The 57671-nt window shown below is 50.7% G+C and carries 55 protein-coding genes (1 of these 55 running past the window's edge); 30 read left to right on the forward strand and 25 right to left on the reverse strand.

The features are described from left to right. Nucleotides 1-399: 399 nt before the first annotated feature. From B3Z23_RS00720 to speA, 3 genes are all read right to left on the reverse strand, one after another. Complete coding sequence (locus tag B3Z23_RS00720) at nt 400-807, reverse strand: YidB family protein (protein WP_294900172.1); 408 nt, start codon at nt 805-807, stop codon at nt 400-402. Nucleotides 808-865: 58 nt separating this feature from the next. Then, complete coding sequence (speB, locus tag B3Z23_RS00725; protein WP_038018061.1) at nt 866-1786, reverse strand: agmatinase; 921 nt, start codon at nt 1784-1786, stop codon at nt 866-868. A 192-nt stretch (nt 1787-1978) separates the two neighbouring features. Beyond that, nucleotides 1979-3955 carry a biosynthetic arginine decarboxylase gene (gene speA, locus B3Z23_RS00730; RefSeq protein WP_038018059.1) on the reverse strand — a complete coding sequence of 659 codons (1977 nt, stop codon included), beginning with the start codon at nt 3953-3955 and terminating at the stop codon, nt 1979-1981. An 812-nt stretch (nt 3956-4767) separates the two neighbouring features. Here speA and metK point away from each other — a divergent pair. The 8 genes from metK (at nt 4768) to B3Z23_RS00770 (ending at nt 11886) form a co-directional block, all read left to right on the forward strand. Then, nucleotides 4768-5919, forward strand: a complete 1152-nt coding sequence (metK, locus tag B3Z23_RS00735; protein WP_038018055.1) for a methionine adenosyltransferase — start codon at nt 4768-4770, stop codon at nt 5917-5919. A gap of 445 nt (nt 5920-6364) precedes the next feature. Next, nucleotides 6365-7762, forward strand: a complete 1398-nt coding sequence (locus tag B3Z23_RS00740) for a sugar porter family MFS transporter (RefSeq protein WP_294900180.1) — start codon at nt 6365-6367, stop codon at nt 7760-7762. Between the two features lie 107 nt (nt 7763-7869). Beyond that, nucleotides 7870-8376: a SprT family zinc-dependent metalloprotease gene (locus B3Z23_RS00745; RefSeq protein ID WP_046791821.1), complete on the forward strand. Its 507-nt coding sequence runs from the start codon at nt 7870-7872 to the stop codon at nt 8374-8376. A 185-nt stretch (nt 8377-8561) separates the two neighbouring features. Continuing rightward, nucleotides 8562-9293, forward strand: coding sequence for a 16S rRNA (uracil(1498)-N(3))-methyltransferase (rsmE, locus tag B3Z23_RS00750; RefSeq protein WP_294900185.1), 732 nt, complete (start codon nt 8562-8564; stop codon nt 9291-9293). A gap of 101 nt (nt 9294-9394) precedes the next feature. Beyond that, complete coding sequence (gene gshB / locus B3Z23_RS00755; protein ID WP_038018044.1) at nt 9395-10342, forward strand: glutathione synthase; 948 nt, start codon at nt 9395-9397, stop codon at nt 10340-10342. Nucleotides 10343-10414: 72 nt separating this feature from the next. After that, a complete protein-coding gene (locus tag B3Z23_RS00760) occupies nt 10415-10978 on the forward strand; it encodes a YqgE/AlgH family protein (RefSeq protein WP_294900188.1) in 564 nt (187 codons plus the stop codon). Further along, nucleotides 10978-11394, forward strand: a complete 417-nt coding sequence (gene ruvX, locus B3Z23_RS00765) for a Holliday junction resolvase RuvX (RefSeq protein ID WP_294900191.1) — start codon at nt 10978-10980, stop codon at nt 11392-11394. Before B3Z23_RS00760 ends, ruvX begins: the two co-directional genes overlap by 1 nt. A 120-nt stretch (nt 11395-11514) precedes the next feature. Further along, a complete protein-coding gene (locus B3Z23_RS00770; RefSeq protein WP_294900194.1) occupies nt 11515-11886 on the forward strand; it encodes a protease inhibitor I42 family protein in 372 nt (123 codons plus the stop codon). Here B3Z23_RS00770 and B3Z23_RS00775 read toward each other — a convergent pair. Further along, nucleotides 11883-12941 (reverse strand): type IV pilus twitching motility protein PilT, encoded by a 1059-nt coding sequence (locus tag B3Z23_RS00775; RefSeq protein ID WP_294900197.1) that lies wholly within the window; start codon nt 12939-12941, stop codon nt 11883-11885. The two genes, B3Z23_RS00770 and B3Z23_RS00775, sit on opposite strands and share 4 nt — an antisense overlap. A gap of 14 nt (nt 12942-12955) precedes the next feature. Between B3Z23_RS00775 and B3Z23_RS00780 the strand changes: the two genes are divergently transcribed. Genes B3Z23_RS00780 through hemW form a run of 4 tightly spaced genes read left to right on the forward strand, consistent with a single transcriptional unit; the run spans nt 12956 to nt 15976 of the window. Continuing rightward, entirely contained in the window at nt 12956-13663 is a 708-nt protein-coding gene (locus tag B3Z23_RS00780) for a YggS family pyridoxal phosphate-dependent enzyme (protein WP_294900448.1), read from the forward strand. A gap of 12 nt (nt 13664-13675) precedes the next feature. Beyond that, nucleotides 13676-14230 (forward strand): YggT family protein, encoded by a 555-nt coding sequence (locus tag B3Z23_RS00785; protein ID WP_294900200.1) that lies wholly within the window; start codon nt 13676-13678, stop codon nt 14228-14230. Nucleotides 14231-14250: 20 nt separating this feature from the next. Beyond that, nucleotides 14251-14844, forward strand: a complete 594-nt coding sequence (gene rdgB / locus B3Z23_RS00790; protein WP_294900204.1) for an RdgB/HAM1 family non-canonical purine NTP pyrophosphatase — start codon at nt 14251-14253, stop codon at nt 14842-14844. Then, nucleotides 14837-15976, forward strand: coding sequence for a radical SAM family heme chaperone HemW (hemW, locus tag B3Z23_RS00795; protein ID WP_294900207.1), 1140 nt, complete (start codon nt 14837-14839; stop codon nt 15974-15976). Before rdgB ends, hemW begins: the two co-directional genes overlap by 8 nt. 55 nt (nt 15977-16031) lie before the next feature. On the opposite strand, the gene B3Z23_RS00800 is transcribed toward hemW, so the two are convergent. The 3 genes from B3Z23_RS00800 to trmB form a co-directional block, all read right to left on the reverse strand. Continuing rightward, a complete protein-coding gene (locus tag B3Z23_RS00800; protein WP_294900210.1) occupies nt 16032-16745 on the reverse strand; it encodes a DUF2884 family protein in 714 nt (237 codons plus the stop codon). Nucleotides 16746-16834: 89 nt separating this feature from the next. Continuing rightward, nucleotides 16835-17161 (reverse strand): YggL family protein, encoded by a 327-nt coding sequence (locus B3Z23_RS00805; protein ID WP_294900213.1) that lies wholly within the window; start codon nt 17159-17161, stop codon nt 16835-16837. Continuing rightward, a complete protein-coding gene (gene trmB, locus B3Z23_RS00810) occupies nt 17161-17880 on the reverse strand; it encodes a tRNA (guanosine(46)-N7)-methyltransferase TrmB (RefSeq protein WP_294900217.1) in 720 nt (239 codons plus the stop codon). Before trmB ends, B3Z23_RS00805 begins: the two co-directional genes overlap by 1 nt. 152 nt (nt 17881-18032) lie before the next feature. On the opposite strand from trmB, the gene mutY reads away from it, so the two are divergent. Genes mutY through mltC form a run of 3 tightly spaced genes read left to right on the forward strand, consistent with a single transcriptional unit; the run spans nt 18033 to nt 20520 of the window. After that, nucleotides 18033-19118, forward strand: a complete 1086-nt coding sequence (gene mutY / locus B3Z23_RS00815) for an A/G-specific adenine glycosylase (RefSeq protein WP_294900220.1) — start codon at nt 18033-18035, stop codon at nt 19116-19118. After that, on the forward strand, nt 19118-19390 hold the full coding sequence (locus B3Z23_RS00820) for an oxidative damage protection protein (RefSeq protein ID WP_038018022.1): 273 nt from the start codon (nt 19118-19120) through the stop codon (nt 19388-19390). The genes mutY and B3Z23_RS00820 overlap by 1 nt, the downstream gene beginning before the upstream one ends. A 53-nt stretch (nt 19391-19443) precedes the next feature. Beyond that, entirely contained in the window at nt 19444-20520 is a 1077-nt protein-coding gene (gene mltC / locus B3Z23_RS00825; protein ID WP_294900225.1) for a membrane-bound lytic murein transglycosylase MltC, read from the forward strand. Between the two features lie 41 nt (nt 20521-20561). Here mltC and B3Z23_RS00830 read toward each other — a convergent pair whose 3' ends face one another. Continuing rightward, nucleotides 20562-22715: an ornithine decarboxylase gene (locus tag B3Z23_RS00830; protein WP_294900228.1), complete on the reverse strand. Its 2154-nt coding sequence runs from the start codon at nt 22713-22715 to the stop codon at nt 20562-20564. A 549-nt stretch (nt 22716-23264) separates the two neighbouring features. After that, entirely contained in the window at nt 23265-24677 is a 1413-nt protein-coding gene (locus tag B3Z23_RS00835; protein ID WP_294900451.1) for a PLP-dependent aminotransferase family protein, read from the reverse strand. 175 nt (nt 24678-24852) lie between these two features. Between B3Z23_RS00835 and B3Z23_RS00840 the strand changes: the two genes are divergently transcribed. The 3 genes from B3Z23_RS00840 to B3Z23_RS00850 all read left to right on the forward strand — a co-directional run bounded on the left by B3Z23_RS00840 (nt 24853) and on the right by B3Z23_RS00850 (nt 26530). Beyond that, on the forward strand, nt 24853-25017 hold the full coding sequence (locus tag B3Z23_RS00840) for a hypothetical protein (protein ID WP_294900231.1): 165 nt from the start codon (nt 24853-24855) through the stop codon (nt 25015-25017). Between the two features lie 178 nt (nt 25018-25195). Further along, nucleotides 25196-26209, forward strand: coding sequence for an MDR family oxidoreductase (locus tag B3Z23_RS00845; protein ID WP_294900234.1), 1014 nt, complete (start codon nt 25196-25198; stop codon nt 26207-26209). Nucleotides 26210-26233: 24 nt separating this feature from the next. Further along, entirely contained in the window at nt 26234-26530 is a 297-nt protein-coding gene (locus tag B3Z23_RS00850) for a SelT/SelW/SelH family protein (RefSeq protein WP_294900236.1), read from the forward strand. Nucleotides 26531-26537: 7 nt separating this feature from the next. On the opposite strand, the gene B3Z23_RS00855 is transcribed toward B3Z23_RS00850, so the two are convergent. From B3Z23_RS00855 to B3Z23_RS00865, 3 genes are all read right to left on the reverse strand, one after another. After that, nucleotides 26538-27038 carry a PadR family transcriptional regulator gene (locus B3Z23_RS00855; protein ID WP_294900239.1) on the reverse strand — a complete coding sequence of 167 codons (501 nt, stop codon included), beginning with the start codon at nt 27036-27038 and terminating at the stop codon, nt 26538-26540. A gap of 46 nt (nt 27039-27084) precedes the next feature. Further along, nucleotides 27085-27879, reverse strand: coding sequence for a siderophore-interacting protein (locus B3Z23_RS00860; protein ID WP_294900242.1), 795 nt, complete (start codon nt 27877-27879; stop codon nt 27085-27087). A 283-nt stretch (nt 27880-28162) separates the two neighbouring features. Further along, nucleotides 28163-28549 (reverse strand): winged helix-turn-helix transcriptional regulator, encoded by a 387-nt coding sequence (locus B3Z23_RS00865; RefSeq protein ID WP_294900245.1) that lies wholly within the window; start codon nt 28547-28549, stop codon nt 28163-28165. 93 nt (nt 28550-28642) lie between these two features. Between B3Z23_RS00865 and B3Z23_RS00870 the strand changes: the two genes are divergently transcribed. Together B3Z23_RS00870 and treF are read left to right on the forward strand one after the other, a co-directional pair. Beyond that, a complete protein-coding gene (locus B3Z23_RS00870) occupies nt 28643-29494 on the forward strand; it encodes an SDR family oxidoreductase (protein ID WP_294900248.1) in 852 nt (283 codons plus the stop codon). A gap of 153 nt (nt 29495-29647) precedes the next feature. Beyond that, nucleotides 29648-31306, forward strand: coding sequence for an alpha,alpha-trehalase TreF (gene treF, locus B3Z23_RS00875; RefSeq protein WP_414716444.1), 1659 nt, complete (start codon nt 29648-29650; stop codon nt 31304-31306). A 144-nt stretch (nt 31307-31450) separates the two neighbouring features. Here the strand turns inward: treF and B3Z23_RS00880 are convergent, their stop codons facing one another. Together B3Z23_RS00880 and B3Z23_RS00885 are read right to left on the reverse strand one after the other, a co-directional pair. After that, on the reverse strand, nt 31451-31870 hold the full coding sequence (locus B3Z23_RS00880; protein ID WP_294900251.1) for a hypothetical protein: 420 nt from the start codon (nt 31868-31870) through the stop codon (nt 31451-31453). Nucleotides 31871-31957: 87 nt separating this feature from the next. Then, on the reverse strand, nt 31958-32089 hold the full coding sequence (locus B3Z23_RS00885; protein WP_294900254.1) for a hypothetical protein: 132 nt from the start codon (nt 32087-32089) through the stop codon (nt 31958-31960). Nucleotides 32090-32196: 107 nt separating this feature from the next. On the opposite strand from B3Z23_RS00885, the gene nirB reads away from it, so the two are divergent. The 7 genes from nirB (at nt 32197) to narI (ending at nt 43612) form a co-directional block, all read left to right on the forward strand. Then, nucleotides 32197-34740, forward strand: a complete 2544-nt coding sequence (gene nirB, locus B3Z23_RS00890; RefSeq protein WP_294900257.1) for a nitrite reductase large subunit NirB — start codon at nt 32197-32199, stop codon at nt 34738-34740. Continuing rightward, nucleotides 34737-35105, forward strand: a complete 369-nt coding sequence (gene nirD, locus B3Z23_RS00895) for a nitrite reductase small subunit NirD (protein WP_294900260.1) — start codon at nt 34737-34739, stop codon at nt 35103-35105. The genes nirB and nirD overlap by 4 nt, the downstream gene beginning before the upstream one ends. Nucleotides 35106-35509: 404 nt before the next feature. Beyond that, nucleotides 35510-36895, forward strand: coding sequence for a NarK family nitrate/nitrite MFS transporter (locus B3Z23_RS00900; protein ID WP_294900263.1), 1386 nt, complete (start codon nt 35510-35512; stop codon nt 36893-36895). Nucleotides 36896-36976: 81 nt separating this feature from the next. After that, on the forward strand, nt 36977-40714 hold the full coding sequence (locus B3Z23_RS00905; RefSeq protein ID WP_294900266.1) for a nitrate reductase subunit alpha: 3738 nt from the start codon (nt 36977-36979) through the stop codon (nt 40712-40714). Then, nucleotides 40714-42246: a nitrate reductase subunit beta gene (gene narH / locus B3Z23_RS00910; protein WP_294900269.1), complete on the forward strand. Its 1533-nt coding sequence runs from the start codon at nt 40714-40716 to the stop codon at nt 42244-42246. The genes B3Z23_RS00905 and narH overlap by 1 nt, the downstream gene beginning before the upstream one ends. Further along, entirely contained in the window at nt 42246-42935 is a 690-nt protein-coding gene (gene narJ, locus B3Z23_RS00915) for a nitrate reductase molybdenum cofactor assembly chaperone (RefSeq protein ID WP_294900272.1), read from the forward strand. The genes narH and narJ overlap by 1 nt, the downstream gene beginning before the upstream one ends. After that, nucleotides 42935-43612 (forward strand): respiratory nitrate reductase subunit gamma, encoded by a 678-nt coding sequence (narI, locus tag B3Z23_RS00920; RefSeq protein ID WP_294900457.1) that lies wholly within the window; start codon nt 42935-42937, stop codon nt 43610-43612. Before narJ ends, narI begins: the two co-directional genes overlap by 1 nt. A gap of 66 nt (nt 43613-43678) precedes the next feature. Here narI and B3Z23_RS00925 read toward each other — a convergent pair whose 3' ends face one another. From B3Z23_RS00925 to idnO, 3 genes are all read right to left on the reverse strand, one after another. Further along, complete coding sequence (locus tag B3Z23_RS00925) at nt 43679-44683, reverse strand: substrate-binding domain-containing protein (protein ID WP_294900275.1); 1005 nt, start codon at nt 44681-44683, stop codon at nt 43679-43681. After that, entirely contained in the window at nt 44680-45984 is a 1305-nt protein-coding gene (locus B3Z23_RS00930) for an MFS transporter (RefSeq protein ID WP_294900278.1), read from the reverse strand. Before B3Z23_RS00930 ends, B3Z23_RS00925 begins: the two co-directional genes overlap by 4 nt. 80 nt (nt 45985-46064) lie before the next feature. Further along, on the reverse strand, nt 46065-46829 hold the full coding sequence (idnO, locus tag B3Z23_RS00935) for a gluconate 5-dehydrogenase (RefSeq protein ID WP_294900281.1): 765 nt from the start codon (nt 46827-46829) through the stop codon (nt 46065-46067). A gap of 615 nt (nt 46830-47444) precedes the next feature. Between idnO and B3Z23_RS00940 the strand changes: the two genes are divergently transcribed. The 3 genes from B3Z23_RS00940 to B3Z23_RS00950 all read left to right on the forward strand — a co-directional run bounded on the left by B3Z23_RS00940 (nt 47445) and on the right by B3Z23_RS00950 (nt 50757). Beyond that, entirely contained in the window at nt 47445-48053 is a 609-nt protein-coding gene (locus B3Z23_RS00940; RefSeq protein ID WP_294900284.1) for a hypothetical protein, read from the forward strand. A gap of 192 nt (nt 48054-48245) precedes the next feature. After that, nucleotides 48246-49238 carry a LacI family DNA-binding transcriptional regulator gene (locus B3Z23_RS00945; protein WP_294900287.1) on the forward strand — a complete coding sequence of 331 codons (993 nt, stop codon included), beginning with the start codon at nt 48246-48248 and terminating at the stop codon, nt 49236-49238. A gap of 208 nt (nt 49239-49446) precedes the next feature. Beyond that, nucleotides 49447-50757 carry an MFS transporter gene (locus B3Z23_RS00950; RefSeq protein ID WP_294900290.1) on the forward strand — a complete coding sequence of 437 codons (1311 nt, stop codon included), beginning with the start codon at nt 49447-49449 and terminating at the stop codon, nt 50755-50757. Nucleotides 50758-50794: 37 nt separating this feature from the next. Here the strand turns inward: B3Z23_RS00950 and B3Z23_RS00955 are convergent, their stop codons facing one another. From B3Z23_RS00955 to B3Z23_RS00990, 8 genes are all read right to left on the reverse strand, one after another. After that, nucleotides 50795-51073, reverse strand: a complete 279-nt coding sequence (locus B3Z23_RS00955) for a FaeA/PapI family transcriptional regulator (protein WP_294900293.1) — start codon at nt 51071-51073, stop codon at nt 50795-50797. A 39-nt stretch (nt 51074-51112) separates the two neighbouring features. Further along, nucleotides 51113-51751 (reverse strand): acyltransferase family protein, encoded by a 639-nt coding sequence (locus B3Z23_RS00960; RefSeq protein WP_294900296.1) that lies wholly within the window; start codon nt 51749-51751, stop codon nt 51113-51115. Nucleotides 51752-51768: 17 nt separating this feature from the next. Further along, nucleotides 51769-52206, reverse strand: a complete 438-nt coding sequence (locus tag B3Z23_RS00965) for an acyltransferase family protein (protein ID WP_294900299.1) — start codon at nt 52204-52206, stop codon at nt 51769-51771. Nucleotides 52207-52324: 118 nt separating this feature from the next. After that, on the reverse strand, nt 52325-54343 hold the full coding sequence (locus B3Z23_RS00970) for an autotransporter domain-containing protein (RefSeq protein WP_294900303.1): 2019 nt from the start codon (nt 54341-54343) through the stop codon (nt 52325-52327). A gap of 77 nt (nt 54344-54420) precedes the next feature. Then, on the reverse strand, nt 54421-55485 hold the full coding sequence (locus B3Z23_RS00975; RefSeq protein ID WP_294900306.1) for a sugar phosphate nucleotidyltransferase: 1065 nt from the start codon (nt 55483-55485) through the stop codon (nt 54421-54423). After that, on the reverse strand, nt 55482-56120 hold the full coding sequence (locus B3Z23_RS00980; RefSeq protein ID WP_294900309.1) for an HAD family hydrolase: 639 nt from the start codon (nt 56118-56120) through the stop codon (nt 55482-55484). Before B3Z23_RS00980 ends, B3Z23_RS00975 begins: the two co-directional genes overlap by 4 nt. After that, nucleotides 56110-56748, reverse strand: a complete 639-nt coding sequence (locus B3Z23_RS00985; protein ID WP_294900312.1) for a hypothetical protein — start codon at nt 56746-56748, stop codon at nt 56110-56112. Before B3Z23_RS00985 ends, B3Z23_RS00980 begins: the two co-directional genes overlap by 11 nt. Nucleotides 56749-56787: 39 nt before the next feature. After that, a protein-coding gene (locus B3Z23_RS00990; RefSeq protein WP_294900315.1) for a WavE lipopolysaccharide synthesis family protein crosses the window boundary here: on the reverse strand, nt 56788-57671 show its 3' portion. Its footprint extends 130 nt past the window's final position; only the last 884 of its 1014 coding nucleotides appear in the window; its start codon lies beyond the right edge, outside the window — the gene reads right to left on this strand; the stop codon is at nt 56788-56790.

Genomic DNA, 57671 nt, shown 5'->3' on the forward strand with positions numbered 1-57671 from the left:
CGAGTTCTTTATGTGAGGGCATGTTTTAACTCCAGATCGGCAAAAAGCCTTCCCTGAGCGAAATTGGCTATTTCATTGAAAATCAACAATTATCAGGCAAGGCAGAAATACTTTAGTCCTTCAATGTACATGAAAAACAGGGCAAAAGTATATGCCACAGACGGCGAATTGTGCGACTGATGCGGGTTCGGCGACAGATCTGCCGCCCGAAGCGATGATAGCGGAATATTTTCCGTGTAAACCCTCCCCACACCGGATAGTCACCAATTGACAGGGAATATTACGCGAAATAGCTCTGAGGCCGCCCGTGAGCAAAAAACAGTCTGAGGATGGCTGAAGCATGACGATGAAAAAACCGGTGTCTTTGCAGAGCACCGGTTTTCAGGGCACTGGCGGCTATCAGCCTTTGAAAATACTATTCACCAGCGATCCCAGATCCAGCTGGCTGTTGCTGCCAGTGGCTTCAGGGTGAACCTCGCCTTGTGGAGAGATTTTATCTACCAGGTGTGGCAGCAACTGAGATAAGGTGCCGGAAGCACCGTTAACATCAGTGCCGAGTTTATCCGCCAGTGACTGCAAGTCTTCATTGCTGAATGCAGACTGAATATCACCACTGCTGACCGGCTGGTTAGAGCCATTACTCAGCCACGAAGATAAAATCTCACCCAGTCCACCCTGCTGAAATTTCTGAATCAGCACTTCAATTCCACCCTGCTCCTGGACCCAGTTCCAGACAGCCTGTAACTGGCCCAGATTATTTTGCTGACCACCAGTCAGCGAACCCACCAGCTCATCCAGTAAACCCATGTCAATCTCCTTCCTGTTCGGTGTTCGTTTTATTTTTCAGCAGACGAACACAAGTCAGTTATGCTTTGTTCGCTGCCTGTACGTGCAACATATCCAGCGCCAGTGTCGCCGCGGCCAGAGCCGTGATATCCGCGTGGTCATAACCCGGTGCCACTTCCACCAGATCCATACCCACGATATTCAGCCCCTGTAATCCACGCACCAGTTTAGCGGCTTTATCGGATGTCAGGCCACCTATTACCGGGGTTCCGGTGCCCGGGGCATGTGCCGGGTCCAGACAGTCAATATCAAACGTCAGATAAACCGGCAGGTCACCGACCGTGTTTTTAATTTCGGCCAGGATGCTGTCTACCGGCAGATCGTTGACACGGGCTGCATCCAGCACGTTGAATCCCAGTTGTTTGTCATATTCGGTCCGGATACCAATCTGCACCGAATGATTCGGATCGATCAGTCCTTCGTTAGGCGCATGGTAGAACATGGTACCGTGATCGAAGGTCGGGCCGTTCGAATAAGTATCAGTGTGGGCATCAAAATGTACCAGCGCCATTTTGCCAAAATGTTTGGCATGTGCCCGCAATAATGGCAGAGAAATATAGTGGTCACCCCCAAACGTCAACATGCGTTTGCCGTTAGCCAGCAGCTTTTCGGCATGGGCCTGCAGTTTAGTCGACATATCCTGAGAATCGCCAAAGGCATACACCAGATCGCCACAGTCGATCACCTTCAGGCGCTGACGAAGATCAAAGTCCCACGGCCAGCGGCAGCCTTCCCACGCCAGATTGGTGGAAATCTGGCGAATTGCGCCCGGGCCCAGGCGGCTGCCAGGACGACCGGAGGTGGCAGCATCAAAAGGAACCCCGGTGATCACCCATTCAGCATCACTGTTATAAGGCTGAAAATTCAGCGGAAACCGCATAAAACCAAAGGCATTAGACACCAGAGAGTTGTCATATTCATTACCCAGGGTATGGTACATAGTTGTTCCTCTATATTTCCGTAAACCGGTAATCTACTGAAAAAGAGCAGCATTCCGGCCTGATTTTGACGAAAAAAAACCCTTGTGTGTCGTTAAACCCGACGCACAAGGGCGATAGATCATTATGGTATTTCGCTGCAATGACTGCAATCACTAATCATGCGTTCAGCCATTGCCCGCCGCGGTAACGGGTTACTCATCTTCCAGATAAGTGTAACCATACAGACCACTTTCAAATTCTGACAGGAACTGATCCCGCAGTTCCTCTTCGATCACACTGGCATTGACCTGTTTATGGAACAGTTCCAGTAATTCCCGTGGATCCAGCTGAACATACTGCAGCATATCCGCGACAGTATCTCCTTCGTCTGATAACTCCACATCGACTGAACCGTCATCGAAAGCATAAACATTCACCGCTTCGGTATCACCAAACAGGTTATGCATATTGCCAAGAATTTCCTGATAAGCACCGACCATAAAGAAGCCCAGCATCGGTGGGTTTTCAGCATCATATTCCGGCATCGGCATGGTGGTCGCAATACCGTCACCATCCACATAATGGTCGATAGTACCGTCTGAATCGCAGGTAATATCCAGCAGTACCGCACGACGTTCAGGCGATTTGTTCAGTCCTTCCAACGGCAGCACCGGGAATAACTGATCGATCCCCCAGGCATCCGGCATCGACTGGAACAGCGAGAAGTTGACATAGATCTTGTCTGCCATCCGTTCCTGCAACTCATCGATGATCGGCCGGTGGGCACGGTTGCTTGGGTCCAGATGCTGACGGGTGTAATGACAGATACTCAGATAGAGCTGTTCTGCCCAGGCCCGCTGATTCAGATCATAAGTTCCTGCAGAGTAGCCGGTATGAATATCAGACAGGTCCATCTGGCTGTCATGCAGCCATTCGCGCAGCGAACGACGGACATTAGGCTCATGCATCTCCTGCCAGGTGTCCCACATACTGACGATAGGTCGCGGAGCATCTTCTGCCGGGGCCTGTGGGGTGGTAAATTCGTTGCGTTCCACACCAATAATATTCGACACCAGAACGGTATGATGAGCCGTCACGGCACGCCCGGATTCGGTAATGACCGTCGGGTGCTCCAGACCATGTTCATCACAGGCGCCGCCAATTGCCCAAATCACGTTATTGGCGTACTCGTTCAGCCCGTAGTTTACTGAGCAGTCAGACTGAGAACGGGTACCTTCATAGTCAACTCCCAGACCGCCACCCACATCAAAGCATTTGATATTCACGCCGAGTTTTGCCAGTTCTACATAGAAACGGGCAGACTCACGCACCCCGGTCGAAATATCGCGGATATTCGCCATCTGCGACCCCAGATGGAAATGCAGCAGTTGCAGGCTGTCGAGCCGGCCGGCATTGCGCATGATGTCTACCAGCTGCAGTACCTGAGATGCTGACAAACCAAATTTCGATTTTTCTCCCCCACTCGACTGCCATTTGCCGGACCCCTGAGAAGCCAGCCGGGCACGGATCCCCAGTCGCGGAGTGACATTCAGGCGTTCAGCCTCTTCCAGCACCAGTCGCACCTCAGTCATCTTCTCGATAACCAGATAGACTTTATGGCCCAGTTTTTCACCAATCAGGGCCAGGCGGATGTATTCACGGTCTTTATAACCGTTACAGACAATCACTGAACGGGTCTGTCCGGCATGCGCCAGCACGGCCATCAGTTCAGCTTTAGATCCCGCTTCCAGCCCCAGCGGTTCTCCGGAATTAATCAGTGATTCGATGACCCGCTTATGCTGGTTCACCTTGATGGGATACACCAGGAAGTAATCGCCGGTATAGCCGAAGGATTCACGCGCACGTTTAAATGCAGCGTTAATAGAGCGCAGACGATGTTGCAGAATTTGTGGGAAGCAAAACAGTGCCGGCAGGCGCTGGCCCTGGGCCTCACGTTCTTTGACCAGTTTCGCCAGGTCAACACGCACTTCGGGCTTATCCGGATTTGGGCAGACACTGATATGACCGAGTTCGTTCACGTCATAATAGTTATTCCCCCACCAGGCGATGTTATAGGTCTTTAACATCCGGCTGGCTTCCTGATCATTCACTGCAACTTCCTGCATTGAGCGCAGTTCCCCATGTTCGCCTGCTGACGAACCCTTAATAGTCTTCATGTCGTCAGACATCGCGAACCTCTATCTTAGATTGAAAAGTGAAACAGCTGTTTTCTCGCATGGAGAATTTTCTCCTGACCGAAGTGCCTGCTTCTGTCACCAGGTATAGCACACTCTCCTGGCAAGTGTGGCAACTTCAGGGTAAATCACCGGATATCAAATCAGCCTTTGGGACAGTGCCACAGGCGACGCGACGCAGTCATACCGAACCTGAAATGCCTACCTTAACCGGCGCAGGTGTCGGAATAATTACCGCAGCAAAGGTAACTTCGTCGGGAAAAATTTTGCGGATAAGAACCTGCGGAGACAACAGAAAGGGCCCCGGACACAACAGGACCAGGCAGAGAACCAAAAGATAATGAGTAAGGCTGGTTCATTAGTTTTATCACCTCCACATATGCCAGAAGCATACGGAAAACGTACTGAGGGTGAAGGTCAGAATCATAGTCATCCCGACCCTGCAGCAGCGCTATTTTGGCGCTACGAAACACCGGCTACCCTCGCGGGCAGCAGCGGCTGTTTATACCGTTCAGGGCCTGAAAAAGCAAAGAATTATTGGTGTAAACGGGTACAGTGTTCCACTCTTTTACATTTCGCAATGGCTTAATCTGAAAAAAAGTCTGGAATTCGGGCCGGAGACTGCCCTAGAATGGACGTCCGGATGGTTTTCCATCTAAACGATTAAGAACCAGGCAGTGTCTTTCCAGTCTGTGCTTTTAAGCACACCTTGTACCGCTCACGGCGTTGTCTGAAGAAGCGAAAGTGAGCATGATTGATGTTCGCCAGGCGATTGAATTGAAACCAGAGAGTAAGGTAAGGAACCAATGGCAAAACACCTATTTACATCCGAGTCCGTATCAGAAGGGCATCCCGATAAAATTGCTGATCAGATCTCTGATGCAGTGCTGGATGCCATTCTTGAACAAGATCCGAAAGCACGCGTAGCTTGTGAAACCTATGTGAAAACCGGAATGGTACTGGTAGGTGGTGAAGTCACTACCAGCGCATGGGTAGATATCGAAGACATCGCCCGTAAAACGGTCCGTGATATCGGCTATATCCACTCAGATATGGGCTTTGACGCGAACTCCTGCGCCGTATTAAGCGCTATCGGTAAACAATCGCCGGATATTAATCAGGGTGTTGACCGTGCAGACCCACTGGAACAGGGTGCCGGAGACCAGGGACTGATGTTTGGTTATGCGACTAACGAAACTGATGTTCTGATGCCTGCACCACTGACATATGCACACCGCCTGGTACAGCGCCAGTCTGAAGTGCGTAAAGACGGCTCTCTGCCATGGCTGCGTCCGGACGCAAAAAGCCAGGTCACTTTCCAGTATGACGACGGTAAGATCGTCGGTATCGATGCGGTGGTGCTGTCAACCCAGCACGCGGAAGATATTGGACAGAAAGAGCTGCAGGAAGCAGTAATGGAAACCATTATCAAGCCGGTACTGCCCGCAGAATGGCTGAACAGCTCAACCAAATTCTTTATTAACCCGACCGGCCGTTTTGTAATTGGCGGACCTATGGGTGACTGTGGTCTGACCGGACGTAAAATCATCGTTGATACCTACGGCGGCATGGCTCGTCATGGTGGCGGCGCATTCTCTGGTAAAGACCCGTCTAAAGTTGACCGTTCAGCAGCTTACGCGGCTCGTTATGTGGCTAAAAATATCGTGGCCGCAGGCCTGGCTGACCGTTGTGAAATCCAGGTATCTTATGCTATCGGTGTCGCTGAACCTACTTCTATCATGGTTGAAACCTTTGGCACTGAGAAAGTACCGACAGAAACACTGACCCTGCTGGTTCGTGAATTCTTCGACCTGCGTCCATATGGTCTGATCCAGATGCTGGATCTGTTGCATCCAATCTACCGTGAGACTGCTGCCTATGGCCACTTTGGCCGTGAGCATTTCCCATGGGAAAAAACCGACAAAGCGGCAGCTCTGCGCGAAGCCGCCGGGCTGTAATTGTTGTTACGGGGCAGCGCTGCTGCCCCGTTATTTCCGGCGACACCCCACCCAATGATTAATCCCGCTAAACAAAAAATGCTGTGAAATCAGATTTCTTTTTCCTGCCTTTTGTGAAAACCACCCCCAATTTTGTGATATAGCTCAAGTGGTAACGCTTACAGCGTCCTGATAATTATTTCTCAGATTTTTCAGGGTATAACAAATTAATTCAATCGTTAAAAATGGGTTGCTTTGAGTCGTCAGTGCAAGGCTATAATCTGAACCCTGCCGGAAACAAAATTTAATCTTGCGGCTGGCGCTGAAAGGTCTTTTACGAATTAAATATTTCTTTCAGCGGGTTATCATGTGTAACCGATTACATCAATGTGATCTGGCTCACTGATAAATTGAAGGGATTTTTTTAACATTACAACAAGAATGATAGTTAACAGCGGAGGCTAAAATGCCCGGCAATACTAATAACAGCAGAAGCTCGAACAAAATGATGACATTTTTTGTTTGCTTCCTTGCGGCACTTGCGGGTTTACTGTTTGGTCTGGATATCGGTGTAATCGCCGGCGCCCTGCCTTTCATCGCAAAAGAATTTAACGTGACGGCACACCAGCAGGAATGGATCGTCAGTTCCATGATGTTTGGTGCGGCGGTGGGTGCCGTCGGCAGTGGCTGGATGTCTTCACAACTGGGCCGTAAGAAGAGCCTGATGGCCGGAGCTATCCTGTTTGTTGCAGGCTCGCTGTGTTCCGCCTTCGCCACCAATCCGGAAGTGCTGATTGCCGCCAGGGTCCTGTTAGGCCTGGCTGTCGGTATCGCCTCTTATACTGCACCTTTGTATCTGTCTGAGATTGCGCCGGAAAAAATTCGCGGCAGTATGATCTCCCTGTATCAGCTGATGATTACCATCGGGATTGTCGGTGCTTATCTTTCAGATACCGCATTCAGTTACACTGGTGAATGGCGCTGGATGCTGGGCGTGATTACTATCCCGGCCCTGTTACTGCTGGTTGGGGTTATCTTCCTGCCCAACAGTCCACGCTGGCTGGCGGCAAAAGGAAACTTTAAGGATGCACAACGGGTACTGGACCGTCTGCGCGACACCAGCGAACAGGCTAAACGTGAGCTGGATGAAATCCGTGAAAGTCTGAAGATTAAACAGACTGGCTGGGCACTGTTCACTTCTAACCCAAACTTCCGTCGTGCAGTCTGGCTGGGTGTTCTGTTGCAGGTTATGCAGCAGTTTACCGGGATGAACGTAATTATGTACTACGCGCCAAAAATCTTTGAAATCGCCGGATTCACCAATACTACCCAGCAGATGTGGGGAACAGTGATTGTTGGCGGTATCAACGTTCTGGCGACCTTTATTGCTATCGGCCTGGTTGACCGCTGGGGTCGTAAACCTACGTTAATCCTCGGCTTTATTGTGATGGCCGCAGGTATGGGTATCCTGGGAGCCATGTTGCATATCGGCATGCATTCACTGGGACAGCAATATTTTGCTATCGCCATGCTGCTGATTTTCATCATCGGTTTTGCGATGAGTGCCGGCCCGCTGATTTGGGTACTGTGCTCTGAGATCCAGCCGCTGAAAGGGCGTGATTTTGGTATCACCGTTTCTACAGCGACTAACTGGATTGCCAACATGATTGTCGGCGCGACCTTCCTGACGCTGCTGAATTCTCTGGGTAATGCAGCGACTTTCGGACTGTACGCCGCACTGAACGTACTATTTATTATCCTGACACTGGTTCTGATTCCTGAAACCAAAGGCGTTTCACTGGAACACATCGAACGTAACCTGATGCAGGGTAAAAAATTACGTAACATCGGTGATAAGAATTAATTCTTTCTCCCGGTGAACCCGACAGGCAACGGAAACGTTGCCTGTTTTGTTTTAGTGCTACCCTGCCCCGGATTGTAATCTGCCCTGACTGGCTTTATGCTGCCGCTATGAAAACACCTCGTCTGCCCATCGCCCTTCAGCAAGCCGTTATGCGTTCGCTGCGTGAACACTTACAGCGTGCTAATGACAGTCTGAAACAGGCTTATCCCGAACCCTCTGTTCTCTACCAGCAACGGGGAACCACTGCCGGTACGGCCTGGCTTCAACAATGGGAAATCCGTCTTAACCCGGTATTGTTGCTGGAAAATAAACAGCCCTTTATCGACGAGGTGGTGCCCCATGAACTGGCCCATCTGCTGGTCTGGAAAGAGTTTGGCCGTGTCGCTCCGCATGGTAAGGAGTGGAAATGGATGATGGAAACGGTGTTAGGCGTCAGTGCCAGCCGTACTCATCGCTTTAGCACCGACACGGTACAGAAGACCTTTGCCTATACCTGCCACTGCCGACAGCATCAGTTGACGGTACGACGCCATAACCGGGTTTTGCGCGGCGAAACCCGCTACCGTTGTACCCACTGCGGCAGTGAACTGACCCGTGGCGAGTTTCAGGCCTGAGGTCTCTGCTAATATTGCCTTCCTCCGCTCCGGCTGTGGCATAATACAACGACAGCGGTCAATACTGGCTGGTTAAAAAACAACGTGTCGCGGTTGACGTTCTTATCACGGGCAGAGACACTGCTGACTCATTAATTTACTGAGGGCTGGTCATAAGGTACCGGCCCGGAACTGGCAGATTTTTCATGCGTATACCCCGCATTTATCACCCTGAAACAATAACGAATCACAGTGAATTTCAGCTTAGCGAAGAGGCAGCGAATCATGTGGGTCGGGTACTGAGGATGACCGCAGGACAGCTACTGGAGCTGTTCGATGGCAGTAATCAGACCTTTAGTGCCACCATTGTGCATGCCGATAAAAAAAGCGTTACTGTCCAGGTCACCGAAGGCATCACCGATAATCGTGAATCGCCGCTATTTCTTCACCTGGGTCAGGTGATGTCACGTGGCGAGAAAATGGAGTTTACTATCCAGAAATCGATAGAACTGGGGGTGAATCAGGTCACACCGCTAATTTCGGAACGCTGCGGAGTCAAACTTGATGCTGAAAGACTGGAGAAAAAGCGCCAGCAGTGGCAGAAAATTGCCATTGCAGCCTGTGAGCAGTCAGGCAGAAATGTGGTACCGGAAATCCGCCCGGTGATGTCACTGAGTGACTGGTGCGCAGAGCAGGAACAGGGGCTGAAACTGAATCTGCATCCGCGGGCTTCACAGAGCATTAATACGTTGCCGCTGCCGGTCAACAGGGTTCGGATGCTGATTGGCCCGGAGGGCGGTCTGACAGCCAATGAAATCGACATGGCCTCCCGTCAGGGATTTACTGATATCCTGCTGGGGCCGCGTGTGTTACGTACTGAAACCGCCGCACTGACCGTGCTGACGGCATTGCAGGTAAGATTTGGTGATTTAGGGTAATCTGCCCTGTAGCCGGCACCTGCGGTAAAGCCCTGACGATCCTGAACCGGTAAAATCCGTTAATGATAAGGTAGTCATTACTGCCTTCCGAGGAGATAAGAATGATTAAGCTTGGCATAGTGATGGATCCTATTGCGGACATCAATATTAAGAAAGACACCAGTTTTGCAATGCTGCTGGAAGCACAGCGCCGGGGTTATGAAATCCATTATATGGAAATGAATGATTTGTATCTGCGTGGCGGAGTCGCCAGTGCGCGAACCCGCTTGCTTACGGTGGAACAAAACTACGACGGCTGGTATCAGTTCGGCAGCGAGCAGGAAATCCCGCTGGCAGACCTGAATGTGATTCTGATGCGTAAGGACCCGCCGTTTGATACCGAATTTATTTATGCCACTTACATTCTGGAACGTGCCGAAGAACAGGGCACTCTGGTGGTTAATAAGCCGCAGAGCCTGCGTGACTGTAACGAAAAACTGTTCACTGCATGGTTTGCGGAGTTAACTCCGGATACTTTGGTCACCCGCAGTCAGCAGAAACTGCGCGAATTCTGGCAGGAACACGGCGATATCATTATGAAACCGCTGGATGGCATGGGTGGTACCTCGATTTTCCGCGTGAAACAGGATGATCCTAACTTTTCGGTGATCTGTGAAGCACTGACTCATGAAAATACCACCTTCTGCATGGCACAGAACTATCTGCCGGCGATTAAAGAAGGTGATAAGCGGGTGCTGGTCGTCGACGGAGAACCGGTGCCTTATTGCCTGGCAAGGATACCTAAATCCGGCGAAACCCGGGGTAACCTCGCGGCCGGTGGCCGGGGTGAAGCTCGCCCGCTGAGTGACAGTGACTGGGCTATTGCCCGTAAAGTTGCCCCGGTCCTGAAGCAAAAAGGCCTGATTTTTGTCGGACTGGATATTATCGGCGACCGGCTGACCGAAATTAATGTCACCAGCCCGACCTGCGTACGTGAAATTGAAGCCGCATTCCCAATCTCGATTACCGGCATGCTGATGGATGCTATCGAGAAACGCCTGGGTCACTAAGTCCGGCCTTCGTTTTGCCCGGTAGCCCGGAGGCTGCCGGATATTTTTTCCTGATAAACTAACAGAGTCAGTATGAATTTACAGCACCATTTTCTGATCGCGATGCCCTCATTACAGGACCCGATATTCAAACGGTCTGTAATCTATGTTTGTGAGCACAACGACGAAGGAGCTATGGGCCTGATAGTGAATAAGCCCATGGAAAACCTGACCATTGAGGGTGTGCTGAATAAACTAGACATTACGCCGCAACAAAATGATGCTGCACACTCATTAGAAAACCCGGTGTATAACGGCGGACCTGTTGCAGAAGATCGCGGTTTTATCCTGCACTCACCGGAAAACAGGTTTACTTCCAGTATTACTGTTTCTGAACACACGGTGCTGACGACCTCAAAAGATGTTCTCGAATCGTTGGGCAGCGATCAGCAACCCGAAAATATCATTGTGGCGCTGGGATACTGCAGCTGGGAAAAATCACAGCTGGAAAATGAAATACTGGAAAATGCCTGGCTGACCATTCCGGCCAGTGAGAAAATTCTGTTCCATACTCCGGCGGGCGAGCGCTGGCGTAACGCGGCTAAACATATCGGGATAGATATCAGTCAGATGAGCAGCGAAGCGGGGCATGCCTGATGTCAGTGAAAATCTTACTCGGATTCGATTTCGGTACCCGGAGTATCGGAGTGGCTGTCGGTCAGCAACTGACCGGTACCGCCAGGCCCCTGACTGCCATCAAAGCTCAGGATGGGGTCCCTGACTGGAATGTGATTGAAAAACTGCTTAAAGAGTGGCAGCCCGATTTAGTGGTGGTCGGTCTGCCACTGAATATGGATGGAACAGAGCAACCGCTGACTGCCCGTGCCCGTAAATTTGCCAACCGTCTGCATGGCAGGTTTGGTGTCGCGGTTGAATTACAGGATGAACGCTTAAGTACCGTAGAAGCCCGGGCAGGTCTGTTCGAAACCGGCGGTTATCGTGCACTGACCAAAGGAAAAGTCGATTCAGGTTCAGCCGTGATCATCCTCGAAAGCTGGTTCGACAATCATTAACCTCTGTGGTGTTCTTTTACTGCCTGAGAAATAACAACGTCATGTCTCTCCCACCAATGCCATAAACAGTAATTAATGCTATATTCATTGATTATCACAGCATAAAACGGAGTTTTAGCAATGAACAGATTAATTTACTTTCTGTCTGTGGCACTGGGCTGTATGACGTTTACGGCGGCTGCCGCCGATGTTCCTGTACAACTGGACGGTGTGGCGGGCAAACCGGTTAAGCTGACGCTGGAGGCTAATCCATCTACCGGCTATCAATGGATGGTCAGCCAGTTACCTGCCGGTGTATTATTGATTCCCGGCAGTTACCAGCAGTCTCCCGACTGTAAACCCGGCATGACCGGATGTTCAGGTCAGCAGACATTTTATCTGATTGGTCGTAAAGCCGGCACTTCGACCCTGAAAATGATTTATGGCAGGACGTTCGACAGCACTGACTGGCATGAAAACAGTATCAGGCTGGTTATCTCAGCAGCCCCTTAAGCCTCACCTGGCCAGATACCAGCGACACTTCTCCCTGCCTCGCCGGCAAACCGATTTGCCAGTGCCGACGAGGCGGTTTCTACACCAGCAGCGAGTGGAAAACTCTGCATTCCGTCTGCCGAGCTGGTCTGAATTATCCCTGCCAGCAGATGTGTTTTTCCTTCACGAATGACACTGGCCACCGCCGGGGTATTCAGCATCACTTCAAATTCCGCCCGTTGCCGGGTAGCATGCGCTTCGTCATTCACCAGCCGCTGTGCAATCACTGCAGTCAGACAGGCGGCCAGCTGTCTGCTGACCAGCGATTTTTCGCCTGCAGGAAAACTATCCACCAGCCGCTCAACAGTTTGTGCAGCCGTCCTGGTATGCAGGGTCGCCAGCACCAGATGTCCGGTTTCTGCGGCCGTCAAAGCCAGCCGGATCGTCTGATGATCACGTAATTCCCCCAACATGATGATATCCGGGTCCTGACGGAGTGCCGCCATCAGTCCCTGGCTGTAACAGGAAAAATCCCTGCCCGCTTCCCGTTGCTGGATAAGAGATCGGTGATTGTCGTAGAGATACTCGATCGGATCTTCCAGGGTAATAATATGTAGCGCCCGCTGACGACTGATTGCCCCCATCATCGCCGCCAGCGATGTCGATTTTCCGCAACCGGTCGCCCCGCTGAAGAGTATCAGTCCGGCACTTTCACCGGTCAGACGGTAACAGACGGCAGGCATACCCAGGCTCTCCATGGAGGGGATATTTTGGCGCAGAATGCGTAATGCCAGAGATATGCCTCCGTTACGGCGGAAAATACAGGCTCTCAGCCGGGTTCCTGTTGCCATGGTTAGTGCGGCATCACAGTGGCCGTGGATCCGGAGTTGTTGCTGTTGCTCATCCGTCAGACTGTCATCACAAAACTTTTGCAGGGTCGCATCAGTTACCGGGGCCATTCCCGGGGCTGTTGTCAGCAGCCCCCGGCAACGCCACCAGGGTAAATGTCCACAGCAAAGGTGCAGATCAGAGGCATTATGCTTTACACTAAGCGCAACAATTTCATCTAACTCCATAAAACAGCCCGGTGATGACTTCCATTCAGCATAATTTACAGCAGATCCGTCAGCGTATTCACGCTGCTGCCGAAAGTTGCGGCAGAGATCCACAGCAGATTACTCTGCTGGCAGTGAGTAAAACCAAACCTGTGAGCGACATCCGCGAAGCCTGGCTGGCGGGACAACGTTGCTTTGGCGAAAATTATGTCCAGGAAGGGGTGGATAAAGTCGCACAGACCGCAGATTTAGCCGGTCTGGAATGGCATTTTATCGGTCCGTTACAATCCAATAAAAGCCGTCTGGTGGCTGAAAACTTTGACTGGTGCCATACCCTGGACCGACAGAAACTGGCGCAAAGACTGAACGATCAGCGCCCGCCACACCTTGGCCCCCTGAATGTGCTGATTCAGGTCAACATCAGCGATGAATCCAGCAAGTCAGGGATCACTGTCGGTGATATTCCGGCCCTTGCCCGGCAGATTGTTGAGTTACCCCATCTGAAATTGCGTGGCCTGATGGCCATTCCCGCACCATCGGAAGATTATCAGTCGCAGCTGGCGGTATGCCGGCAGATGACCGCAGCATTTCACGCTTTACAGGCGGAATTCAGCGGGATTGATACACTATCGCTGGGAATGAGCGATGATATGGATGCCGCCATTGAAGCCGGCAGTACGATGGTTCGTATTGGCTCCGCCATTTTTGGCGCACGCCAGTATCCGCCCTCTTCACCCCAATAACTGAGGACACACATGTACACTCTGACTTTTCTGGTCAAAACGGTTATCGATCTTTACGTCATGGTTCTGCTGCTACGTATCTGGATGCAGTGGGCCCGCTGTGATTTCTATAATCCACTGGCGCAATTTATTGTTAAACTGACTCAGCCGGTAATCCGTCCACTACGCCGTATTATCCCCGCAATGGGTCCCATTGATACCGCGTCTTTAGTACTGGCACTGGTACTGACCATTATTAAGTTCCCGCTACTGATGCTGATCCAGTCCGGCGGGTTTGTGATTGGCCTGAGTAATGTGCTGATTGGCGTCCTGTCGTTGCTGAAAGCTGCCGGTAACCTGGTGTTTTGGGTGATTCTGATCCGTTCACTGATGAGCTGGGTGAGCCAGGGCCGCAGCCCGATAGATTATGTGCTGGTACAACTGACAGAGCCGCTCATGGCACCTGTTCGCCGCATTCTGCCGGCCATGGGCGGTATCGACTTCTCTGCCATGGTGGTGGTTCTGATTCTCTATGCACTGAATTTTCTCGGGATGGATCTGTTTCCGGGACTCTGGTATCTGCTGTAACTCTGAACGTTGGAATGATTATGCAAAAAGTTGTACTGGCAACCGGTAATCCCGGCAAAGTGCGTGAACTGGCCGAACCCCTGGCTGATTTTGGTTTTGATATTGTGGCTCAGACCGATCTGGGCGTCGATTCTGTGGAAGAGACCGGCCTGACCTTTATCGAAAATGCGCTGATAAAAGCCCGCCACGCCGCACGTGTCACCGGCCTGCCGGCGATTGCCGACGACTCAGGGCTGGCCGTCGATGTCCTGGGTGGCGCCCCCGGTATTTACTCTGCCCGTTATGCGGGTGTTGAGGCGACTGACCAACAGAATCTGGATAAACTGCTGGCAGCGATGCAGGAGGTTCCTGATGAAAAGCGCCAGGCGGCATTCCATTGTGTGCTGGTCTACCTGCGCCATGCCGATGACCCGACACCACTGGTGTTTCATGGTCAGTGGCCCGGTGTTATTGCCCGTGAAAGTCAGGGCGAAGGCGGGTTTGGTTACGACCCAATTTTTTTCCTGCCAGAGCTGAATATCACGGCGGCAGGGATGACTAAAGCCGAAAAACTGGCAATTTCACACCGTGGGCAGGCACTGAAGCTGCTGCTGGATGCTCTGCGTAATGGGTAATCTGCCACCACTGAGTCTGTATATTCATATTCCCTGGTGTGTACAGAAATGTCCGTATTGTGATTTTAATTCACACGCCCTGAAAGGCGATGTCCCGCATATGGACTATGTGGGGCATCTGCTGGCTGATCTGGACTCTGATATCCCCCTGACTTCAGGGCGTGAAGTATCGACGATTTTTATCGGCGGCGGCACTCCCAGTCTGCTAAGCAGCGAAGCCATGCAGGCGCTGCTGGACGGTGTCCGTCAGCGTATACCGCTGGCAGCCGATGCCGAGATTACCATGGAAGCTAACCCCGGCACGGTAGAAGCCGATCGTTTCAGCGGTTATCAGCAGGCAGGGGTTAACCGTATTTCGATTGGGGTACAGAGTTTCAGCCCGGCCAAACTGCAACGACTGGGACGTATCCATGGACCGGAAGAGGCAAAACGGGCGGCTAAGCTGGCTGCCGGGCTGGGACTACGTAGTTTTAATCTGGATCTGATGCATGGTCTCCCCGACCAGTCGCTGGAAGAAGCCTTAGACGACTTACGACAGGCGATTGCGTTATCACCGCCGCATCTCTCCTGGTATCAGTTAACGATTGAACCCAATACGCTGTTTGCCTCACGGCCCCCGGTGTTACCGGATGATGATGCATTATGGGATATCTTCGAACAGGGACACCAGCTACTAACCGATGCCGGTTATCAGCAATATGAGACTTCGGCTTATGCCCGCCCCGGGCTGCAATGTCAGCACAATCTGAACTACTGGCGGTTTGGTGATTATCTGGGGATCGGTTGTGGTTCCCACGGTAAACTCACGCAGGCTGACGGAGAAATTATCCGTACCGTGAAAACCCGCCACCCAAAAGGATTTATGCGCGGAGAATACCTGGATAAGCGTTACAGCGTGCCGGATGACGAGAAGCCGTTTGAGTTTTTTATGAACCGTTTCCGGTTATCTGAACCCTGCCCGCGGGATGAGTTCAGCCGTTTGACCGGGCTGAGTGAGCAACACATTCGCCCGGCACTGAACCAGGCTATCGAGGCCGGTTATTTGCAGGAGACTGCAGCCTGCTGGCAGGTGACGGAGAAAGGACGGCTGTTTCTTAACAGCCTGCTGGAATTTTTTCTGGAACAGGAATAATTAATTCAGAAATTCAGCAGTATCAGGGGTTCTGATACTGCTGATAGCGGAGAGATTACTGACTGACTTGTTGCCAGATAGCCTTGCGCTGTTGTTCAAGTGCCCCGACCTTGCCGCACACCTGCTGACCAAACGCCTGGAAATCTTTTTCCTGCTTACTGACTTCGCTACGAATAGACTGCTGCAGACCGCCAAGGTTGCCCATTAATGCCTGTAACGGGTTATCTCCTGATGATTTGGAACTGCCCAGTTCATTCAGGCTGTCCTGCAGTATTCCACCCATTGCATTCTGCATCAGCTTTTCACCCTCAGTCCGGACCTGATCGATAGCCGCGTGATGGAAATAGAGCCCGCCATCACGGTGCTCAATCACACGATCCATCTGTGCTTTCAGGCCGCTGTCCAGTGTCGCCAGGCGAGTACGCACATGGCTGTCAGAACCCAGCTTTTCAACAATCACTTTATCCAGCGCACTGCGACTGGTTTCCAGCCGTTGACGGGCGCCCTGGTCAATCCAGGGTAAGTCACTGCGTAACGCGGCCTGATAGGCAACCGCCTGCTGACGCAGTGCCTGGTCGGCCTGCACCGGCTTACCGTTAAACGTCATCTCTCCCTGCGGTGAGATGGTCAGGTTACCATTATTGCCACTGACCGCCACTTGCTGCGCCGTGACAGCGACATCATCCTGAGGTTTTACCGGGCACTGATAATCTGCCCACGCCGGGGTGGTAGCCAGCAAAACCCCGACAGCGATCACTTCACGTAACATGCATACTCCTTTCTGTCCCGGTAAAACATGTTCTGCTTTCGGGCTCTGGTTCACCGACTGATAACAACAGGAAAGTTACCTGCAGGTACTTAGTCCCACCAGACGTCAAACAGTTCCGTAACTTTGACTTCTGAGAGTTTTCGGGCTTCCAGCCACTCGCGAACCAGCTGACGGTGCTCATCGGTGCATTTGCCGGTTTGCTGCAGGCAGACCAGCCCTTCCCATTGCAGATAACCACTGCCGTCATAGGCCAGACCATTAGGTTCAATCACTTCATCAACAAAAGCATCCAGAGTGGCATCAATATCCTGCTCTGAGGTCCCTGCGGCGAAGGTCCAGCTGACTGAAAAACCCAGTTCCTGGAATTCTGCCAGGTGCATTTTCTTACGTAAACGACGACTACGCTGTACTGCCATTATTTAATCCTCTCAAACATCAAATCCCAAACCCCGTGCCCCAGACGCTGGCCACGTTGTTCAAACTTAGTTAACGGGCGACTTTCCGGACGCGGTACAAAGTTCCCCTCTTTCGAATGGTTACGGTAACCCGGGATGCTTTGCATAACTTCCAGCATATGCTCTGCATAATTTTCCCAGTCGGTCGCCATATGGAAATCACCGCCCAGTTTTAACTTACGCAATACCAGCTCAGCAAAAGGTACCTGAACGATACGACGTTTATTATGACGGGCTTTATGCCACGGATCAGGGAAGAACAACTGTACCATGCGCAGTGAATTATCCGGGATCATCGATTCCATCACTTCCATTGCGTCGTGGCACATCACCCGCAGGTTGGTCACCCCGGCTTCATGGGCCGAGCCCAGGCATGCGCCGACTCCGGGCGCATGAACTTCAATCCCAAAAAAATCCTGATGGGGGTTTTGCTGTGCCATAGTGACCAGCGAAGCCCCCATACCGAAACCGATTTCTAATACGACCGGCGCTTCACGGCCAAACAGTGCAGCAAAGTTCACCGGTTCAGGTGTAAACTCAACCCCCATCTCCGGCCAGTAATTGTCCAGCGCATGCTGCTGGCCATTGGTCAGCCGCCCCTGACGACGGACAAAGCTGCGGATACGCCGTAACGGACGACCATTCTCGTCAAACTCCGGCGTGATGACATCATTGATCATAGTAATGCCTGTAGGTTGATATTTAATAAAGACGGGAATTATGCAAACTTCGCCCCCGGAAGCAAGCCTTTGCAATGTTCATGTTTACAGTCTGGCAGGTCTGTGCTGGAATTCCTGCCCCTTGTGAGCTTTTGGTGGAAATTTTCGCGGTCATGATGCAATCATCGCAATTTGCGCAGTACACACTCGACTGGTACCAGAAATATGGGCGTAAGACCCTGCCCTGGCAACAGCAAAAAACCCCGTATAAGGTCTGGTTATCTGAAGTGATGCTACAGCAAACTCAGGTTGCCACCGTCATCCCTTATTTTGAACGCTTTATGGCCCGTTTCCCGACGGTCACCGATCTGGCTGCCGCGCCGCTCGACGAGGTACTGCATCTGTGGACCGGCCTCGGATATTACGCCCGGGCCCGTAATCTGCACAAGGCTGCCTGCCAGGTGGCAGAAAAGCACGGGGGGATTTTCCCACAAAACTTCGAAGATGTCGCAGATTTACCGGGCGTCGGACGCTCGACCGCCGGAGCCATCCTCTCTCTGTCGCTGGGTCAGCACTACCCTATCCTCGATGGCAATGTTAAACGGGTGCTGGCCCGTTGCTATGCGGTAGATGGCTGGCCAGGAACAACCCCGGTGGAAAAACGGCTGTGGCAGCTTAGTGAGCAGGTCACACCCGCGCAGGGTGTCGGGGAGTTTAACCAGGCCATGATGGACCTCGGGGCCATGGTCTGTACCCGTTCGCGACCCAAATGTGAACTGTGCCCGCTTAACAGTGGATGTATCGCTTATGCCCACCACAGTTGGGAAAAATATCCCGGGAAAAAACCGAAAAAGGCCCAGCCAGTGAAAACGGCCTGGTTTTTATTACTGCAACAGGGTGAAAATGTGCTGCTGCAACAGCGGCCTCCGGTGGGAATCTGGGGGGGATTATACTGTTTTCCGCAGTTTGACAGCGAACAAGCCATGCATGACTGGCTGGAAAAACAGGGAATAAGTGGCTCACTACAGCAAATGACCGCATTTCGTCACACTTTCAGCCATTTTCATCTTGATATCATTCCCTGTTATCTGAACAAGCCGGCTTTCGGCTCTTTAATGGATGAAAGCAGCAGTCTCTGGTATAACTTAGCGCGTGCTCCCGAGGTCGGGCTGGCCGCTCCGGTAGAGCGCCTGTTAAATGAGCTGAGACACCCGCAACAACTGGTCTTACACTCGCGTAAGCCAAACGAGGAAGAATAATGAGTCGCACAATTTTTTGTACTTACCTGCAACGCGAAGCTGAAGGACAGGATTTTCAGTTATATCCGGGTGAACTGGGGAAACGTATTTTTCAGGAAATTTCTAAACCTGCCTGGCAGGAGTGGATGACCAAGCAAACCATGCTGATCAATGAGAAAAAACTCAGCATGATGAATCCTGAAGATCGTAAAGTGCTGGAACAGGAGATGATAAATTTTCTGTTTGAGGGCAAAGATGTGCATATTGAAGGCTATACTCCTCCGGCACCGTAATATTCTGTGTTACCTGAAAACGTTCGCTACCCACAATCAGCCAAACAGAAAAAATGAAAAAACTGTACCCGCTACTGTTGATTGCTCCGCTACTGGTCTCATGCTCCAGCCATAAGACCCCGGCATTTAATGAAGCCTGGGTGAAAGACACCAACGGCTTTGACATTCTGATGGGGCAGTTTGCCCATAACATTGAGAATATCTGGGGTATCAATGAGGTACTGATTGCCGGGCCGAAAGACTATGTAAAATACAGCGACAACTACTACACCCGCAGTCATATTAACTTTGAAAGCGGTAATATCACCATCGAAACCATTGCCGGTACTGACCCGATGGCCAGCCTGCGCCAGGCAATTATTACCACCTTACTGGTGGGTGAGAACCCCGGTAACGTGGACCTCTACTCCGATGCTAACGATATTAAGCTCAGCCAGGAACCGCTGCTGTACGGAGAGGTCCTGGATAACACCGGTCATCCTATCCGCTGGCAAGGCCGGGCAGCCAGCTTTGCTGACTATCTGCTGAAATATAAACTCCAGCGCCGGATGTCCGGATTGCATGTTATCTGGTCGGTCACCATTCCGATGGTCCCTAACCATCTGAATAAACGTGCGCATAAGTATCTGCCGCTGGTACGCAAAGCTTCAGAACAGTACGGTGTTGACTCTTCCCTGATTCTGGCGATTATGCAAACCGAATCCAGTTTTAACCCGTATGCGGTCAGTAACTCTGATGCACTCGGCCTGATGCAGGTCGTTCAGCACACGGCCGGGGTGGATGTGTTCCGGATGAAGGGTAAATGGGGCAAACCTAGCCGTGGATATCTGCTGGATCCGGCCAATAATATTGATGCGGGTACAGCCTATCTGTCACTGCTGCAAAATAGCTATCTGGCGGGGATCACTAATCCGGTCTCACGGCGTTACGCAGTGATCACTGCCTACAACGGCGGTGCAGGAAGTGTGTTACGCATCTTCTCATCTAACAAAGATCGTGCTTTCAGCATCATTAATGGCATGTCGCCGGATGAAGTTTACCAGACTCTGGTCAGTAACCACCCGGCGATGGAGTCACGGCGTTATCTGTACAAAGTCAATAACGCTCAGCACAGCTATTATCGCTATTAAACCCTGCCCCGATACCGGCTCGCCGATACCGGGGCAGTCGTTTAGTTTAGCGCATCAGGTAATAATACCCAGCCGTACAGACGTTGAGTGTGGTTGTCATCTTCACGGATATAAACCCCCTGCAGCTCAGGAGAAAATCCTGGCAGCAGATTGATCCCTTCTTCCAGCGCCAGGAAATAGCGCTGGACTGCCCCACCCCACAGTTCGCCTGGCACGACACATAACACGCCTGGCGGATAGGGTAAGGCCCCTTCGGCGGCAATCCTTCCCTCCGCCTGCGACAGAGGTACCAGCTCCACTTCGCCCCTCAGATAGAGGTGGTGAGCCTGCTGCGCATTCATTCTTACCGCTGGCAGGCTCTGCTGACGGAACATCGCTTTCTGCAGATCCTTCACCTGGTAGCTGACATACAGTGAATGCATTTCCTGGCATAACTGACGCAGGGTGTATCCCTGGTAGCGCTGCTGATATTTACGATAAATGGTCGGCAGAACATCTTCCAGTAAAGCATCCTGTTCAACATGCTGCTCAAACTGAGCCAGTTTAGCCACCAGCCTGGCCATCTTATCGGCGCTTTCTGCCGGGGTCAGCAGGAACAGAATCGAGTTCAGGTCGCATTTTTCCGGCACAATACCGTTTTCCCGCAGGTAGTGAGCGAGAATCGTCGCCGGGATACCAAAACTGCTGTACTCACCGGTGGCCGCATCGATCCCTGGTGTGGTCAGCAATAACTTACAGGGATCGACCAGATACTGTCCCTGTGCATATCCGGCGAAACCGTGCCAGCGGGCCCCGGGTTCAAAACTGAAGTAACGACGGTCAGAAGCCAGAGTTGGCGTCGGAATCTCTTCCCAGCGCTGTCCATCCACCGTTTCCGGCAGGAACGGACGGATCATCCGGCACTGTGACAGAATTGCCTTACGTGCCTCAATACCCAGAGTGACACACTCCTGCCACAGCTGACGACCCGCCTGCCCCTGGTGAATTTTCGCATTGACATCCAGCGCGGCGAACAGCGGATAAAACGGACTGGTTGAAGCATGCAGCATAAAAGCATTGTTTAGCCGCTTATGCGGGCAGAAACGCTTTTGGCCACGAATATGGTTATCTTTCTTATGGATCTGCGAGGTCTGAGAGAATCCGGCCAGTTGTTTGTGCACGGACTGGGTCACAAAGATCCCCGGATCATTTTCATTTAAATCCAGCAATAATGGCGAACAATCGGCCATCATCGGGATAAACTGTTCGTAACCCAGCCAGGCCGAATCGAACAGGATGTAATCACACAGATGACCAATTTTATCGACAACCTGACGCGCGTTATACACGGTACCGTCATAGGTTCCGAGCTGGATAATCGCCAGGCGGAAAGGCCGGGCTTCTTTGGCCCGCTCCGGCGCCACCTGCTTTAGTTGCTTACGCAGATAAGCCTCATCAAAGCAATGCGCATCAATACCGCCAATAAAACCAAAAGGATTACGGGCTGCTTCCAGATAGACCGGTGTCGCCCCGGCCTGAATTAACGCACCGTGGTGATTCGATTTATGGTTATTGCGATCGAACAGCACCAGATCACCCGGGGTCAGTAACGCATTAGTCACCACTTTGTTGGCACTGGAGGTGCCGTTCAGCACAAAGTAGGTTTTATCCGCATTAAAGACTTTTGCCGCAAACTTCTGGGCATCTTTGGCAGAACCCTCATGGATCAACAGATCGCCCAGCCGGACATCCGCATTACACATATCCGAACGGAAAATATTCTCGCCAAAAAAGTCGTAGAAATGACGGCCAGCCGGATGTTTACGGAAAAACTCACCGCCCTGATGACCAGGGCAGGCAAAGGTACTGTTTTTCATTCCGACATAACGGGTCAGTGTGTCGAAAAAGGGCGGCAGTAGCGCTTCCTGATATTCACCGGCAGCTTGTTCCAGTACCGAGTTACCTTCTGAATCAGGATGATATTCACCGGTAATCACTCCGGTAGTATCCGGTGACGGCAGCGAACCCGCCACAAATACCGGCAAGTTAAAACCACTGCGCTTCAGCAAAGAGAGCATCGCTTTGCTGGCATCGGCCACATTCAGCACTACGGCAGCAACATCAGTAAAATCAGTGTCTTCCAGCGCCACCAGCGGCCGCTCAGAGGAAATAACCGGAATCAGCGCGGCACTGGCCGCAATTTTCATAGGTGTCATAACACAAATCCCCAAAGGTCAAGGATGAGTGGGTGCACGAAGGCACAGCATGGGGAAAATTCCCCGGCGAATAATGTCAGATATCTGGCTGTGAACCGCATTCAGTTCAGGGTGACAGACATCAGTAAAATCAGAACTGTCTCTGTTTTTACTCATGCTCAACAAGCAGCCACAGGCTGGCTTCACCGCATGGTGAAAAACGGAGTATTCCGGCAGGTGCCCTGATACACAGCACAAAAGTGCTGGCAGATGATCAAATTACGAGCAGAACAGAAAACAGTGTTCACCGTAATATCCTCGCAGGCTGGTGGATGGCAAAAAATAAACGGCGCTCATAATGTCATCTTTGCCAGGCTCAGGCAAGAGATAATTAATCAGACACAATTAACAAATCACAAATTAATACATTGATAAATAAGAATTTTATTAAAACAAACAGAATGAGAAAACACATTTAGTGACTTAATATTCATCCCACCACTGGGTTAACCACCACACAATCGCAAGGTAACCGGGTGGTAACAAAACTGCCCGGGTGACCCACAGCGCTTATTCCATCGCCTGGTGGATAGTGTCCCCGAGTCTTTCCATGACTTTGCGATATTTCTCTTCGGGTGCCAGAGCACAGTTAATTCTCAGGCAGTTACGATGCTTTCCAGATGCAGAGAACAAGGAGCCTGGCGCGACCCGAATTTTCATCTGAGCTAACTTATTGGCCACACACACCATATCTACCTGTGGAGGTAACTCAACCCATAACATAAACCCGCCTTTTGGCCGGGTAACGCAGATACCTTCCGGGAAATACTCGCGCAGCCAGTGAGTGTAGGTCTGCATATTCCGCAGATAGATTTGCCGCATACGCCTGACATGCGGGTAGTAATGCCCCCCTCGCAGAAATGCCAGAGTCGCCAGTTGAGTCGCCGGAACATTGGTACCACTGACCGCATACTTCATCTGTAGCAGACGGTCATAATAGCGTCCCGGCGCTATCCAGCCGATACGCAGGCCCGGCGCGATAGTTTTGGTAAACGAACTGCACAGCATCACTCTGCCATCAATATCCAGAGAATGAATCGTGCGCGGCCGTGGGTATTCTGTGGCCAAATCGCCATAAATATCGTCTTCAAAAATAACGATATCATGCTGCTGGGCCAGTGACAGAATTGCCCGTTTACGCGATTCCGGCATAATAAAGCCCAGCGGATTATTGCAGTTCGGGACCACGATTACCCCTTTGATCGGCCACTGTTCCAGTGCCAGTTCGAGTGCCTCTGTACTTAGCCCGCTTTGAGGGTCGGTGGGGATTTCGATGGCTTTCAGCCCCAGCCCACGCAAAAGTTGCATCGTGCCGTAGTAAGCCGGGGATTCAACAGCAACAATGTCTCCGGGACGGCATATCGCCAGCAGAGCCAGCGACAAAGCATTATGACAGCCACTGGTAATCATCAGGTCATCCGCCGTCACTAGCGAACCGCTATCGAGCATGAGTCTGGCAATTTCACCACGTAAAGCATAATTACCTGCCAGTTCATCATAATTAAGAACTTCTGCCGGTTGCTGACGAATTAAACGGTTAAGTTCACGCCACAGAGGTTGCAGGCTGGGTTGCGAAACATCCGGGAAACCTCCGCCAAATGAGACAATCTGAGGATCTTTGCTGTCTTCCAGCAGGGTATAGACCTGATCCCACTGCGTTATGTCCACGGGGCGCTGTACCGGCCGGGAAACCGCCGGGACAGGGGGCGGAACTTCCCGGGGGGCGACAAAATAACCAGAGCGAGGTTGCGCGGTGACCAGACGTTGCTGCTCCAGCAACTGATAGGTTTGCTGAACCGTACTGATACTGACGCCGTGTTCCTGACTCAGCGTACGTACTGAAGGTAACTTTTCCCCTTCACGATATAACCCCTGAATAATCCTTTCGCTAATCAGGCTGGCAAGTTGCTGGTAGCGCGTCACGCTGTATCCCCCGTTATGACCATACAGACAAATAAAACAGTACAGAATGATGGGTGAAATCACCATCAGCGACATTTTTATCGCATCTGTATGGTAAATAAATATGTTTTTTGCGTCTGTATTATTTTGGTAAAGCTCCTGAAAATAAGGATTCAGACATGACAGGAGGCGACAGATGGAATTTCATGAAAACAGATCCCGGCAACCGTTTATCGGCTACATCCAGCTGGCCAACTCACTGAAATACTGGTGGCAGCGGCGGAGAAAAAAACGCCCGTCACCGCCGGAATACAGTGTTTCGCCACAAACAGTCTGCCTGAAGAGTAAGACGCTGAAATAACCCCGACTATCCCTGTCACGGCGAAAATGACAGGGTTCCCCTCCCGCCAGCTTCCCGCCCGATTTTTCCTGTGCACACTACTTTGTGATAAACCAACGGCACTGATATGCTGCATTATGCTTTCCTGTGCTTTTCGGCACCGCTTTAGTGCCGGGCGTCACCTTCTCCGGGAGTCACTATGTTTCAGGCAATTTTTATTGAAAAAGATGAACAGGGTTACCGCACGACACTGAGCCAGTTACATGAGTCTCAGTTGCCACCGGCGACGGTATCACTTAACGTTTTATATTCCAGTCTGAATTATAAAGATGCATTAGCTATCGTGAATCGTGCGCCGATCGTCCGTACATTTCCGATGGTACCAGGCATCGACTTTGTCGGCGAAGTTACCGCCAGTCAGCATCCGCAATGGAAGAGCGGCGACCTGGCGATTCTTACCGGCTGGGGTGTCGGTGAAAGTCATTGGGGCGGTCTGGCCGAAAAAGCGGCGGTGGAAGGTGACTGGCTGGTTCCTGTGCCGGCCGCCCTGCCTCCGGTCAGCACTATGGCTATCGGTACCGCCGGGCTGACGGCCATGCTGTGTCTGATGGCACTCGAAAAACAAGGCCTTACACCAGCAGAGGGTGAGGTGCTGGTGACCGGTGCCAGTGGCGGAGTGGGTAGTTTTGCCGTCTGGCTACTGGCACAGGCCGGATATAAGGTCGTGGCCAGTACCGGACGCCAGGACGATGAAGACTATCTGACCGGTACACTCGGGGCATCACGGACTATTTCGAGGGATACGCTCAACCAGCCGGGAAAACCCCTGGCTAAAGAACAATGGGCGGCTGCGATTGATACCGTCGGCAGCCACACGTTAAGTAACGTTTTAGCGGCTACCGTCCGCAATGGTGTCGTTGCAGCCTGCGGTATGGCACAGGGGCTGGATTTACCGGCCAGTGTCGCGCCTTTTATTCTGCGTGGGGTCACCCTGACAGGGGTAGACAGTGTTATGTGTCCGCTGGCACAGCGTCGCGAGGCCTGGCAAAGACTGGCGAAAGTTTATGATGCGACCACCTTTGAAGAGATTGCCAGGGTGATTCCGCTGGCGGCAGCCATTGGCGGCGCAGATGACTTACTTAACGGTCAGGTTCGTGGCAGACTGATTGTCAACTGCCAGCCCTCTGCCGACAACGCATCGTCAGGCCAGTAATATCAACAATTCAGGAAAATTACGATGACTCACCGCCCGACCATCACTATCCATTATTGCAGCCAGTGCCAGTGGCTGTTACGTTCATCATGGATGGCCCAGGAACTCCTCAGCACCTTCGCCGATGACCTGGCCGCAGTGACCTTACAGCCAGGGCGTGGAGGTATCTTTGAAATTCACGCTGACGGCGAACTGTTATGGGAAAGAAAACGGGACGGGGGGTTTCCGGATGCTGTCACACTGAAGCAACGGGTCAGGGATTACTGTTTTCCTGAGAGAAACCTTGGTCATATCGATAATCATAAACAGCCCCCGGTGTGAGCGCAGTTCAGCTACGTTCAATACGTTTTGCCGCGTCGTCCAGAGCATCAATCAGGGCATAGAGGGTTTCGCGGGATAAGTCAGGTTCTGCCAGCCGCGTATTCAGCGCCATTTTAAGATTATGTACCGCCCTTTCTATCTGCGGAATACGGCGGTTTTTACCGACAACGGCCAGCATTTTCAGTCGTTCGGAGATTTCAAGTAACTGCGCACGTCCCTGTTCCAGTAACTGCAGCCCATACTCTGTCAGTTGATAGCTTTTACGCCCGGCATCCGGGTTTTGCGGCACAATCGCATCCATCTCTTCCAGCAGCATCAGTGCCGGATAGATAATCCCCGGGCTTGGGGTATATTCCCCCTGAGCGAGGGTTTCAATCGACTTTATCAGCTCATAGCCATGCGCGGGTTGTTGCTGAAGAAAACTCAGCACCAGTAATCTGATTTCTGCGGCATCCAGAATCTTTTCACGTCGGCGGCGTTGCAGCAAACCGGATTTAGCAATATTCATCGTTTATGTTCCTTTATCCCCTGCCGGTTTCAGACAGGGGATAATGTTACCTTTTGCGGTGCCAGTAAGCCACACCACGCACCAGTCCCGGGTGGCAGCGGCGTTGTTCAATAAAGTAGTCGTTGAGCACTTTAACCGCCTCTCCTTCTCCTGTCAGCCAGATGAAATAGTCATCTTCAGGGAGCTGTAATGACGCCAGTTGCTGCCGGCAACGCTCAATTCCTTCGCTGTTCATAGTCCCGCTGCCAAAACAAGTGAGTTCAGCCTGTGCCGGCAGGTTCGGCAGATAATTTTTCACCAGTGTTTCATCAGTGAATGCCAGTAATATTAGCCGTTCGGCCTGAGTTTCGGCTAACCGGCGCTGTACCGCAGGCAGGCCGCTTTCGTCAAATGCCAACAGCTGGACACGATAATCGACAGGGATAATCATTGAACCACGCGGTCCGCCGATAGCCAGAGAATCCCCGGCCTGAGCCTGTTCTGCCCACTGGCTGGCAACACCGTGCTCATGACGGAAGAAATCCAGCGTCAGACGGGTTTTCCCGTCAAAAAATAGCGGCGTGTAGTCACGTGATAACGGGCGTTCTCCGTCTGGCCAGGCGATACCTTCGTCGGTCACCTGTGGCAGTAACAGTTTGCCGGTCTGTGGGTCAGGGAAGAAGATCTTACTGTGATCATCAAAACCCGGAGAGTGGTAACCCGCCAGTGCTTCGCTGGTGAATTCAACCCGCCAGAATTTCCCGGCAACCAGCGTCTTCTGACTCACTGTCAGTTGTCGAAAACGTAACTCATTTCTTACCCGCTTTGGTAATGCACGTCCTGATGATAATGATGCAGACATAGAATTTCTCTCAGTTTCACTGTTATCAGTCTGTGGTCCGACTGGCCACAGAGTTATGGAATGATTCTCATTTACTGAACGATAATCTATCTATGATATATCTTTACCACAAGAAAAAAATAACCCGCAGGTCGAATACAGAGACAATTTTCGCCGGGGAACGCAAGATAAATTTAATAAAAACAGATGGATAAATAATTTTAATCTGGCAGTGGTTAAGCGCATTTTATGTATCTTTCCAGTGACCACAAAATCTTCTTATCCTGAAGGTTAAGGGCTTCGGTTACTCTCTGCGCTGATCAAACTCTTCACGATTTTGTTGGATACGCTGCACATTATCTTCCAGCCAGTCAGCCAGACCGATAAGCTTCTGCTCCGCTTCATGACCAAGGGGGGTCAACCAGTATTCCACATGCGGCGGAACCACATCATAGGCCTTACGGGCGATAAAACCATCCTGTTCCATGTGACGCAGAGTCTGGGACAGCATACGTTCACTGACTCCGCCAATTTTTCTGCGCAATTCACTAAAGCGTAAAACATCCTGTTTCAAAGCCAGCATGACCAGCACACTCCAGCGCCCGGTGAGCCGTTTCAGGATATGGCGGGATGAACAGTTCACGTTCAACAACTCACCACGGATATATTTTTGATGTAAATTACCTGACATTTTTCAGACTAACCTTTTTGTAAGTACTTACTAAAAGTAAGTTTAGTTTTTATAGTAATCACTGTCACCGGATTTCAACCTGGAGAATATAATATGATTGCTATTACCGGAGCTACCGGCCAGTTAGGCCGTAAAGTCATTCAACAACTGCTTAAAACCCTGCCCGCCAGCGAGCTGATTGCGCTGGTTCGCGATCCCGCCGGTGCCGCAGAGAAATTACCTGCCGGTATGACCTTGCGGGAAGCCGATTATAACCGTCCGGAAACACTGCTGCCGGCTCTGCTGGGTGCAGAGAAACTCCTGCTGATCTCCTCCAGTGAAGTGGGCAAACGTGACGCACAACATGCAGCAGTCATCGATGCAGCCATTCAGGCCCGGATCAAATTTATCGCCTATACCAGTCTGTTGCATGCGGATACTTCGCCATTGGGCCTGGCCACCGAACACCGGGCCACCGAGGCCAGGCTGGCGAAATCGGGTATCGGTTACGCTCTGCTGCGTAATGGCTGGTACAGCGAAAACTATGCGGCCAGTATCGGTCCCGCACTCACTCATCATGCCTTTATTGGGGCTGCTGGTGAGGGGAACATCGCTTCGGCGTCCCGTCAGGATTACGCAGAAGCCGCAGCTAAAGTGATGACTACCGACCACCAGGCAGGAAAAGTTTACGAACTGGCCGGTGACGATGCCTATACGCTGCAACAATTCAGTGACGAGATCGCCCGTCAGAGCGGTGAGAAAGTCGAATATATCAATCTGTCTCAGCAAGAATTTGCTGGTGCATTAAAACAAGCCGGATTACCGGACGGGCTGGCAGAGATGCTGGCGAATTCAGATGCAGGAGCCGCTCAGGGAGGGCTGTTTGACGACAGTAAAACCCTGAGTCAGCTGATTGGCCGGGCTACAACGCCTTTCAGCCAGACGATTGCCGATTCCCTGAAATAATCTACCTTTCCAGGCACCGTATTCCACGGTGCTTGCATTTTGCAACGTTTTACCCGCCTGGCTTTACACTGCAATACCGTTGGTGAATCCGACGGTGTCTATACTTAATCCCTGTGATGAATATTTTTTGGCTAAGATGATGAGGAGGTCGTTATTAATACTTCATCCCTGAACCATATTCCGGAACAAGAGACTCAGCTAAGCGACGAGGCAGAATATTACAACGACCCGCACGAGTTGATTCTGGAAGGTATGGAAGATTATGAGCCAGAACCGGAACTTATTGACGGTCTCCCGGCCGCCGATGCCCTGACCCCTGCGGATCGCTACCTGGAATTATTTGAGCATGTTCAGAAAGCACGGATCTTTGCAGACAGTAAAACCTTCGCTGACTGCTCTCCAAACAGCGATCCGCTGGATATCCTGATCGAGTACCGTCGTCAGCGCCGTGAAAACCGTCGCTTCGATCTGCATGCTTTTGTCAGGCAATATTTTACGCCCCCCCCTGTGGGTGATGTTTATCATAATGAAGATCCCAATAAACCCCTGTGTCAGCATATTGATGAGCTCTGGCCGGTACTGGTTCGCGAACCAGGCAACCATCAGCCGTTCTCTTCGCTGTTACCGTTACCGAAACCCTATGTAGTGCCGGGGGGCCGTTTTGGCGAAGTCTATTACTGGGATTCTTACTTCACTATGCTGGGGCTGGCGGAAAGCAACCGGAAAGACTTGTTGCAGGATATGGCGGATAACTTCGCCTGGCTGATAGAAACTTATGGCCATATTCCTAACGGCAACCGGACCTACTACCTGAGTCGTTCACAACCGCCGGTATTTGCACTGATGATCGAGCTGTTTGAACAGGCAGGTTTGCCGGGCAGTACCCGCTATTTGCAGCAACTCATTCGTGAATATCAGTACTGGATGGATGGAGCCGGGGCGCTGTTGCCGGACCAGGCCCATCGTCATGTGGTCAGAATGCCGGACGGCAGTTTTCTGAACCGCTACTGGGATGACCGGGATACCCCGCGTGATGAATCCTGGCGCGAAGATGTCGCCACGGCAAAGCAGTCCGGCCGACCCGCCAGTGAGGTGTACCGTGATCTGCGTGCCGGAGCGGCCTCTGGCTGGGACTACTCTTCCCGCTGGCTGCGGGACCCCAAACGCTTAGCCAGCATTCGTACCACTCAGTATATTCCGGTCGATTTGAATGCTTTCCTCTACAAGCTGGAAACCACCATCGTCCGGCTGGCAGAAGAGGAAGGAGAATTGCTGACCTCCCGCAGCTGGCAGAAAAAAGCCGATGCGAGACGCAAAGCGATGAACCACTTCCTGTGGGATGATACTTCTGGTGTCTACCGTGACTACAACTGGCGCCATAAAATTGCCGGCAGTTTCTCTGCCGCTGCAGTGGTTCCACTGTTTACCGGGCTTGCGACTCAGGAACAAGCACGGCGAATGGCGGTTGAACTGCGTCACCTGCTGCTGACCTCCGGAGGGTTGTTATCCTCCATGGTCGACAGTGGCGAACAATGGGATAATCCCAACGGCTGGGCTCCGTTACAATGGATGGCTATTGAAGGACTGAATGCCTATGGCGAAACCCGGCTGGCCAGAGAAATTGCGGTTAACTGGTTAACCACGGTGAACCATTTCTATTCGCTGCATCACAAGCTGGTTGAAAAATATGATATCAGCGGCCAGCGGGCCAGACCCGGCGGTGGCGGAGAGTATCCTCTGCAGGATGGTTTTGGCTGGACTAACGGTGTCACCCGCTGCCTGATGACCACCTATGGCCGCTATCTTCCATAATCTCTGCCGCCTGTGGGTGAATTCCTGCACTGAGGAAAACCTGCGGCTCCTGATTACAGCAATGTTACAGACAAAAACCCCCGGCACTCAGGCCGGGGGTTTTCGCTAACCGGTGGCCGGACCCGAAGTCCGGACCCGTGCTGATTAATCGGTAATCGATTTTTTCGCGCTTGCAGCAGCATCCTTGGTTTTATTCCACGCTTTAGTCGCTCCTTCCTGGGTGCTGTTGACTGCCGAATGTGTGGTCTCTTTGGTTTTGTTCCAGCCTTTTTGAGTACCTTCTTTGGTCTTATTCCAGGTTTCCTGAGATTTTTCTTTCAGAGAAGTACTCTTACTGTTGTCGCCTTTCAGCTTATTCACAGCTTGCTGTTTTTTTTCCTGCAAACGGTGTTGGGCTTCAGTGGCCGCTTCAGAAGTCCGGTCTTTGGCTTTCTCCGAGGTTTCAGACGCTGAATTTTTCAGATGCTGCGTCTGTTCCTGCAGTTGCTGGCTGGTGGTTTCTGCAAATACGTGAGCTGTGAAGAAAGTCATAGAAATTGCTACAGCAGTTAATGTCTTTTTCATCATGGTTTTCCTTGTTTTTGCTTGTGAATCAACCCTAGCAGCCAACATTCACCCTGACAAGGCAACTCCGGATAATACAGATTTCTCTTACCTCTTTGGGTAATAACGGCCATAAACAGGCTGTTTTCGCGCAATTTTTCTGCGCAAACTACAGGACTCAGCCAGCGCATTATCCTGATTTTCGGTGGTGAATTGCCGCAGAGTTTGCTCTGTATTCATCCGGAATCCTGTCTTCTGAAACAACAAAAGATGCATTTGATGTGCATCAATATGTCCCACCCTGCCTTGTCGTAGAGTCAATACTCCCTGATGATGATGAGGCCATAATGAGTAATATCAGACTGTGTGTAATCGGCAACGGCATGGTGGGGCATCGGCTGATTGAAGAACTGATCGATAAACAGCCAGCCGGCACCCTGGAGATTACGGTGTTCTGTGAAGAACCCCGGGTTGCCTATGACCGCGTCCATCTCTCTTCTTATTTCTCACATCATACCGCTGAGGATTTATCTCTGGTGCGGGAAGGCTTCTACGAAAAACATCAGGTACGGGTCTTTACCGGGGAGCGGGCTGTAAATATCGACCGTCAGCGGAAACAGGTCAGCTCCGGGCTCGGGCGCATTGTGACTTATGACAAACTGGTGATCGCCACCGGTTCCCGACCCTGGATCCCCCCCATTGAGGGTAATGATACTGCAGATTGCTTTGTCTACCGGACGATTGGCGATCTAAATGCTATTGAGACCTGTGCATTACGCAGCAAGCGCGGAGTCGTTATCGGTGGCGGACTGCTGGGACTGGAAGCGGCAGGCGCGCTGAAAAGTCTGGGAATAGAAACTCATGTCGTTGAATTTGCCGATGTCCTGATGGCAGAGCAACTCGACCGCCAGGGCGGCGAACTGCTGCGAAAAAAAATCGAACGCATGGGGGTCAGGGTACATACCGGGAAAAATACCCGGCAGATCATTCAGCAAGGCCAGCAAGCCCGTAAAACACTCTGTTTTGCCGACGGCTCTCAGTTGGAAACCGATTTTATCGTGTTTTCAACCGGAATCCGGCCGCAGGATGCGCTCGCCCGTCAGTGCGGACTTGAGGTTGCCGACAGAGGTGGCATTGTGATTAATGATCACTGTCAGACCAGCGATCCGGATATTTATGCCATTGGGGAATGTGCCAGCTGGAACCAGCATATTTACGGGTTGGTTGCTCCGGGCTACAGGATGGCACGGGTCACCGCCGCACAACTGTCAGGACAGTCGGAAAGCTTCAGCGGAGCGGACCTGAGCGCCAAATTAAAGCTACTGGGTGTCGATGTCGGCGGCATTGGCGATGCTCATGGCCGGACCCCGGGTTGCCAGAGTTTTGTTTATCTGGACGAGAGCAAAGAAGTCTACAAACGCCTGATTGTCAGCCAGTCCCCCTGTCGCCTGCTCGGCGCCGTTCTGGTGGGGGATACCAGCAGTTATGGTGATTTGCTGCAACTGATGCTCAATAATATCGACTTGCCGGATAATCCTGAACAACTGATTCTGCCGATCACGGCCGGTAACGCCGCACCGGTGATGGGGGTCGATAAATTACCCGACAGCGCCCAGATATGTTCCTGCTTTGATGTCACTAAAGGGGCGTTAATTAACGCCATTCAGCAGGGATGCCACACCATTTCAGCACTCAAGGCCGCCACTCATGCCGGGACCGGCTGCGGAGGATGCCTCCCCTTGGTGACTCAGGTACTTAACAGTGAGCTGGCGCGCCAGGGGATAGAAATCAATAACCATCTGTGTGAACACTTCCCCTACTCACGCCAGGAGCTGTTTCACCTGATCCGTGTCGGGGAGATAAAAACTTTTTCCGTATTACTGGAGAAACACGGACAAGGTTACGGCTGCGAAATTTGTAAACCCGCAGCGGCCAGCCTGCTGGCATCTGCCTGGAATGAATATATTCTGCAACCAGCGCTGGTTCCGTTACAGGATTCAAATGACAATTTCCTCGCCAATATCCAGAAAGATGGCAGCTATTCAGTGATCCCACGCACCGCCGGCGGGGAAATCACGCCGCAACAACTGAGAGTACTGGGAGATATTGCCACTGAATATAGTTTGTACAGCAAAATCACCGGTTCTCAACGAATAGCCCTGTTCGGGGTTCAAAAGGATGACTTACCTGCCATCTGGAACAGGTTGGCTGAAGCCGGTTTTGAAACCGGCCATGCCTATGCCAAGGCGCTGCGTATGGCAAAAACCTGTGTCGGGAGCCGCTGGTGTCGCTACGGTGTCGGCGACAGCACCAGTCTGGGAGTATTACTGGAGAACCGGTATAAAGGGATCCGTACCCCACATAAAATGAAATTCGGTGTTTCAGGATGCACCCGTGAATGTGCCGAAGCACAGAGCAAGGATATTGGTGTGATTGCCAGCGAAAAAGGCTGGAACCTGTATGTGTGTGGTAACGGCGGAATGAAACCCCGGCACGCGGACCTGCTGGCGGCTGATCTCGACCAGCAGACGCTGATCCGTTATATCGACCGATTTATGATGTTCTATCTGCGCACTGCCGATAAATTACAGCGCACCTCGGTGTGGCTGGACAATATGCAAGGCGGTATTGATTACCTGAAACACGTCATCATTGATGATCAGCTGGAAATTGCACAGCAGTCAGAGGATGAGTTGCAGTTGCTCCGGCAGCAATACCAGTGTGAATGGCAGCAAACCGTCCGGCAACCGGAGATGCAACTACGTTTCCGGCATTTCATCAACAGCAGCCAACGTGACCCGTTGATACAGATGGTCCCGGAAGGCCACCAGCATCGTCCGGCAACCCCCAAAGAACGTATTCCGCAAACGTATGAAGAGGACCCGTCATGAGCCACTGGACCGATATTTGCCTGGCGGAAGATATTCTGCCCGCCACCGGTGTTTGCGCTCTGCTGGAAAATCAGCAAATTGCGGTATTTCGCCCTGCGAAAGCGCTGTCACTGTTTGCCATTAGTAATATTGACCCGTTCTTTCAGGCCAGCGTTCTTAGCCGCGGCATTATTGCCGACCATAATGGTGAGTTGTGGGTTGCCAGCCCGCTGAAAAAGCAGCATTTCCGCCTGCGGGATGGCTGGTGTCTGGAAGATGGCAAATTTTCAGTGGCGGCTTACCCGGTACGGGTGGTCGATGGCAGAGTACAGTTGCAGGCAACCGGAATCATTGCGCAGTGCGATACCCCGCCTTCTGAAAGTTAACCGGTTATATTGCGCGGCAATCATGATGGCTTATCTGTCTGACAGAAAACCCGGGATTCCGCCAGCTTTGGCGGCAGTCTGTAAAAACTGCTGATCACCGGAGCTGGCGAATTGTCCACCCGCCGGGATATTCCCCGGGAATTATCCGGGCCTGGCGGAAAATAAAAAATTAATAACGCAGAAAATAAACAGAGTTAGTCACTGATAGTGCCCGTCAAAATACTGTCCGGGATCAATCAGCCCCCCTGTCACTCAGGGTAAAATTAACTCACTGGTAACTAATAATTAAAAATATACCCGCAGTTAAAAATGATAATCATTTATTACTGCTGAATTTTACCACCTTTAAAACTCTTATTACCTGATGCAGGTAATGTTATCCACCTACAACACTGGACCAGGCCATGTCGTTAAACAATCATCGTTCCGGGCTTCTGAAGCAATGGGAACCGGAAAATCAGCAATTCTGGGAAAAATCCGGAAAAAAAATCGCACAACGTAATCTGTGGATTTCGGTATTTGCATTATTACTGTCATTCTGCGTCTGGATGTTATTCAGCGCGGTGTCGATTAATCTGAATAAAGCCGGATTTAATTTTACTACCGACCAACTATTTATGCTCACGGCATTACCGGCACTCTCAGGCGCTATTCTGCGGGTACCCTACTCTTTTATGGTGCCATTAATAGGCGGCCGTAAATGGACAGCCATTTCCACCCTGATCCTGATTATTCCTTGCCTGTGGTTAGGTATTGCCGTTCAGGATCCCACCACCGGATACCACACCTTTATTATTATTTCTCTGCTATGTGGTTTTGCCGGGGCCAATTTTGCCTCCAGCATGGGGAATATTAGTTTTTTCTTTCCCAAAGCTCGTCAGGGCAGCGCGTTAGGGATTAATGGTGGACTGGGGAATCTGGGAGTCAGCGTGATGCAACTGGCGGCCCCGATCGTGCTGGTAGTGCCGCTGTTTGGCCAGATGGCAGGCCAGGGCACTCTGCTGCCGGATGGTTCGGTTTTCTGGCTGTCGAATGCCGCCTGGATTTGGGTACCGCTGCTGTTAATCGCCACCCTAGCCGCGTGGTTGGGAATGAATGACGTTCCCGGGACACGTATGTCGGTAGCTCAACAGTTACCGGTATTGAAACGCGGTCATATGTGGCTGCTCAGCCTGCTGTATCTGACTACTTTTGGTTCGTTTATTGGCTTTTCTGCCGGTTTTGCGATGCTGGCTAAAACCCAGTTCCCGGGAGTGGATATCCTGAAACTGGCCTTTTTTGGTCCGTTTATCGGCGCTCTGGCCCGTTCCTGCGGCGGGATTATCTCGGATAAATTTGGTGGCGTTCGTGTGACATTTATCAACTACCTGTTCATGGTAATTTTCTGCGGATTACTGTTCGTCACTCTGCCTGACGGTACTCCCGGTTCAGGTAACTTTAATGCATTCTACTGTGTATTTATGGGGTTATTCCTGACTGCCGGACTGGGGAGTGGTTCGACTTTCCAGATGATCGCGGTGATCTTCCGCCGTCTGACCATCAGTAAATCTCTGACAGGGGGTGCCAGCGAAGCCGAAGCCAGCCAGATTGCGGTGACGGAAACCGCTTCGGCCCTCGGCTTTATCTCTGCTATCGGAGCCTTTGGTGGTTTCTTTATTCCGAAAGCCTTCGGTACCTCACTGGCGCTCACCGGTTCCCCCGTGGGTGCGATGAAACTTTTCCTGGTCTTTTACATCGTCTGTTTACTGATAACAGGGCTGGTCTACGGCCGTAAAAAATCTGCCCGCTAATGACTCCCCCCTTTACGGGTTGAGAATAAGCAGCGTCTGACAAAATAACAGCGATAAATCAGGTTTTGTAGGGAGAGCAATATGAGCAAATTACTGGATAAACTCCGCTATTTTAAGCAGAAAGAAGGCACATTTTCGCAGGATCACGGCCAGAGAATGAACAGTAACCGTGACTGGGAAGACGGTTACCGGCAACGCTGGCAGCATGACAAAATCGTCCGTTCCACCCATGGGGTAAACTGTACCGGGTCCTGTAGCTGGAAAATTTATGTCAAAAATGGTCTGGTCACCTGGGAAACTCAGCAGACAGACTATCCGCGTACCCGCGCAGATTTACCTAACCACGAACCTCGGGGTTGTCCGCGAGGAGCCAGCTACTCCTGGTACATCTATAGTGCAAACCGCCTCAAATATCCGCTGGTACGTAAGCAACTTATCCTGCTGTGGCGCGAAGCATTACAGCAGCATAGTGATCCGGTGATGGCCTGGGACAGCATCGTCAACGATGAAGTGAAATCAGCCAGTTATAAACAGGCCCGGGGACGAGGTGGTTTTGTCAGATCTGACTGGAACGAACTGAATCAGTTGATTGCCGCAGCCAATATCTGGACCGTTAAAAATTATGGCCCGGACCGCGTTGCTGGCTTTTCGCCCATTCCGGCCATGTCAATGGTCTCTTATGCCGCAGGTACCCGTTATCTGTCGTTGATGGGAGGTACCTGCCTGAGCTTTTATGACTGGTACTGCGATCTGCCTCCCGCCTCGCCGATGACCTGGGGTGAACAGACGGATGTGCCGGAATCGGCAGACTGGTATAACTCAGCGTATATCATTGCCTGGGGTTCAAACGTACCGCAAACAAGAACCCCGGATGCTCACTTCTTTACTGAAGTCCGGTACAAAGGTACCAAAACAGTGGCCATCACCCCTGATTATGCCGAAGTGGCCAAGCTTAGCGACCACTGGCTGGCACCGAAACAGGGTACCGATGCAGCACTGGCAATGGCGATGGGCCATGTGATCCTTAAAGAATTTCATATCACTAACCCCAGTGACTATTTCCTGAATTACTGTCGCCGCTATACCGACATGCCAATGCTGGTGTTACTGGAATCCACCAGTGAAGGCTATTACCGACCCGGGCGGCTGCTACGTGCCGCCGATCTGCCGGAAAACCTGGGGGAAACCAATAATCCGGACTGGAAAACCGTCGCCTTTAATCAGCAAGGGCAACTGGTTATTCCCAACGGTTCGGCCGGTTTCCGCTGGGGACAGCAGGGAAAATGGAATCTTGAAGCCCGGGCCGCCGGTCAGGAGCAGGAACTGCGTCTGACAATGGCTGACGGTTACGATGATTTATGCGGGGTGGCTTTCCCATATTTTGGCGGTCATGAATCTCCACATTTCCGCCATGTAAAACAGTCACCCATCCTGGTTCATACCCTGCCGGTTCGTCAGATCACCCTGGCCGATGGCCGTCAGGGCCAGGTGGCCAGTGTGTATGATCTGACCCTGGCCAATTATGGTGTAGAGCGGGGATTTGACGATGCACAGTCGGCGGCCAGCTATGATGAGCTGAAAGCCTGCACCCCGGCCTGGGCAGAACAGATTTGTGGTGTTCCGCGCCAACAGATTATCCGTATCGCCCGGGAATTTGCTGATACCGCCCATAAAACACACGGTCGTTCGATGATTATCGTCGGAGCGGGAATGAACCACTGGTATCACATGGATATGAACTACCGTGGTTTGATGAATATGCTGATTTTCTGTGGCTGTGTCGGACAAACCGGCGGGGGCTGGGCCCATTATGTGGGCCAGGAAAAACTCCGCCCACAGACCGGCTGGCAACCCCTGGCCTTTGCCCTGGACTGGGCCCGCCCGCCACGCCATATGAACAGCACCTCATTTTTCTATAATCATTCCGGACAGTGGCGCTATGAAAAGCTCACCGTCAAAGAATTGTTATCGCCACTGGCTAATCCCGATGAATTTAGCGGTCAGCTCATCGATTTTAATGTCCGTGCCGAACGTATGGGCTGGCTGCCCTCTTCTCCACAACTGAATACCAATCCGCTGAGTATTGCACAGCTTGCCAAAACCGCCGGGCTTTCACCGATAGATTACACCGTGGAGGCGCTGCAAAACGGAAAACTGCGCTTTGCCAGTGAACAACCGGATAGCGGCAGCAATCATCCGCGTAACCTGTTTGTCTGGCGTTCCAACCTGCTCGGTTCCTCCGCCAAAGGGCACGAATATATGTTGCGCTATCTGCTGGGTATTGAGCACGGTATCCAGGGCAGCGAAACCGTGGCCGGGCCCGGGATGTCGCCCGAAGAAGTCGACTGGCAGACGAAGGCCCGCGAAGGCAAACTCGATCTGCTGGTCACCCTGGACTTCAGGATGTCCAGTACCTGTCTGTTTTCCGACATTGTCCTGCCGACTGCCACCTGGTATGAGAAAGATGATATGAATACTTCGGACATGCATCCGTTTATTCATCCTCTCTCTGCCGCTGTTGATCCGGTCTGGGAGTCACGCAGTGACTGGGAAATTTATAAAGGGATTGCTAAAACATTTTCGGCACTTTGCCCGGGGCATCTCGGGGTAGAAAGTGATGTGGTGTTATTACCCATTCAGCATGATTCGCCAGCCGAGCTTGCGCAGCCTTATGAGGTGAAACAGTGGCATAAAGGCGAATGCGCACTGCAACCCGGTAAAAACGCCCCGCATATTATGGTGGTGGAGCGGGATTATCCGGCACTCAGTGAGCGTTTTGGATCTGTGGGTCCGTTACTGGAAAAACTGGGAAATGGCGGGAAAGGTATCAGCTGGAACACCGAAAAAGAGGTCGAACTGCTGCGGCAACTGAACCATCGTTGTGATTCCGGAGCCGGAAAAGGTCAGCCACAACTTAACACCGCGATTGATGCCGCTGAAATGATCCTCGCACTGGCCCCGGAAACCAATGGCCAGGTGGCCGTCAAAGCCTGGCAGGCGCTGGGAAAAATCACCGGCCGCGACCATACCCATCTCGCCATGCCGAAACAGGATGAAAAGATCCGTTTCCGGGACATTCAGGCACAACCGCGAAAAATCATTTCCAGCCCCACCTGGTCAGGGCTGGAAGATGAGCATGTGTCTTACAACGCCTGTTATACCAATGTTCATGAACTCATCCCATGGCGAACGCTCACCGGCCGTCAGCAGTTGTATCAGGATCATCCGTGGATGCGGGCTTTCGGTGAAAGTCTGGTGAGCTACCGGCCACCGGTCAATACCCGCAGCGTTGAACAACTCAGCCATATTCCGTCAAATGGTTATCCGGAAAAAACACTCAATTTTCTGACACCGCATCAGAAATGGGGAATTCACTCTACCTACAGCGAAAACCTGCTAATGCTGACGCTGTCACGTGGCGGGCCAATTGTCTGGATGAGCGAACAGGATGCACGGGAAATGGGCATCCGGGATAACGACTGGATAGAAGCATTTAACAGCAACGGCGCTCTGACGGCCCGGGCGGTAGTCAGTCAGCGCGTACCTGCCGGGATGACCATGATGTATCACGCCCAGGAGCGGATAACCAATATTCCCGGTTCAGAGGTTACCGGCATGCGTGGTGGCATCCATAACTCGGTGACCCGTATCAGCCCGAAACCCACCCATATGATTGGTGGCTATGTTCATCAGTGTTATGGATTCAACTATTACGGCACCGTCGGATCGAACCGGGACGAATTTATCATTGTGCGAAAAATGAAAAATATCAGTTGGCTGGATGATGAAGGCCGCGACCAGATACAGGAGGCGGAGTAATGAAAATACGTTCCCAAGTTGGCATGGTGCTTAACCTTGATAAATGTATTGGCTGTCATACCTGTTCTGTGACCTGCAAAAACGTCTGGACCAGCCGTGAAGGTATGGAGTATGCCTGGTTCAATAACGTCGAAAGTAAACCTGGCATCGGTTATCCCGCCGCCTGGGAGGATCAGGAGAAATGGCAGGGTGGCTGGATTCGTAAAATTAATGGTCGCATTACCCCCCGGCTGGGGAATAAAGTCGGAGTACTGAGTAAAATTTTCGCCAACCCGGTCGTGCCGGGGATTGATGATTACTACGAACCTTTTACCTTTGATTATCAACATCTGCACAATGCACCGCAGGGTAAACATCAGCCCACTGCCCGCCCGCGCTCCCTTATCAGCGGCCAGCGAATGGATAAGATCACCTCCGGGCCCAACTGGGAAGAAATACTGGGGGGTGAGTTCGAAAAACGTTCAGCCGACCAGAACTTTGCACAGATGGAAAAGCAGATCTACGGCGAATTCGAACATACCTTTATGATGTATATGCCGAGGCTGTGTGAGCACTGCCTCAATCCGGCTTGTGTAGCCACCTGTCCGAGCGGCGCAATATATAAGCGAGAGGAAGACGGTATCGTCCTGATAGATCAGGACCGTTGCCGTGGCTGGCGTTTATGCATCAGTGGCTGTCCGTATAAAAAAATCTACTTCAACTGGAAAAGCGGAAAATCTGAGAAATGCATTTTCTGTTATCCGCGTATCGAAGCGGGTATGCCAACCGTCTGTTCAGAAACCTGTGTCGGTCGCATTCGTTACCTCGGGGTACTTCTGTATGACGCAGATAAAATCCTGTCAGCCGCCAGCACCGCTGGTGAACAGAACTTATACCAGCACCAGACAGAGGTTTTCCTCGACCCGAACGACCCGCAGGTGATTGCTGAAGCTTTGCAACAGGGCATTCCGCAGAATGTTCTGGAGGCGGCACAAAACTCGCCAGTCTGGAAACTGGCAATGGAATGGAAACTGGCCCTGCCATTGCATCCGGAATACCGTACTCTGCCAATGGTCTGGTACGTACCGCCACTCTCACCGCTTCAGTCTGCCGCCGAATCCGGAATGCTTGAGTCTGAAGGCGTGCTGCCGGCGGTAGAACAGTTACGAATCCCCCTGCGTTATCTTGCCAATATGCTGACGGCCGGTGACACCGCGCCGGTATTGTCTGCACTGAAACGCATGATGGCAATGCGCCATTATAAACGGGCCCAAACCGTTGAAGGGATTACCGATACCCGGGCCTTAGAGGAAACCGGCCTGACCGCCGAACAGGCAGAAGAGATGTACCGTTATCTGGCGATAGCCAACTATGAAGACCGATTTGTCGTGCCTTCCGGCCACCGTGAACTGGCCCGTGACGCATTTCCGGAACGTAACGGCTGTGGTTTTAGTTTTGGCGATGGCTGTCACGGGAGCGACTCACATTTCAACCTGTTTAACAGTCGCCGTATCGATGCTATTGATGTGTCCGGCAAAACAGGAGACCAGTGATGTCACCGTTAAAACTGATTGCCGTCCTGCTCGAATACCCGTCCCCGGCGTTATGGGAGGCGGCGGATGAAATCATGGCACTGACGGCTACCGACTGCCCGGTTCTCGACCCGTTTGTCCGGAATTATCTGCAGAAACCTCTGCTGGACTGCCAACAACAGTGGTGTGAGACGTTCGATCGTGGCAGGGCCACGTCATTATTGTTGTTTGAACATGTCCATGCTGAATCCCGTGACCGGGGTCAGGCGATGGTCGACCTGCTGGCACAGTACAGGGCTGCCGGTCTTGAGGCTGACAGCCGTGAGCTACCTGACTACCTGCCCGTCTATCTGGAGTATTTATCGCTTTGTCCTGAAGAAGAAGGCCGACAGGGATTACGGGATATAGCAGAAATTCTGGCGCTGCTCGGTGGCCGTCTGGCTCAGCGTGACAGTGAATTCCGGGTATTATTCGACACGCTACTCAGCCTGGCTGATAGCCCGTTGCGCAGTAGCAGCGTACTGGAAAAGATTGCCGGTGAATCCCGTGATGATACCCCACAGGCAATGGATGCACTTTGGGAGGAGGAACAGGTGAAATTTATCGAAGATCCGGCGTGTAAGCAGGCGGCTGAACAGCAATACCGACAGCGATTCAGTCAGCAGGTGACCCCACAATATCTGGATTTATCCGCAGGAGGCCGCAAATGATGAACTGGCTGAATACTTTTCTGTTCGACCTATACCCTTACCTGTGTGGTACGGTGTTTCTGGCGGGTAGCTGGCTTCGTTATGATTATGGCCAGTACAGCTGGCGGGCATCTTCCAGTCAGATGCTGGATAAAAAGGGCATGACTCTGGCTTCGAATCTGTTCCATATCGGTATTCTTGGTATTTTATTCGGTCATCTTTTTGGTCTGCTCACCCCACATTGGGTATATGAGCCATTCCTGTCGATTGCCGCCAAACAGAAACTGGCTATGCTGGCAGGAGGAATTTGCGGAGTCATGACCGTAGTGGGTGGTGGTATGTTGCTGAAACGCCGGCTGTATAATCCGCGTATTCGTGCCACCTCGACCCGTGCCGATATTCTGATCCTCAGCTTATTGCTGATTCAGGCGTGTCTGGGGCTGATAACGATTCTTTTCTCAGCACAGCATATGAACGGAAATGAGATGATGAAACTGGTCGCATGGGCACAGTCCGTAGTGACCTTCCGGGGAAATGCAGCGGCCAGTCTGGAAGGTGTTGCTGTGATTTACCGGATACACCTGGTGCTGGGGATGACACTGTTTTTACTGTTCCCGTTCACCCGGCTGGTACATATCTGGAGTGCGCCGGTTGAGTATCTGACACGGAGATATCAACTGGTACGTTCGCGTCGCTAAGCCGGTGCCAGAAGCTGACTACAGCCTCTGGCAGGCTCTGCCCGGTGCAACAGAAAGTGATACCGGCTACAAGGTATCCCCCATAAATAGCCGGTATCCCAGATCGATACAGAGTTCATCCGCTGCCGGGTCGCCGTTTTTTTCCAGCCTGTTCAACAGTTGGCGGGTCGCGACCTGGCCGATAGCCAGTCTTGGCGTAATCACACTGGCCAGTTTTTGCTGATTGGCGTGACCGATATCCAGACCGTGGAATCCGGCGATCGCAATCTGCTGCGGAACTTCAATTTTCCGGGCCTGGCACTCCAGTAAAACCCCCACGGCCAGGTCATCATTGGTACAGAACACCGCATCGGTTTGCGGATACTTCTGCATAATCTGCCCGAACATTTTCTGTCCGAGAGCCATTGACGAGATCTCTTTCGGCACAATATGCCGCCCTGTCATTCCCCGTCGCTGCAGGGCCTGTTGAACCCCCCGGTAGCGGCTGATATCACGCGGATCGTCCATCGAGCCCAGAAAAACAATATGCTGTCGCCCACGGGTAATCAGTTGTTCAGTCATATCGCAGGCAGCCTGTTGGTTATCAAAACCTACCTGCAAATCCAGCGCGCCGGGGCCAATTTCCATCAGTTCAGCCACCGGTACACCGGAGGCACGAATGCTGCCGAGCGCAGCTGTACTGTGTTGTCTTCCAGTCAGAATCAGTGCATCAATGTGATATGAAAGCAGTGTGATAATTTTTCGCTGTTCGGTCAGCGGATCATAGTCGTGACTGGCAATAATCGTCTGATAATTGTGTTCTTCCGCTACCTGCTGAATGCCTTCGAGCACATCAGAAAAAATCTGATTACGGAATGAGGGAATAATCACTCCCAGAGTCCGGCTGCGGGCCCCGGCCAGAATGTCCGGTAACCGGTTAGGTATGTAGTCATGCTGGCGCATGACAGCATCGATGGCCTGACGGCTGCGTTCAGAAACATTTTCTGGCCCCCGCATGTAACGGCTGACGGTCATTTTGGTCAGTCCGGCGAGAGTCGCGATATCCTGCAAAGACATCCTGTTCCGCTTCATCGGGGCTCCTGGTTTTCAGCATCAACATTGAGTAACGGGGCAGTCTGTCGGTTCCCTGCGGGAACTTTCAGGAAAAATACCAACCCTACTGACACCAGTAATGCAATGGCCATAAAAGTATAAGAAGCTCCCGGACCGCCGGTCAGACCATTGAGATAGCCCACCAGCCAGGCTCCGACAAATGCCCCCAATGCACCGCAACAGTTAATTAATCCGATGGAAATACCTGCCACATTTTTTGGCAGTAATTCAGGGATCAGCGCGAAAAATGGTCCATAAGGGGCATACATACAGGCAGCGGCCAGCACCAGTAAGCCATAGGATAACCAGAATGAGTAGCTCCCCAGCAGCCACGACCCAAAAAAGGTGACGGAAGCTAACAGTAACAGGGGCCAGATAAATCGCCGACGCAAGCCGGTTTTATCTGACAACCACGAAATCACCAGCATAGTAATTATAGCGGCCAGATAAGGCGCGGCAGCCAGCCAGCCTGCCTGGACAATGTTTACCGATCCGGCAGTTCGCAGAATGGATGGCATCCACATCATAAACCCATAGACTCCGATGCTCCACAGCGCGTGTAATACACAAAGCACTACCACATTGCGGGAGCGTAAGGCCTGCGGCACATTGCGCATGGGTGGTATCGCCTGCTGCTCTTCGGCCATGGCACTGGCCAGTTGCTGCTTTTCTGCTTCTGTCAGCCAGCTCACCTGTTCCGGTTTATCACGGACAATACACCACCAGAAGATGGCCCAGATTAAGGCAGGAACCCCCTCGAAAATAAACATTTCCCGCCAGCCAAACGCATTAATCAGATATCCCGAGACAATAGACATCCATAACACCGTCACCGGATTACCTAGTACCAGAAAGGTGTTGGCACGTGATCGTTCCTGGCGGGTAAACCAGTTGCTGATATAGATTAACATTGCCGGCATCACAGCCGCTTCCACCACTCCGAGGATAAAACGGATCACCATCAGCGCCGGAATATTACTGATAAGACCGGTCGCGGCGGCACAAAATCCCCATAACAGCAAACTGGTGAACACCAATTTACGTACACTACGTTTTACCGCATAGATAGCTCCGGGTACCTGGAAAAAGAAGTAACCGAGGAAGAACAGTGCACCAATCAGGGAAGAGGTACCCCGGCTGATTCCCAGGTCACTCTCGATACCTGACGCTGCGGCAAAGCCATAGTTTGCCCGATCCAGATAAGCCAGGCTGTAGGTAATAAAAATAACCGGCATTAAATACCACCACCGTTTTACCGGCAGTTTTCTGCTGTTATCCATGGAGGAAAATCCTGTGTCGGCCCTGGTGATAGCCGGAGAATAATGCGCAGGGCAAACGCCTTAACGTCCGCCCTCACGATTTAAACCGAGGCCAGCATTCCGCCATCGACGAATAAGACATGACCGTTAATGAAATCCGATGCTGCCGCAGAGAGGAATACAGCAGCGCCCATCAGCTCTTCTGGTTTTCCCCAACGCGCGGCCGGGGTTCTGTGACACAGCCAGTCAGAAAATTGCTTATCGTTGACCAGAGCCGCCGTCATCTCTGAGTCAAAATAGCCAGGAGCAATCGCATTGACCTGAATGTTATAGCGTGCCAGTTCGACGCACATCCCACGGGTCAGCATTTTTACTGCGCCTTTTGACGCGGCATAAGGAGTAATATTATCGCGCCCTAATTCGCTCTGCATTGAGCAAATATTGATAATTTTTCCTCGTTTACGGAGCATCATTTTGCGGGCAACCTGCTGTGAAACCAGAAAAACTGACTTCTGATTGACGTCAATAATCCGATCCCACTGTTCTACCGGAAACTCAGTGAAAGGAGCACGATGCTGTATTCCGGCATTGTTGATCAAAATATCCAGAGGACCCGTTTCAGTTTCAATACTGTCGATGGCTGCCGTCACTGCCACGGGATCGGTAACATCAAAAGCACGGGCACTGGCACGGATACCCAGCGCCTGTAACTCTGCGACCGCATTTTCACATCGTTGCGGGTCACGACCATTAATAATGACTTCTGCACCATGCTCTCCCAACCCACGAGCCATCAGTAAACCCAGTCCCTGCGTTGAACCGGTGATCAACGCCCGCCTGCCGGTTAAATCGAATAATTTACTCATCAGAAGCTCTCATTTCATTAGCTGTTACGCGTAACTTTAACTGCCATTCACCTTAACATGAAAGAGGCTGGTGGCTGTTTTTTGTCCTTTATTTTTAATATGTGATCTTTGTCTGATTTATCACTTGTATATTTTCCTGCCCACGGTTAAGCCCTGCTTAGGTTTTGCTCGTCAGGCTGCCTGCGCGATGTTGTTCATCCCGCTCAGCAAACCGCTCAAATTTTCGTGACAAGGGTTCCTGCGGGTAATTTGTGTCAATTGCTGTATATAAAAGTGACAAATAAATCCCGGGACAATGATTATTTATGCCAGGTATTCTGAGCCTCAAGTTTTTTAATTAGCGTCTAAAAGGCTCCACATAACAAGCTGACCAAACTGTAATATTCTTATTTTTAGATAATTCAACCCTGTCTGCTGGAACGAGGGGTAAATAACTGCCATAATCAAACGATATTATTATTATCAGGGGGAGAAATTCTGCTTACCAAATAATCACGTGAGTCGGATGTCATCACAGGCATCATCCGCCAGCGTCTCACGCGTGCACCAACACCAATATCACCGGTAAATGGATTTCACATAAAAATCAACATTGTAAATAAAATGTGGTGCTATATGAATAACAAGGAAGTCATTCGGTCAATTGCTATTATTGATACCTGTAATTATACCTGCATAGCTATTAAAACATTATGCAGATACATTTCTGACAATATATCTGTTCATGAATTCTCTTCTGTCGAAGAGCTACTTAATCACCCCTCTGCTGACAGTTTTGAATTCATTTTCTATGACACCCTGACCACCCGTTCGATAGTCATAGACCCGGAAAGCGATATTTTCAGAATCAAACAATATTTACCCGAATGTAAAGTTTGCCTGCTTTCTGTCCTGCATCAGTTTATGAGTATCAAAAACGCCGATTTTGAACTGGATAAACGATTATCTCTGGATGACTTCAGTTTTTTCATCCGTATACTTTGCCGTAACAACAGTGAGAAATGTAAAAGAAATTATAGTGTTATCTTTAATAACCGGCTAAACCTCAACAAAGAGCAGGTTTCTCTGTTGCGTGCTTACCTGTACAACCTGAACACTAAAAATATTGCAGAGCTCCTTAACTGTAATCTGCGAAAAGTCTACTTCTACCGGGAAGGAGCCATAAAAAAGGGGGCTGAGCAGAAGCAATTCTTTCGTTCCATCGGTCGTTTGATAAATCCCTGAACCGGCCGGCAGTGCCCGGGAGTCTGACTTTGTGGGTCCCGGGCCGTAGCCCTGTATTCCCGATGGCCATCAGAGACCGTTATAAATTTCAGATTTCATTGAGTGACATTCCGGCTATTCTTACAGTAACCTGTTGCCACGCTGGCGGCATTCTGCTGCAGCTATTCCGTTTAGGTTATCTGGATCTCCGGTATGAAAAACCAGCGTATTACACTGCATGATATTGCCTCTCTGGCCGGAGTGACTCCCATGACGGTCAGCCGTTATCTGAGGACACCAGAAAAAGTCACGGCTGAAACATCACAGCGGATTGCAGAGATTATCAAAGAACTGGGCTATCAGCCGGATCAGGACAATGCGCAGATTGCCAGCCAGACCACAGCCCGCATTGGTGTTTTGATCCCGTCATTTCATAATCAGATATTCCCGGGGCTACTGGCCGGTATTGAATCGGTCATCAGCAATACCACTTTCAAAACCGTTGTGGTCAGTTACGATTATGATGCTGAGCGGGAAGAGGAACAAATTGCCGCACTGCTGGCAATGCAGGTAAAAGGAATCATTCTTTCTGAATCAACACATACATTACGTGCCGAAAAATATCTTAAAGCTGCTGCTATTCCTGTCGCAGAAGTGATGGGCAATCAGTACCAGCCCGGGCGGATCTGTGTCGGATTCGATAACCAGCAAGCTGGCTTTGATATGACCCGGCTACTGCTTAGCCGGGGTAAGCAAAACATTATCTATTTCGGTTCAATGTCCGATCTCAGGGATCAACAACGCTTTGCCGGCTACTGTGCGGCTATGCAACAGGCTGGTCGTCCATCCGGACAAATTACCCCGAATAAGATCTCTTCAGTCTCCATGGGTAACGGTATGATGACTCTGGCCCGCCAACAGTATCCGAAAGTTGACGGTATCCTGTGTACTAACGACGATTTAGCGGTAGGAGTGCTACAGGAGTGTTTACAGTCAGGAGTGAAAATTCCTCAGCAACTCAGTATCGCTGGCTTTCACGGGCTGGAAATTGGTCAGGTGACCCCGTTAAAACTGGCGAGCGTGATCACTCCACGCTTTGAAATAGGTAAAACGGTGGCAGAAATTATGCTACAGAAGATTGCCGGACAATCTCCGGAGATCCATATTGACCTTCATTACCGTCTTTCGGTCGGGGAAACACTCTGAGTTACCCGGCTTCAATTGTTGTCCTATCCCTGCCTGGCTCACGAACCTTGTAACACACTTTCTTAACATTTCCTTACGTGACCCGGATCCCACATCATCAATCCAAAAACACGTTTGATAGTTCCTGAAAAGCACATTATCGGGTCATGCCACAGTCCCGTCAGGGCTTTGCATTACTACAACCGACGAGACATAAAGGGGATTCATCATGCAAAAAACACCGCCCGGAACCCGCTGGTTTCGGATTATTGTGCCAATCCTGATTGCCTGCATCATGTCATTTATGGACAGGGTAAATATCAGTTTTGCGCTACCTGGTGGTATGGAACAGGATTTGCTGATGTCCAGCCAGATGGCCGGAGTGGTCAGCGGCATTTTTTTTATTGGTTACCTGTTTTTACAGGTCCCCGGAGGACATATTGCCGTTCGAGGCAGTGGTAAACGCTTTATAGCCTGGTCACTGGTGGCATGGGCCGTCATCTCAATTGCCACCGGATTTGTCACCCAACAGTATCAGTTGCTGATATTACGCTTCGCACTCGGTGTCTCTGAAGGTGGCATGTTACCGGTAGTTCTGACCATGGTCAGTAACTGGTTTCCTGAAAAAGAACTGGGGCGTGCTAATGCGTTTGTGATGATGTTTGCCCCGCTGGGTGGGATGGTAACCGCACCGATCTCCGGTTGGATTATTGCACTGCTCGACTGGCGCTGGTTATTTATTATCGAGGGTCTGCTGTCTGTGGTGGTGCTGGCTGTCTGGTGGCTGATGGTCAGTGATCGCCCAGAAGATGCCCGTTGGTTACCGGCTGCCGAACGGGAATATTTGCAGCGTGAAATGGCACGTGACCGGGCGGAGCGCAGTAAACTTCCGCCGCTCACCCATGCGCCCCTGAAAGAAGTGTTCCGTAACCCTGGCCTGATGAAGTTAGTCATCCTGAATTTTTTCTATCAGACGGGTGATTACGGTTACACCCTGTGGCTGCCCACTATCATCAGAAATCTGACAGGGGCCAGTATTGGCAACGTCGGCTTGCTGACAGTTTTACCTTTTATAGCCACCTTATCGGGAATTTATGTCGTCTCTTACTTCAGTGATAAAACCGGTAAGCGGCGGCAATGGGTGATGATTTCTCTGTTCTGTTTTGCAGCCTGCCTGCTGGCCTCGGTGCTGTTACGTGAATATGTGGTGGCCGCTTATCTGGCACTGGTGGCCTGTGGATTCTTCCTGAAAGCAGCCACCAGCCCGTTCTGGAGCATTCCCGGGCGTATAGCTCCTCCGGAAGCGGCGGGGAGTGCCCGCGGAGTGATCAACGGTCTGGGTAATCTTGGGGGCTTCTGTGGTCCTTATCTGGTGGGGTTAACTATCTATCTGTATGGACAGAATACCGCCGTGATTGTATTAGCTGGTTCACTGACCATTGCCGGGATTATTGCGGCATTCCTGCCAGCACAGTGTGATCTGCGTCCGGCAGAAAAGCGGCAGCAAAGTTATACTCCGCGAATCAATAATGCCAAATAGTTCTGTTGCCCGACGACAGCGTCGTCGGGCTCAGTCATTAAGAAGGTAATTTTTTTATAAACCAGCGCAAAGAATTAAAATAAAGCTGTGGCGATTTAATGACTTTCCCCTCCTCCTCGAGTTGCAATAATATAGCGCGGGTGACATAAATACTGGCATCGCAGCGATCTGCAATCTGGCGGGTTTTCGGCCAGAACTCAAGCTCCGGTAAAGTACTACCGGAAAGCGTTTCAGAATTAAGGTCTTTACATAATTCTGTCAACGCCTGAAGAATTTCTCGTTTTTTCAGGGTTCGTAATTTCCGTTCACTGTACATAACTACTCTCTTCCGTTAGATTCTGATTAATGGTGCTGGTTATAAATTCATAACCGCCAATAATTTATCCCGCAGAAATACTGATAATTTTATTTCAATCATAAAATAATAGTACCAGGATAAAAAAAAGGTCACTCCCAGACTGACCAGTAGTAAATTAAACCGATGTGAAAACTCATCGAAATATTGCATTCCAAAAACATGCTGTGCCAGTGAGACCAGCATAAAGATGACTGCCATATGTAATAAATAAAGCGAGTAAGATATTTTCCCGGTAAACAATAACCATCGGGGATACTGACGTGGTTTTATTTTGCTGAATTTTAGCCCGCTGATAAACAGCAAAAAACAGGGAAGCGTCATTACGCTGGTGTGCGGATTACCCGTATCACCGAATGGTGCATACAAAAAAGTCACGGCCAGCAGAAAATAGACGATCGCCCCCACCATGATTAACCACCACATTATCCCGGCACGGTCAGACATTCTCTGCCACAGCATGGCTGCCAGTAGTCCCGCCAGGAAATCGATATTCACGCTATCACTTATCATCAGGAAATATTGCCGGTAAAAATATGCATCGACGGACTGACTCATCAGCAGTTGTTCACGCGGCATCAACCACATCAGTAAAAAAAATATCGCCACCAGTAACCCATAGCGGTAGCGTCCGGCCAATAGCAGGACAGCGACCGTCAGATAAAAAAAAACTCATAATTCAGCGTCCAGCCATTTTCCAGCAACGGAAAGCCATAAGCGGGCGAGTTACCTCCATTAAGGGGAATAAATAACAGCGATTTAAACGTCTGCCAGATAAGGTCTGCTGTCGGGCGAGTGAATGCAAAGTACAAGGCATATCCGAGGGTCACCAGCGCATAGGCAGGGATAATTCGCATACTGCGTTTCACGATATAACGCAGACTACTTTGCCATCCGGCCTGCAACTGCCGGGTCGTTATCCAGACTAAAAATCCACTGACCATAAAGAAGATATCCACTCCCAGATAGCCCCGTCTCAGCAGAGTTTGTTCAAGTGGTGAAATAAACCAACTATAGTGATAAAAAATCACGGCTAACGCCGCAAGACCACGGTAAACCTGGATTATATGGATATTCCGACGCTCTGTGATCATGAATAAACCTCTGTAAACGGCTCACTGTTCTAAATTAGCAACCACCAGGATTCTCCCCTTACTGCCAGGGGAGAACTGTGTTAATGAAAATCGGGGTTCCCTGTGGTGAGGGTATGAATCAGAATGAGTAGCTAAGGCCGGTGGCGTAATTGATCATGGTATTGTGGTCATTACTGTTGCTCAGATAAACCGCAGCATAAGAACTCAGGTTTGCGCTTAACTCAGAGTACACGCCCAGTTTCGCCTCACGCCATTGCCGGGACTTCGCCAGGTTGGTATCACGCCAGAACTGAGTGCCTGTACTTTTTAATGAGGCGGTGACTTTGTCCGGAGCAGTGCCGGATTCCTGCCGGTAAGTCAGATGCAGGTACGGGTTAACCGGTAAATTACGGGTATCAAACCTCCATCCCACCGAAATATTTTTCCGGTTCTGTTTCTGATTACCGAATTTCATTGAAGTACTGTTATTGTCTTTTTCGTGGTACCCGTTAACCTGCATTCGATCATAGCTGAGACCCAGTACAGGTCCTGTGGTGATATTGGGGTGCAGTGTAATATCAAAACCGGCATTGACACTTATACCGCTAAAACGGCCCCCGGTCTGTCCCTGCTCCTGACGAATAGCAGCCCCGAGTTTTATCCCTCGTCGAATATGATCAAACCGGGCGCTACCGCTGCTAAGATCAATATTTCCCCACAACCCATTGTTCAAAACCATTTGGCTGAACAGACTCACCGAAGTACTGGTATATTGATATTTAAACAGATCTGACGATTTAAAATGACTGCTACCTGTGCTGAACATGCCACCGACAGTCAGTCCCCTAACCGGTTGCAGCGCAAATCCAATATGTCCGTTACTCGCCAGACCATTGCTGCCGTTCAGTAAGCCATTATCCTTCACCCGACTGTATTTGCCACTGTAGCCGCCAAACAGGGTGACTTTTTGAACCGAGGAATCCATGCGTTGTTTTTGCAACTGTGTATCGAGAAATAAACGACGGTCAGACTGAATATTACTCATCCCCTCGCTTAATCCGACGACCTGTAACGGGGCATCGATGATCGACATCATATATTCAGCGATCATTGCGTGCGCCGTCGGGCTTGGGTGAAACCAGTCAGAAAATAAATAGACCTGGTCATTATAGAATCCCTGACTATCTTCTTTGCAGAAAGGCGCCGGTGTCCCAATCTGACACATGGGTACCAGAATATTATCGAAGCCATAGGTTTTCGGAGAGTCAATAATTTCGGTAAAAAGACGGTTCACATCGGCACGAACAATATTTCCCTGTAATCCACTTAATCCTTTCTCTACATCATTATTAAACTGTTGGGTCAGCGTATTTTCCATGTCCAGAAATCCACGCAGTATTGCCGAGGTGAGGTCAACTGGCAGCTTAAGCCCTTTTCTCTCCAGCACATTCGCCACTGAGTTAATCACAGCCGTCTGACGTGCCTCTTCACCTTCGATACTGCCCAGTGAACGTAAATACTCATCCTGGATAGCATAGAGCCCGGGCAGATCTAAGAGATTGCCGCCCAGAAACATCTGCGCAAAACCAAACAGCGCCGTCCCGGTCCAGGGACTCATCCCAGCGTTGGGCAGATTAGGAACCACCACCATGCCGGCCCCCGCATCCAGTAACTGCCTGGTCTGATCAACGACATCCCGGGGGGCATTTGACAGCAGATAGCTCTCTCCCTTGTCAAAAATTTTGGAGAATTTAAATGACAACAAGCTCTGCTCCACATCCACAGAGAGGTCATTACCGCCAATCCACAGGATATATAATCCCTCTTTACCGGCTTGCTGACCATTTTGTGCCAGGTAACGATTGATCTGCTCGCTGGTTTTATAGATCAGAAACGGTGTCTGACTGGCTGTAGCACCCGACTGAGCATAATTAGTTCCGCCTTGCGTATATGGCAATTGTTCCTGCCCGGTATATGCCTCAGAGATCAATTCGTTATATAACTTACTGTCATAGCCGGCCAGATATCGGGTAATCGCCCCCGAAAATCCACCATCACTGATGCTGTCTCCAAATGTATAGACTTTATCAAATGCTATCACCGGGGATGATATAACCAGTGACACCGAAATAAATGTCGCATGGAGTAAACTTTTCACTAAATATCCTTATTTAAATTGAAAATTCATTATTATTTGTTTAACAACTGTCTTTATGAAATATCAATGCGGGTAGCTCAGATAACTTCCGAACGCTGAATTTCCACTATCTTCCCCTCTTTCCCGGTAATTATTACATCCAGTAATCGTTGTATTCTTTCCTGGCAATACAAGGTATAAAAAATAAGATGTTTATTGTTGTCATCACTACTCAGTTGTTCGTCCACGGAAAGGTGCTGTGCCGAATGGAGGAAATAATTTAATGCCTGGCTCACCGCTGTAATTCCTGACAACTGTCCGCCATGCTCCTGTAATCTGACTTCGCTCCCGAACAACAGCCCGGGGTTTTTAAGCGTCTGAGTGGCGAGCATCGCAACATAAGCTTTTCTGGCCGCCGGGCGTGAATTACGGGAGCTACAGAATGAAGAAAATTCCTGAATGGCGTGAATATCATAAAAATTATGATAACTCCCTTCCGCTAATGGCCAGCCGATGATCTTCATATTCTGTAAAATCATCTCATTCAGGCAACCTGACAAATAATACTGACCGTTAACCAGGGAACCTTTGAGGATACTGTCCTGAGCTGCCCGGGTAAAAAACTGCCCTTTTCTGAAATAATAAAACCCGGCAATGGCATTCCGACTGATTGCTTTCTTCTCGGCGACCTCAATAATCCGGTCATCTTCCTGTTTTCTGATAAATGCCCACTTTGGATGTAAAGACCTGAAGGTCAGAACCCCGGCATCAGCCTGCTGTTGACGAAAATACTCAATAATTGTCTGAATGTTGGCATCAATATACTGATCGGCTGAGATGATAATCAACTCATCTTCAGCATCAATATCTTCGACTGCCAGCAAACAACTGCAGGCCGCACCACCAGTATCTCCCTGTAAATAAAGGATTTTACCTGCACCCTGACTGACCACTGAAATCATCGGTGACAGCTGAAACTGCTTATCCCTTCGTTCTGGCAGTAGAAAAATTCGTTTTGTAGTGTCAGACAGGCTGGCAACAATCTCCTGCGAATATTCGAACAACGTTTTTTTATCGATCTCATTGAGTATTTTCGGATACGAAAACTCCGGAGTCATTTCATATAATGTGTTACCGCCCAGCGACGTAATAATGGTCATCATTGGGAATGGCCCTCAATTGCACGAATATAATTTTTGATATTGCCGTAGTTCACCTCACTGACTCCCGTCACTTTCATCACATAAGCACCACTCTCCGTCGCTGCCCTGATACCATTTTCGTTATCCTCGACGACCAGGCACTGATGCGGTAACAACCCAAGACGGGCGATAGCTTTCTGATAGATTTCGGGCGCAGGTTTACCCCGGGTAACATCCTGGTTAGACAGAAAAAACTCGAAGTTATCCAGCAGACAGGCCCTGCTTAACATCATCCCGATGCTGTCACGAATAGAATTAGAGGCGACTGCCAGTCTGTAGCCTTCATGACGTAACCGGGACAAAGCAAATTCATGGTGAAATACTGGCCGGCAGTGGCGGCAAACAATATCCAGCGTATATTTCTGCTTCAGTTGATTAATAAACCCATGCAGTGCCGGGGGAAGTCCTTTTTCCTCGCTCAGAATGGAAAGTTTATCGCGCGTCGGCAAGCCATCAAATTTTGACAAATGGTCGTGTCTGGCAATCTCCAGGCCGAACAACGCCAGTGCCTGATTTAGCGCGTCATAATGCCAGTCTCTGGCATCAATCAGCACGCCATCCATGTCGAAGATAATTGCCTGAATTTTATTGGTCATTCCATGCCTCTCTGGCCTCTTCGGGTTGATCCGTGCATAGCATCAACCGGTCTGTGGACAAAAATCTCGCCGTAAAACGCAAGAGCTGCTGCCAGTAAATATCGTTCTGCCTGCGGTGCAGTTCAGGTGAAACACAACAGACCGGTAATCCGAGCTGCAGAAATTTTTCAAGCTGCAGCAGGTCACACTGCTCAGATAAGAAACTATCCAGCCAGATCCCCTGCACTTTGCTAAGCAACGCGCTTTCTGGTTCAAATTCACTGATACGTGCATAAACCTTTAGCCCTGTGGCCAGATAGTCCTGCATATCCGGAACTGACATATCAAAACAAAAGTAATTTTCTGTTTTGAAAAACCTGAGTAGTTGCCTAATCTCCCCTGCCAGACCATCAGATTTAATATTTAACGCTAAGGGTAACTGACTGTTAATACGGGTATGCAGTTGCAGGAAATCGCAAAGCAAAAGACAACTCTGTTCCGGAATATCATGAGAAATCACCAGTTGTCCGTTAAAATCACGAACGTCAGTTTCACAGCCAAATCCCTGACTGAATGAACGGCTGAACGCAACAATACTGTTTTTTTCTGGCGGGGTTCGCCACAGCCCCCGGTGCGATAAAATCTGCATATACCCTCCGAAAAACACTCCTTGTTGATCTGCCAGCAGCTAACAGCGTCGTCCATAGACCCGTATTGCGATAGCACGGACGAACGCGAAATGTAACGGCAAAAACTTTATCCATAACAGTAGCCGCAGGATAAAAACCCTGACCGTGCGGACCTTATAAAATACGCCCCGATTTTTCCGCGAAGGCAGGTGGCTCCGTTGGAGATTGCACCAGTCTTCCAGACGGTAAACACTGGAAAGCCCTTTGTTTTTATACACCCGCTGATGTTTGCTCCATCGGAATCCAAGCTGTTCACTGGAATAGGGTATAAAGTTACTTACGTAATACTTTTCTGACCGTTCCCTGAGTGTTTCTGTAAATACTGCATTACCCGGGAATTCTATTCTGCCCTTCATTTTTTCAATATATCTGACCCAAAGGTATTGTTCCGGCACATAACGCATTAACGAAAAGATTGAAAAACAGAAACAAACTTCAAATACACTACTGTCAGCGAGTGGAATATCGAACAAGTCCAGCAGGTCTTCACGGTTTCCGGCCAGAAAAATATCCCCGGGATGAAATAAATAGGGCATATATCCTCTGGCATTTCGCGCAAAAACATTACCGTTAATTACCCGTTGTTGAAATAATGCATACTCCGGATCTCTGGGGAAATTTCGTTCATCTTCCTGCCGGCGTAATAAAATATCCCTGATATCAGACTGATATAGCAGTGAATCTGTACGTAGTTTTATCACCAGCCCATGTCTGGCCAGGCGGATACCTTCCAGGGAAGAAACAATCATCCGGTTAATATTCGTTGTCCAGCGGGCGTTTTTTTGCTGGTAAACCAGCGGACCGGGATCCTGACTTTCAACCAGTCGTACCTTTAAGGGATGCAGTTGCCTCAGCAGTTCCTCACGTATTCCCGGGTTCAAAT

This window comes from Tatumella sp. UBA2305, from assembly GCF_002345795.1.
GTDB classification, from domain to species: Bacteria; Pseudomonadota; Gammaproteobacteria; order Enterobacterales; family Enterobacteriaceae; genus Tatumella; species Tatumella morbirosei.

Excerpts from the sequence above, each read along its gene's own strand:
- narH (WP_294900269.1), top strand. The coding sequence starts at position 40,714 with ATGAAAATACGTTCCCAAGTTGGCATGGTGCTTAACCTTGATAAATGT.
- idnO (WP_294900281.1), bottom strand. The coding sequence starts at position 46,829 with ATGAGTAAATTATTCGATTTAACCGGCAGGCGGGCGTTGATCACCGGT.
- mutY (WP_294900220.1), top strand. The coding sequence starts at position 18,033 with ATGATGCAATCATCGCAATTTGCGCAGTACACACTCGACTGGTACCAG.
- mltC (WP_294900225.1), top strand. The coding sequence starts at position 19,444 with ATGAAAAAACTGTACCCGCTACTGTTGATTGCTCCGCTACTGGTCTCA.
- B3Z23_RS00965 (WP_294900299.1), bottom strand. The coding sequence starts at position 52,206 with ATGATCACAGAGCGTCGGAATATCCATATAATCCAGGTTTACCGTGGT.
- B3Z23_RS00745 (WP_046791821.1), top strand. The coding sequence starts at position 7,870 with ATGAAAACACCTCGTCTGCCCATCGCCCTTCAGCAAGCCGTTATGCGT.
- B3Z23_RS00900 (WP_294900263.1), top strand. The coding sequence starts at position 35,510 with ATGTCGTTAAACAATCATCGTTCCGGGCTTCTGAAGCAATGGGAACCG.
- nirB (WP_294900257.1), top strand. The coding sequence starts at position 32,197 with ATGAGTAATATCAGACTGTGTGTAATCGGCAACGGCATGGTGGGGCAT.
- B3Z23_RS00840 (WP_294900231.1), top strand. The coding sequence starts at position 24,853 with ATGGAATTTCATGAAAACAGATCCCGGCAACCGTTTATCGGCTACATC.
- B3Z23_RS00870 (WP_294900248.1), top strand. The coding sequence starts at position 28,643 with ATGATTGCTATTACCGGAGCTACCGGCCAGTTAGGCCGTAAAGTCATT.
- B3Z23_RS00980 (WP_294900309.1), bottom strand. The coding sequence starts at position 56,120 with ATGACCAATAAAATTCAGGCAATTATCTTCGACATGGATGGCGTGCTG.
- B3Z23_RS00830 (WP_294900228.1), bottom strand. The coding sequence starts at position 22,715 with ATGACACCTATGAAAATTGCGGCCAGTGCCGCGCTGATTCCGGTTATT.
- B3Z23_RS00800 (WP_294900210.1), bottom strand. The coding sequence starts at position 16,745 with ATGTTACGTGAAGTGATCGCTGTCGGGGTTTTGCTGGCTACCACCCCG.
- B3Z23_RS00740 (WP_294900180.1), top strand. The coding sequence starts at position 6,365 with ATGCCCGGCAATACTAATAACAGCAGAAGCTCGAACAAAATGATGACA.
- nirD (WP_294900260.1), top strand. The coding sequence starts at position 34,737 with ATGAGCCACTGGACCGATATTTGCCTGGCGGAAGATATTCTGCCCGCC.
- B3Z23_RS00850 (WP_294900236.1), top strand. The coding sequence starts at position 26,234 with ATGACTCACCGCCCGACCATCACTATCCATTATTGCAGCCAGTGCCAG.
- B3Z23_RS00785 (WP_294900200.1), top strand. The coding sequence starts at position 13,676 with ATGTACACTCTGACTTTTCTGGTCAAAACGGTTATCGATCTTTACGTC.
- rsmE (WP_294900185.1), top strand. The coding sequence starts at position 8,562 with ATGCGTATACCCCGCATTTATCACCCTGAAACAATAACGAATCACAGT.
- narI (WP_294900457.1), top strand. The coding sequence starts at position 42,935 with ATGAACTGGCTGAATACTTTTCTGTTCGACCTATACCCTTACCTGTGT.
- B3Z23_RS00865 (WP_294900245.1), bottom strand. The coding sequence starts at position 28,549 with ATGTCAGGTAATTTACATCAAAAATATATCCGTGGTGAGTTGTTGAAC.
- B3Z23_RS00930 (WP_294900278.1), bottom strand. The coding sequence starts at position 45,984 with ATGGATAACAGCAGAAAACTGCCGGTAAAACGGTGGTGGTATTTAATG.
- B3Z23_RS00985 (WP_294900312.1), bottom strand. The coding sequence starts at position 56,748 with ATGCAGATTTTATCGCACCGGGGGCTGTGGCGAACCCCGCCAGAAAAA.
- B3Z23_RS00885 (WP_294900254.1), bottom strand. The coding sequence starts at position 32,089 with ATGAATACAGAGCAAACTCTGCGGCAATTCACCACCGAAAATCAGGAT.
- B3Z23_RS00905 (WP_294900266.1), top strand. The coding sequence starts at position 36,977 with ATGAGCAAATTACTGGATAAACTCCGCTATTTTAAGCAGAAAGAAGGC.
- trmB (WP_294900217.1), bottom strand. The coding sequence starts at position 17,880 with ATGATCAATGATGTCATCACGCCGGAGTTTGACGAGAATGGTCGTCCG.
- hemW (WP_294900207.1), top strand. The coding sequence starts at position 14,837 with ATGGGTAATCTGCCACCACTGAGTCTGTATATTCATATTCCCTGGTGT.
- B3Z23_RS00860 (WP_294900242.1), bottom strand. The coding sequence starts at position 27,879 with ATGTCTGCATCATTATCATCAGGACGTGCATTACCAAAGCGGGTAAGA.
- B3Z23_RS00820 (WP_038018022.1), top strand. The coding sequence starts at position 19,118 with ATGAGTCGCACAATTTTTTGTACTTACCTGCAACGCGAAGCTGAAGGA.
- B3Z23_RS00805 (WP_294900213.1), bottom strand. The coding sequence starts at position 17,161 with ATGGCAGTACAGCGTAGTCGTCGTTTACGTAAGAAAATGCACCTGGCA.
- B3Z23_RS00770 (WP_294900194.1), top strand. The coding sequence starts at position 11,515 with ATGAACAGATTAATTTACTTTCTGTCTGTGGCACTGGGCTGTATGACG.
- B3Z23_RS00880 (WP_294900251.1), bottom strand. The coding sequence starts at position 31,870 with ATGAAAAAGACATTAACTGCTGTAGCAATTTCTATGACTTTCTTCACA.
- B3Z23_RS00780 (WP_294900448.1), top strand. The coding sequence starts at position 12,956 with ATGACTTCCATTCAGCATAATTTACAGCAGATCCGTCAGCGTATTCAC.
- B3Z23_RS00945 (WP_294900287.1), top strand. The coding sequence starts at position 48,246 with ATGAAAAACCAGCGTATTACACTGCATGATATTGCCTCTCTGGCCGGA.
- B3Z23_RS00760 (WP_294900188.1), top strand. The coding sequence starts at position 10,415 with ATGAATTTACAGCACCATTTTCTGATCGCGATGCCCTCATTACAGGAC.
- B3Z23_RS00720 (WP_294900172.1), bottom strand. The coding sequence starts at position 807 with ATGGGTTTACTGGATGAGCTGGTGGGTTCGCTGACTGGTGGTCAGCAA.
- gshB (WP_038018044.1), top strand. The coding sequence starts at position 9,395 with ATGATTAAGCTTGGCATAGTGATGGATCCTATTGCGGACATCAATATT.
- B3Z23_RS00845 (WP_294900234.1), top strand. The coding sequence starts at position 25,196 with ATGTTTCAGGCAATTTTTATTGAAAAAGATGAACAGGGTTACCGCACG.
- speA (WP_038018059.1), bottom strand. The coding sequence starts at position 3,955 with ATGTCTGACGACATGAAGACTATTAAGGGTTCGTCAGCAGGCGAACAT.
- ruvX (WP_294900191.1), top strand. The coding sequence starts at position 10,978 with ATGTCAGTGAAAATCTTACTCGGATTCGATTTCGGTACCCGGAGTATC.
- metK (WP_038018055.1), top strand. The coding sequence starts at position 4,768 with ATGGCAAAACACCTATTTACATCCGAGTCCGTATCAGAAGGGCATCCC.
- B3Z23_RS00955 (WP_294900293.1), bottom strand. The coding sequence starts at position 51,073 with ATGTACAGTGAACGGAAATTACGAACCCTGAAAAAACGAGAAATTCTT.
- rdgB (WP_294900204.1), top strand. The coding sequence starts at position 14,251 with ATGCAAAAAGTTGTACTGGCAACCGGTAATCCCGGCAAAGTGCGTGAA.
- speB (WP_038018061.1), bottom strand. The coding sequence starts at position 1,786 with ATGTACCATACCCTGGGTAATGAATATGACAACTCTCTGGTGTCTAAT.
- B3Z23_RS00925 (WP_294900275.1), bottom strand. The coding sequence starts at position 44,683 with ATGAAGCGGAACAGGATGTCTTTGCAGGATATCGCGACTCTCGCCGGA.
- B3Z23_RS00775 (WP_294900197.1), bottom strand. The coding sequence starts at position 12,941 with ATGGAGTTAGATGAAATTGTTGCGCTTAGTGTAAAGCATAATGCCTCT.
- B3Z23_RS00940 (WP_294900284.1), top strand. The coding sequence starts at position 47,445 with ATGAATAACAAGGAAGTCATTCGGTCAATTGCTATTATTGATACCTGT.
- B3Z23_RS00950 (WP_294900290.1), top strand. The coding sequence starts at position 49,447 with ATGCAAAAAACACCGCCCGGAACCCGCTGGTTTCGGATTATTGTGCCA.
- B3Z23_RS00855 (WP_294900239.1), bottom strand. The coding sequence starts at position 27,038 with ATGAATATTGCTAAATCCGGTTTGCTGCAACGCCGCCGACGTGAAAAG.
- B3Z23_RS00975 (WP_294900306.1), bottom strand. The coding sequence starts at position 55,485 with ATGATGACCATTATTACGTCGCTGGGCGGTAACACATTATATGAAATG.
- narJ (WP_294900272.1), top strand. The coding sequence starts at position 42,246 with ATGTCACCGTTAAAACTGATTGCCGTCCTGCTCGAATACCCGTCCCCG.